The 57,671-nt window shown below is 43.9% G+C and carries 54 protein-coding genes (2 of these 54 only partly in view); 19 read left to right on the top strand and 35 right to left on the bottom strand.

The genetic code is table 11. The annotated features are described in order from the left end of the window. The 10 genes from lapB to AACW75_RS01930 form a co-directional block, all read right to left on the bottom strand. On the bottom strand, positions 1 to 633 hold the 5' portion of the coding sequence (gene lapB / locus AACW75_RS01885) for a lipopolysaccharide assembly protein LapB (protein WP_029224810.1). It extends 543 nt beyond the left edge of the window; the window shows 633 of its 1,176 coding nt (coding positions 1–633); its start codon is at positions 631 to 633; its stop codon lies beyond the left edge, outside the window. Between the two features lie 12 nt (positions 634 to 645). After that, a complete protein-coding gene (locus tag AACW75_RS01890) occupies positions 646 to 918 on the bottom strand; it encodes a LapA family protein (RefSeq protein ID WP_102551568.1) in 273 nt (90 codons plus the stop codon). 129 nt (positions 919 to 1,047) lie between these two features. After that, on the bottom strand, positions 1,048 to 1,332 hold the full coding sequence (gene ihfB / locus AACW75_RS01895; RefSeq protein WP_017073307.1) for an integration host factor subunit beta: 285 nt from the start codon (positions 1,330 to 1,332) through the stop codon (positions 1,048 to 1,050). Positions 1,333 to 1,432: 100 nt separating this feature from the next. Beyond that, the gene (rpsA, locus tag AACW75_RS01900; RefSeq protein WP_017073306.1) at positions 1,433 to 3,103 is read right to left on the bottom strand and encodes a 30S ribosomal protein S1; all 1,671 of its coding nucleotides are present in this window, start codon (positions 3,101 to 3,103) and stop codon (positions 1,433 to 1,435) included. Positions 3,104 to 3,209: 106 nt separating this feature from the next. Beyond that, positions 3,210 to 3,890 carry a (d)CMP kinase gene (gene cmk, locus AACW75_RS01905; protein WP_017073305.1) on the bottom strand — a complete coding sequence of 227 codons (681 nt, stop codon included), beginning with the start codon at positions 3,888 to 3,890 and terminating at the stop codon, positions 3,210 to 3,212. Positions 3,891 to 4,149: 259 nt separating this feature from the next. Further along, a complete protein-coding gene (kdsB, locus tag AACW75_RS01910; RefSeq protein ID WP_237297373.1) occupies positions 4,150 to 4,896 on the bottom strand; it encodes a 3-deoxy-manno-octulosonate cytidylyltransferase in 747 nt (248 codons plus the stop codon). Next, positions 4,896 to 5,075, bottom strand: coding sequence for a Trm112 family protein (locus AACW75_RS01915; RefSeq protein ID WP_004736429.1), 180 nt, complete (start codon positions 5,073 to 5,075; stop codon positions 4,896 to 4,898). Before AACW75_RS01915 ends, kdsB begins: the two co-directional genes overlap by 1 nt. Beyond that, complete coding sequence (lpxK, locus tag AACW75_RS01920; protein WP_145568147.1) at positions 5,056 to 6,063, bottom strand: tetraacyldisaccharide 4'-kinase; 1,008 nt, start codon at positions 6,061 to 6,063, stop codon at positions 5,056 to 5,058. The genes AACW75_RS01915 and lpxK overlap by 20 nt, the downstream gene beginning before the upstream one ends. Before the next feature lie 15 nt (positions 6,064 to 6,078). Next, a complete protein-coding gene (gene msbA / locus AACW75_RS01925) occupies positions 6,079 to 7,827 on the bottom strand; it encodes a lipid A ABC transporter ATP-binding protein/permease MsbA (protein ID WP_135456622.1) in 1,749 nt (582 codons plus the stop codon). Positions 7,828 to 7,858: 31 nt separating this feature from the next. Further along, positions 7,859 to 9,970, bottom strand: coding sequence for a DNA internalization-related competence protein ComEC/Rec2 (locus AACW75_RS01930; RefSeq protein WP_237297382.1), 2,112 nt, complete (start codon positions 9,968 to 9,970; stop codon positions 7,859 to 7,861). A 215-nt stretch (positions 9,971 to 10,185) separates the two neighbouring features. Between AACW75_RS01930 and AACW75_RS01935 the strand changes: the two genes are divergently transcribed. Next, the gene (locus tag AACW75_RS01935) at positions 10,186 to 10,698 is read left to right on the top strand and encodes a DUF2062 domain-containing protein (protein WP_010439904.1); all 513 of its coding nucleotides are present in this window, start codon (positions 10,186 to 10,188) and stop codon (positions 10,696 to 10,698) included. A gap of 206 nt (positions 10,699 to 10,904) precedes the next feature. On the opposite strand, the gene lolE is transcribed toward AACW75_RS01935, so the two are convergent. Genes lolE through lolC form a run of 3 tightly spaced genes read right to left on the bottom strand, consistent with a single transcriptional unit; the run spans position 10,905 to position 14,043 of the window. Further along, on the bottom strand, positions 10,905 to 12,149 hold the full coding sequence (lolE, locus tag AACW75_RS01940) for a lipoprotein-releasing ABC transporter permease subunit LolE (RefSeq protein WP_102551560.1): 1,245 nt from the start codon (positions 12,147 to 12,149) through the stop codon (positions 10,905 to 10,907). Continuing rightward, the gene (gene lolD / locus AACW75_RS01945) at positions 12,150 to 12,842 is read right to left on the bottom strand and encodes a lipoprotein-releasing ABC transporter ATP-binding protein LolD (protein WP_145568143.1); all 693 of its coding nucleotides are present in this window, start codon (positions 12,840 to 12,842) and stop codon (positions 12,150 to 12,152) included. Further along, positions 12,835 to 14,043, bottom strand: a complete 1,209-nt coding sequence (gene lolC, locus AACW75_RS01950; RefSeq protein ID WP_145568141.1) for a lipoprotein-releasing ABC transporter permease subunit LolC — start codon at positions 14,041 to 14,043, stop codon at positions 12,835 to 12,837. The genes lolD and lolC overlap by 8 nt, the downstream gene beginning before the upstream one ends. A gap of 227 nt (positions 14,044 to 14,270) precedes the next feature. On the opposite strand from lolC, the gene AACW75_RS01955 reads away from it, so the two are divergent. The 4 genes from AACW75_RS01955 to AACW75_RS01970 all read left to right on the top strand — a co-directional run bounded on the left by AACW75_RS01955 (position 14,271) and on the right by AACW75_RS01970 (position 19,881). Beyond that, positions 14,271 to 14,840 (top strand): PilZ domain-containing protein, encoded by a 570-nt coding sequence (locus AACW75_RS01955; RefSeq protein WP_145568139.1) that lies wholly within the window; start codon positions 14,271 to 14,273, stop codon positions 14,838 to 14,840. 6 nt (positions 14,841 to 14,846) lie between these two features. Beyond that, positions 14,847 to 18,308 (top strand): transcription-repair coupling factor, encoded by a 3,462-nt coding sequence (gene mfd, locus AACW75_RS01960; RefSeq protein WP_145568137.1) that lies wholly within the window; start codon positions 14,847 to 14,849, stop codon positions 18,306 to 18,308. Between the two features lie 63 nt (positions 18,309 to 18,371). Next, positions 18,372 to 19,145, top strand: a complete 774-nt coding sequence (locus tag AACW75_RS01965; RefSeq protein WP_145568136.1) for a peptidoglycan binding protein CsiV — start codon at positions 18,372 to 18,374, stop codon at positions 19,143 to 19,145. A gap of 190 nt (positions 19,146 to 19,335) precedes the next feature. Beyond that, the gene (locus tag AACW75_RS01970) at positions 19,336 to 19,881 is read left to right on the top strand and encodes a GNAT family N-acetyltransferase (protein WP_135456632.1); all 546 of its coding nucleotides are present in this window, start codon (positions 19,336 to 19,338) and stop codon (positions 19,879 to 19,881) included. A gap of 128 nt (positions 19,882 to 20,009) precedes the next feature. Here the strand turns inward: AACW75_RS01970 and AACW75_RS01975 are convergent, their stop codons facing one another. The 7 genes from AACW75_RS01975 to hinT all read right to left on the bottom strand — a co-directional run bounded on the left by AACW75_RS01975 (position 20,010) and on the right by hinT (position 26,510). After that, positions 20,010 to 21,299, bottom strand: a complete 1,290-nt coding sequence (locus AACW75_RS01975) for an NAD(P)/FAD-dependent oxidoreductase (RefSeq protein ID WP_017073872.1) — start codon at positions 21,297 to 21,299, stop codon at positions 20,010 to 20,012. Positions 21,300 to 21,783: 484 nt separating this feature from the next. Beyond that, positions 21,784 to 22,323: an alpha/beta hydrolase YcfP gene (gene ycfP, locus AACW75_RS01980; protein ID WP_017073873.1), complete on the bottom strand. Its 540-nt coding sequence runs from the start codon at positions 22,321 to 22,323 to the stop codon at positions 21,784 to 21,786. A 109-nt stretch (positions 22,324 to 22,432) separates the two neighbouring features. Continuing rightward, positions 22,433 to 23,287, bottom strand: coding sequence for a phosphotransferase (locus AACW75_RS01985; protein ID WP_145568134.1), 855 nt, complete (start codon positions 23,285 to 23,287; stop codon positions 22,433 to 22,435). A gap of 186 nt (positions 23,288 to 23,473) precedes the next feature. Then, on the bottom strand, positions 23,474 to 24,064 hold the full coding sequence (gene lpoB / locus AACW75_RS01990) for a penicillin-binding protein activator LpoB (protein ID WP_004736264.1): 591 nt from the start codon (positions 24,062 to 24,064) through the stop codon (positions 23,474 to 23,476). Positions 24,065 to 24,156: 92 nt separating this feature from the next. After that, entirely contained in the window at positions 24,157 to 24,540 is a 384-nt protein-coding gene (locus AACW75_RS01995) for a YcfL family protein (RefSeq protein WP_145568132.1), read from the bottom strand. Beyond that, positions 24,540 to 25,931: a COG3014 family protein gene (locus AACW75_RS02000; RefSeq protein WP_145568131.1), complete on the bottom strand. Its 1,392-nt coding sequence runs from the start codon at positions 25,929 to 25,931 to the stop codon at positions 24,540 to 24,542. Before AACW75_RS02000 ends, AACW75_RS01995 begins: the two co-directional genes overlap by 1 nt. A 228-nt stretch (positions 25,932 to 26,159) precedes the next feature. Further along, entirely contained in the window at positions 26,160 to 26,510 is a 351-nt protein-coding gene (gene hinT, locus AACW75_RS02005) for a purine nucleoside phosphoramidase (protein WP_102551550.1), read from the bottom strand. A gap of 275 nt (positions 26,511 to 26,785) precedes the next feature. On the opposite strand from hinT, the gene AACW75_RS02010 reads away from it, so the two are divergent. Together AACW75_RS02010 and AACW75_RS02015 are read left to right on the top strand one after the other, a co-directional pair. Continuing rightward, entirely contained in the window at positions 26,786 to 28,777 is a 1,992-nt protein-coding gene (locus AACW75_RS02010) for a methyl-accepting chemotaxis protein (RefSeq protein ID WP_017073876.1), read from the top strand. 198 nt (positions 28,778 to 28,975) lie between these two features. Next, positions 28,976 to 30,142, top strand: a complete 1,167-nt coding sequence (locus tag AACW75_RS02015) for a DUF1887 family protein (protein WP_004736271.1) — start codon at positions 28,976 to 28,978, stop codon at positions 30,140 to 30,142. Between the two features lie 216 nt (positions 30,143 to 30,358). On the opposite strand, the gene udp is transcribed toward AACW75_RS02015, so the two are convergent. The 4 genes from udp to AACW75_RS02035 all read right to left on the bottom strand — a co-directional run bounded on the left by udp (position 30,359) and on the right by AACW75_RS02035 (position 35,958). After that, positions 30,359 to 31,117, bottom strand: a complete 759-nt coding sequence (udp, locus tag AACW75_RS02020) for a uridine phosphorylase (protein WP_004736272.1) — start codon at positions 31,115 to 31,117, stop codon at positions 30,359 to 30,361. A gap of 284 nt (positions 31,118 to 31,401) precedes the next feature. Next, the gene (locus AACW75_RS02025; RefSeq protein ID WP_145568129.1) at positions 31,402 to 33,753 is read right to left on the bottom strand and encodes a zinc/cadmium/mercury/lead-transporting ATPase; all 2,352 of its coding nucleotides are present in this window, start codon (positions 33,751 to 33,753) and stop codon (positions 31,402 to 31,404) included. A 152-nt stretch (positions 33,754 to 33,905) separates the two neighbouring features. Next, on the bottom strand, positions 33,906 to 35,369 hold the full coding sequence (locus tag AACW75_RS02030) for an MATE family efflux transporter (RefSeq protein WP_145568127.1): 1,464 nt from the start codon (positions 35,367 to 35,369) through the stop codon (positions 33,906 to 33,908). A gap of 172 nt (positions 35,370 to 35,541) precedes the next feature. Further along, positions 35,542 to 35,958 (bottom strand): CBS domain-containing protein, encoded by a 417-nt coding sequence (locus AACW75_RS02035; RefSeq protein WP_017073879.1) that lies wholly within the window; start codon positions 35,956 to 35,958, stop codon positions 35,542 to 35,544. A gap of 303 nt (positions 35,959 to 36,261) precedes the next feature. On the opposite strand from AACW75_RS02035, the gene AACW75_RS02040 reads away from it, so the two are divergent. Both AACW75_RS02040 and AACW75_RS02045 read left to right on the top strand, forming a co-directional pair. Next, complete coding sequence (locus AACW75_RS02040; protein WP_017073880.1) at positions 36,262 to 36,495, top strand: hypothetical protein; 234 nt, start codon at positions 36,262 to 36,264, stop codon at positions 36,493 to 36,495. Between the two features lie 226 nt (positions 36,496 to 36,721). After that, entirely contained in the window at positions 36,722 to 37,018 is a 297-nt protein-coding gene (locus AACW75_RS02045; RefSeq protein ID WP_135456642.1) for a hypothetical protein, read from the top strand. A 123-nt stretch (positions 37,019 to 37,141) separates the two neighbouring features. Here AACW75_RS02045 and AACW75_RS02050 read toward each other — a convergent pair whose 3' ends face one another. Beyond that, complete coding sequence (locus AACW75_RS02050) at positions 37,142 to 38,098, bottom strand: glycosyl transferase family protein (protein WP_135456644.1); 957 nt, start codon at positions 38,096 to 38,098, stop codon at positions 37,142 to 37,144. 284 nt (positions 38,099 to 38,382) lie between these two features. Between AACW75_RS02050 and AACW75_RS02055 the strand changes: the two genes are divergently transcribed. The 5 genes from AACW75_RS02055 (at position 38,383) to AACW75_RS02075 (ending at position 41,590) form a co-directional block, all read left to right on the top strand. Further along, positions 38,383 to 38,994, top strand: a complete 612-nt coding sequence (locus AACW75_RS02055; protein WP_017073882.1) for a TetR/AcrR family transcriptional regulator — start codon at positions 38,383 to 38,385, stop codon at positions 38,992 to 38,994. A 138-nt stretch (positions 38,995 to 39,132) separates the two neighbouring features. Then, positions 39,133 to 39,468: a hypothetical protein gene (locus AACW75_RS02060; RefSeq protein WP_339385025.1), complete on the top strand. Its 336-nt coding sequence runs from the start codon at positions 39,133 to 39,135 to the stop codon at positions 39,466 to 39,468. A 90-nt stretch (positions 39,469 to 39,558) separates the two neighbouring features. Then, positions 39,559 to 40,158 carry a thiol:disulfide interchange protein DsbA/DsbL gene (locus AACW75_RS02065; RefSeq protein ID WP_135456646.1) on the top strand — a complete coding sequence of 200 codons (600 nt, stop codon included), beginning with the start codon at positions 39,559 to 39,561 and terminating at the stop codon, positions 40,156 to 40,158. Between the two features lie 261 nt (positions 40,159 to 40,419). Beyond that, positions 40,420 to 40,914, top strand: a complete 495-nt coding sequence (locus AACW75_RS02070; protein ID WP_135456648.1) for a peptidylprolyl isomerase — start codon at positions 40,420 to 40,422, stop codon at positions 40,912 to 40,914. 247 nt (positions 40,915 to 41,161) lie between these two features. After that, positions 41,162 to 41,590 carry a MarR family winged helix-turn-helix transcriptional regulator gene (locus AACW75_RS02075; protein ID WP_135456650.1) on the top strand — a complete coding sequence of 143 codons (429 nt, stop codon included), beginning with the start codon at positions 41,162 to 41,164 and terminating at the stop codon, positions 41,588 to 41,590. Positions 41,591 to 41,676: 86 nt separating this feature from the next. On the opposite strand, the gene AACW75_RS02080 is transcribed toward AACW75_RS02075, so the two are convergent. The 4 genes from AACW75_RS02080 to AACW75_RS02095 all read right to left on the bottom strand — a co-directional run bounded on the left by AACW75_RS02080 (position 41,677) and on the right by AACW75_RS02095 (position 45,421). Beyond that, the gene (locus AACW75_RS02080) at positions 41,677 to 42,543 is read right to left on the bottom strand and encodes a DMT family transporter (RefSeq protein WP_135456652.1); all 867 of its coding nucleotides are present in this window, start codon (positions 42,541 to 42,543) and stop codon (positions 41,677 to 41,679) included. A gap of 111 nt (positions 42,544 to 42,654) precedes the next feature. Continuing rightward, a complete protein-coding gene (locus tag AACW75_RS02085; protein WP_135456654.1) occupies positions 42,655 to 43,752 on the bottom strand; it encodes an alkene reductase in 1,098 nt (365 codons plus the stop codon). Positions 43,753 to 43,766: 14 nt separating this feature from the next. After that, positions 43,767 to 44,144, bottom strand: a complete 378-nt coding sequence (gene gloA / locus AACW75_RS02090) for a lactoylglutathione lyase (protein ID WP_135456656.1) — start codon at positions 44,142 to 44,144, stop codon at positions 43,767 to 43,769. A gap of 341 nt (positions 44,145 to 44,485) precedes the next feature. After that, on the bottom strand, positions 44,486 to 45,421 hold the full coding sequence (locus AACW75_RS02095; protein WP_017073889.1) for a LysR family transcriptional regulator: 936 nt from the start codon (positions 45,419 to 45,421) through the stop codon (positions 44,486 to 44,488). Positions 45,422 to 45,795: 374 nt separating this feature from the next. Between AACW75_RS02095 and AACW75_RS02100 the strand changes: the two genes are divergently transcribed. From AACW75_RS02100 to AACW75_RS02120, 5 genes are all read left to right on the top strand, one after another. Continuing rightward, positions 45,796 to 46,707, top strand: coding sequence for a hypothetical protein (locus tag AACW75_RS02100; protein WP_135456658.1), 912 nt, complete (start codon positions 45,796 to 45,798; stop codon positions 46,705 to 46,707). A gap of 561 nt (positions 46,708 to 47,268) precedes the next feature. Continuing rightward, positions 47,269 to 47,805, top strand: a complete 537-nt coding sequence (locus tag AACW75_RS02105) for a magnesium transporter (protein WP_135456660.1) — start codon at positions 47,269 to 47,271, stop codon at positions 47,803 to 47,805. Continuing rightward, positions 47,805 to 48,794, top strand: a complete 990-nt coding sequence (locus tag AACW75_RS02110; protein ID WP_102552574.1) for an efflux RND transporter periplasmic adaptor subunit — start codon at positions 47,805 to 47,807, stop codon at positions 48,792 to 48,794. Before AACW75_RS02105 ends, AACW75_RS02110 begins: the two co-directional genes overlap by 1 nt. A gap of 345 nt (positions 48,795 to 49,139) precedes the next feature. Beyond that, positions 49,140 to 51,116 (top strand): alkyl sulfatase dimerization domain-containing protein, encoded by a 1,977-nt coding sequence (locus tag AACW75_RS02115; protein ID WP_017073893.1) that lies wholly within the window; start codon positions 49,140 to 49,142, stop codon positions 51,114 to 51,116. A gap of 196 nt (positions 51,117 to 51,312) precedes the next feature. Continuing rightward, entirely contained in the window at positions 51,313 to 51,801 is a 489-nt protein-coding gene (locus AACW75_RS02120; protein ID WP_237297374.1) for a hypothetical protein, read from the top strand. 140 nt (positions 51,802 to 51,941) lie between these two features. Here AACW75_RS02120 and cyoE read toward each other — a convergent pair whose 3' ends face one another. The 6 genes from cyoE to AACW75_RS02150 all read right to left on the bottom strand — a co-directional run. Next, the gene (gene cyoE / locus AACW75_RS02125) at positions 51,942 to 52,814 is read right to left on the bottom strand and encodes a heme o synthase (protein ID WP_145568108.1); all 873 of its coding nucleotides are present in this window, start codon (positions 52,812 to 52,814) and stop codon (positions 51,942 to 51,944) included. An 8-nt stretch (positions 52,815 to 52,822) separates the two neighbouring features. After that, positions 52,823 to 53,134, bottom strand: coding sequence for a cytochrome o ubiquinol oxidase subunit IV (gene cyoD, locus AACW75_RS02130; RefSeq protein ID WP_010439794.1), 312 nt, complete (start codon positions 53,132 to 53,134; stop codon positions 52,823 to 52,825). Continuing rightward, a complete protein-coding gene (gene cyoC / locus AACW75_RS02135; RefSeq protein ID WP_080967339.1) occupies positions 53,134 to 53,769 on the bottom strand; it encodes a cytochrome o ubiquinol oxidase subunit III in 636 nt (211 codons plus the stop codon). The genes cyoD and cyoC overlap by 1 nt, the downstream gene beginning before the upstream one ends. Continuing rightward, complete coding sequence (gene cyoB, locus AACW75_RS02140; RefSeq protein WP_145568106.1) at positions 53,741 to 55,816, bottom strand: cytochrome o ubiquinol oxidase subunit I; 2,076 nt, start codon at positions 55,814 to 55,816, stop codon at positions 53,741 to 53,743. Before cyoB ends, cyoC begins: the two co-directional genes overlap by 29 nt. Before the next feature lie 5 nt (positions 55,817 to 55,821). After that, entirely contained in the window at positions 55,822 to 56,718 is an 897-nt protein-coding gene (gene cyoA / locus AACW75_RS02145) for a ubiquinol oxidase subunit II (RefSeq protein ID WP_145568104.1), read from the bottom strand. Positions 56,719 to 57,453: 735 nt separating this feature from the next. Then, on the bottom strand, positions 57,454 to 57,671 hold the 3' portion of the coding sequence (locus AACW75_RS02150) for an efflux RND transporter permease subunit (protein WP_237297375.1). Its footprint extends 2,881 nt past the window's final position; 218 of the gene's 3,099 nt are visible here — the last part of the coding sequence; the start codon falls outside the window, past its right edge; the stop codon is at positions 57,454 to 57,456.

The raw sequence follows: 57,671 nt of genomic DNA on the forward strand, positions 1-57,671 counted from the left end.
TTCAGAAAGTGCTTTCTTAAAATGCTGTAGAGCTTTCGAACGATTGCCATCGGCTTGTTCTTGCATCGCAAGCTCACACCAAAAATGCGCGACCGTGGCACGCATCTTCATCTTTTTCTTACCCAGTTTAACGAGGATATTTCCGTAATGAATAGCCTTGTTCCACTCACGAGTTTGCTGATAAATCGCAACAAGTTGTTGTAAAGCGCCCTCTTTATGATCAGGTTCTTCTACAAGCTGTTCGAAGATTTTTTCGGCGCGGTCAAGAAAGCCAGAGACCATATAGTCTTTCGCTAATTGCTGTAAGGCGAGGTTTTTCTGATCGAGAGTAAGTCCCGAGCGAGAGATAAGATTTTGGTGAATACGAATAGCGCGGTCGACTTCGCCCCTTGAGCGGAACAAGTTACCCAAAGCTAAATGCGTATCAATGGTTTCATTGTCGACTTGAAGCAGTTCAATAAAGTGATCGACTGCTTTGTCAGATTGATCGGACAGTAATAGGTTCAAACCCGTCACATATTGACGGGAGATCTGGTGTGATTGTTTTTGCTTTTCTTGCTGAGCATTACGATTCCCCATATACCAACCGTAAGCGGCTGCAATAGGTAAAAGTAAGAACAGTAACTCTAACATCAAATAAGACCTTTAAGCTTTGGTATCAGCAGCTACCTGCTTTGATTGCTTATTGAGTTGTTTATTCAAGCGATGAATTTTAAGTTGAGATCGCATGTGCATATTGCCGAAGACTAACCAAGCAAGAGCAAAGCCTGAAACAAACACAACACCCAGTAGGCTTGATAGGTGGAAGTCACCTTGCGCTAGCAGATAGTTAAAGTTCACAGTCGTTTGGTTTTGAGAGCCTAAAGCCAGTGCAATTAGGAAAAGTGCGATAACGGCGACTATTTTTATAATTTTCATAGTTCATCACTCATTGGTTAGTTAGCTGTACGATTATGCAGGAAAATTACTAATCAGACCACCATATTATGGTCATAAAAAAGCGGCATACATTGTAGTATGCCGCTTTTCTTAATTCCGATAAGTAGTCTACAGCCCTGAGTTTACTCGCTCGCGTAGCTCTTTACCTGGTTTAAAGTGAGGAACGTATTTGCCTTCCAACTCAACCTTGTCACCAGTTTTAGGATTACGTCCAACACGAGGTTCACGGAAGTGCAGAGAAAAACTGCCAAAGCCGCGAATTTCGATTCGATCACCACTTTCTAGTGTTGAAGCCATGTGCTCTAAAATGTCTTTTACAGCGTCTTCAATTTCTTTTGCAGAAAGATGCGTTTGCTCAGCGCACAGTCTTTCAATCAATTCAGACTTAGTCATAGTTACCCTCGTTGGTTTTCTTTTTAGAAATTATAGACCTATCGGAAAAATAAGCAAAAAAAAAGGAGCCTTACGGCTCCTTTCTTAGCGAAAAATTAAATTATTCGCCTTTAGCAGCTTTGAATGCGTCTGCCATTGCGTTACCGAACCCGCCGTCTTCAGACTTGTTCAGTGAAGCCATTGCTTCTTGCTCATCAGCTTCATCTTTAGCTTTGATAGATAGGTTGATTACGCGGTTCTTACGGTCTACACCAGTGAACTTCGCTTCAACGCTGTCGCCAACGCTTAGGATTAGAGATGCATCTTCGATACGGTCGCGAGAAACTTCAGAAGCGCGGATGTAACCTTCAACGCCTTCGATTAGCTCGATAGTAGCGCCTTTCGCGTCAACTGCAGTAACAGTACCGTTTACAAGAACACCTTTCTTGTTATCAGCAACGTATGCATTGAACGGGTCGTTTTCCATTTGCTTAACGCCAAGAGAAATACGCTCACGCTCTGCATCTACTGCTAGAACAACAGCAGAGATTTCGTCGCCTTTCTTGTATTCACGTACAGCTTCTTCGCCGGCAGCGTTCCAAGAAATGTCAGATAGGTGTACTAGACCGTCGATACCGCCTTCTAGACCGATGAAGATACCAAAGTCAGTGATAGACTTGATCTTACCAGTAACTTTGTCGCCCTTAGCTTGCATTTCTGCAAATGACTGCCATGGGTTAGCTTTACACTGTTTCAGACCTAGAGAGATACGACGACGTTCTTCGTCGATATCAAGAACCATAACCTCAACTTCGTCGCCAACATTAACAACTTTAGAAGGGTGGATGTTCTTGTTAGTCCAATCCATTTCAGAAACGTGTACTAGACCTTCAACGCCTTCTTCGATTTCAACGAAGCAGCCGTAGTCAGTTAGGTTTGTAACACGACCAGAAAGTTTGTGACCTTCAGGGTAACGCTTAGCGATTGCTACCCATGGATCTTCGCCTAGTTGCTTAAGACCTAGTGAAACACGAGTGCGCTCACGATCGAACTTAAGAACTTTAACTAGGATTTCGTCACCAACGTTAACGATCTCTGATGGGTGCTTAACACGCTTCCAAGCCATATCTGTGATATGTAGAAGACCGTCAACACCGCCAAGATCAACGAATGCACCGTAGTCAGTAAGGTTCTTAACGATACCTTTAACTTCAGTACCTTCTTGTAGAGTTTCAAGAAGTTCGTCACGCTCAACACTGTTTTCAGATTCGATAACAGCACGACGAGAAACAACAACGTTGTTACGCTTCTGGTCTAGCTTGATTACTTTGAACTCTAGCTCTTTGTTTTCTAGGTGAGCAGTGTCACGGATAGGACGTACGTCTACTAGAGAACCTGGAAGGAAAGCACGGATACCGTTAAGTTCAACAGTGAAACCGCCTTTAACTTTACCGTTGATGATACCAACAACAGTTTCAGCTTCTTCGCAAGCTTTCTCAAGTACGATCCAAGCTTCATGACGCTTAGCTTTCTCACGAGAAAGTTGAGTCTCACCGAAACCATCTTCAACAGCGTCTAGAGCTACGTCTACTTCAGCACCAACTTCAACTTCAAGTTCGCCAGCAGCGTTCTTGAATTGTTCAGCAGGGATAGCAGATTCAGACTTAAGACCAGCATCTACAAGAACGAAACCGTTCTCAATAGCTACTACAGTACCTTTAACGATGCTGCCTTGTTGGAATTCAGTTTCAGATAGAAACTCTTCAAAGAGTTGAGCAAAAGATTCAGTCATTATTTAATCTTCAATAATTAAACGTCCATGGGTATCCTACCGCATGGGGTTGATAAATTCGCCGGTCATCATCCTTGCGACCAACGCTCGTACTAGCTCGGCGAAATTACCCAGCCAGTTTCGATTCAATATAGTGTAGTGCTTTTTCTACTACCTGCTCAATATTCATTGAGGTGGAATCAAGCACTAGAGCATCCTCTGCAGGGCGAAGTGGCGCCACTGGGCGATTACGATCTCTGTCGTCTCGCTCTTGGATCTCGCTCAAAAGGTCGTCAAATTTAACATCTAACCCCTTCTGTTGCAACTGTTTAAGGCGGCGACTCGCACGCTCTTCAGCACTTGCATCTAAAAATATTTTTGCTTCAGCTTCAGGAAACACAACCGTTCCCATATCACGGCCGTCAGCAACTAAACCTGGAGCGGTGCTGAATGCGCGTTGACGACGAAGTAGTGCTTCACGAACACGAGGTAAAGCTGCAACTTTCGAAGCCGCCATGCCTGTTTCTTCTTTACGAAGTTCACTAGACACATCTTCACCTTCGAGGATAACTTTAACTAAGTCGCCTTCAGCAATAAACTGAACGTCCAAGTGGGTAGCAAGCAGTACTAAAGCATCTTCTGATTCAGTATCAACACCGTGGTGAATTGCTGCTAAAGCCAGTACGCGATAGATCGCTCCTGAGTCTAGAAGATGAAAACCTAGCTTATCTGCTAGCAACATACACAGGGTACCTTTACCTGCACCACTTGGTCCATCAACCGTAATCACTGGGCTTTGAGAAGGCATCTTTTACTCCACGTTTTGTCGTAAGTTTTATTCTGTACTAGCGATTAGCCATTACTTTATAGGCGGCATATTATAAAGAAAAATTGAAACTCGAGCGAGGTAAATCTCAGATAATTCAAACTTGGTGATACATAGATGAATGCAACCGACTCAATATCAATCATCTTAAGTCAATAAGACTCTCACCTGCTTTTATAGACACAAAAAAGCCTCATAATAAACGAGGCTTAAAGATCTTGTAGAGGTAACTGAGACAAGCTTAGCCAATAATGGCACGAACCGCTTCTAAGTCTTCTGGAGTATCAACGCCTGCAGCAGGAGCTTCCATAGCGACGTCTACATGGATTTTTTCACCATACCACAACACTCGTAACTGCTCTAAACACTCAATACGTTCTAAAGTGCTCGGTTCCCAATTAATGTAAGTATTAATAAAACCAGCTCGGTAAGCGTAGATGCCAATGTGACGCAGTAAAGGAGACTCAGCGGCAGTACCGTTGTTAGCGTAAGCATCACGATCCCAAGGGATCGTTGCACGACTAAAATACAGAGCGTAGCCGTCTTTATCGGTCACAACTTTAACAGCATTAGGATTAAACACTTCATCAGCATGAGTGATTTCCACACCCAATGTTGCCATTGGTGCTGTGCTGTTCGCGAGGTTATTTGCCACCTGATTAATGATTGAAGGCGGAATAAGTGGCTCGTCCCCCTGAACATTCACGATAATATGGTCATCAGGAATGTTCATCGCTTTAATCACTTCAGCTAGACGTTCGGTACCGGACTCATGATTCGGTGATGTCATACAAACGGTCGCGTCAAATGCTTTAGCCGCTTTTTCAACTCGAGCATCGTCGGTCGCAATAATGACCTTATCTGCACCCGCCTTCATTGATTGCTCATATACCCATTGAATCATCGGCTTTCCACCAATATCAGCAAGAGGCTTACCTGGCAAGCGGCTCGATTGGTATCTTGCAGGTATAACAACCGTATAAGACATTACTTACCCTCGTCCATTGAAACAGTGCGAGCTTCAGGTTCTAAGAGAACAGGAATACCCTCTTTAATTGGGTAAGCAAGGCGGTCAATTTTACAAACAAGCTCTTGCTTATCCTTGTCAAAAGTTAGTTTACCTTTGCATACAGGGCAAGCAACGATCTCAAGTAGACGGTGATCCATAGTATTCCATAACCTCTTTTATTCTTTTTAAAATTTGCTGTTGCGAATATTCATCAAACTGCGCGGAAACAGGAAGATACCACCAGTTATCTTGAGCATATTCTTCGCATTTTACAGCGTCTTTTTCTGTCATAATCATATTCATACCTTTGTTTGCTAAGGCATGAAGTTCATCTTTATCAAAATCTTGATGGTCGGCAAAGCCTTGTGTAAAAATCACATCACCATCAAGATCTTCCAATGTTTTAAAAAAGCGTGGCGGATGACCAATACCAGCAAAGGCCACGAGCTTCTGCAAATCTGTTACCGACACTTTCTGGCCAGTCTTTAGGTTAACTGCTTTGCTCGGTAGCAAAGACATTGAGAACTCTCGCCCTTGTGCTTTACCACCATTGTTGACCAAAAAATCCACACTATCCAAACGAGATACAGGTTCTCTCAATGGACCCAAAGGAATAAGACTCTCATTACCAAAGCGTCTAACACCGTCAATAACGGCAAACTCAATATCGCGTTCAAGGGCATAATGCTGAAGACCATCATCAGTAATAATGACATCAACGCCTTCTTTCAGTAAAGCCTTCACCGCATTTGCTCGTACAGGATCGACCGCGACAGGCGCACCAGTCCGTTTGCGAATCAAACGAGGCTCATCACCTGAATGCTCAGCTGGTGTATTTTCGTCCAACACTAATGGGTAGCTTGGTGCTTTCGCTCCGTAGCCTCGAGAAACGACTCCGGGCTTAAAACCATGAGCTTGAAGCATTTCAACTAACCAAATCACGACAGGCGTTTTTCCATTGCCTCCAGCTGTTATGTTACCAACAACAATCACAGGCATAGGTGGACGATAGGTCTCTTTTTTACCGGATAGATAGGCGTCACGTCTTTGACCGCTGATCATTTTGAAAAGCAGACTCAATGGCCACAGCAGCGGCCAAAGAAGGTATTTTAACGGATGATTGTTAAACCAAATCTTTTCGATCACAACAAAGACCTAATCTTATCCGCTGAACTGAATTCGGTGGAGTTGTGCATAAGCGCCATCATGCGCGATTAGCTCCGCGTGTGCACCTCTTTCTACAATACGACCATCATCAACCACTAAGATCTCATCAGCCTGTTCGATGGTCGACAATCGGTGAGCAATAACCAATACCGTTTTGTCTTTTTGCAGCTCTTCAAGTGCAGACTGAATCGCTCGTTCAGATTCCGTATCTAATGCCGATGTGGCTTCATCAAGAATCAACACTGGTGCCTCTCTTAACAACGCTCTTGCAATAGCGATACGTTGCCTTTGGCCGCCAGATAGGCTTGCCCCATTCTCACCAACAATCGTATCAATGCCGTTTTCCATGCCTTCGATAAATTCAGTAGCATGAGCAAGCTTAGCCGCGTGTTCGATTTGTTCGCGAGAATATTTAGCTTCTGCTGCGTAAGCAATGTTGTTGGCTACCGTATCGTTAAACAGGTGTACATTTTGAGAAACAAGCGCAAAGTGCTCACGTAGATTTCTCAATTCGTAATCACGAATATCGTGTCCATCCAGTTCGATAGAACCAGAATCCACGTCATAAAAACGAGTAAACAGATTAGCAATCGTACTCTTACCTGAACCTGAACGACCAACAAGGGCAACAGTTTTACCTTTCGGTATATTAAAACTGACCTTATCAAGCGCTGGTTTCTCAGCACCTTGGTAAGTAAATGTCACATCTTTTACCGCAACTTCACCATTTACGGTTTCAGGTTTCAGCGTACCCTTGTTTTGCTCAGTATCTAAGTCCATTAAACCAAATAGAGTGGTACTCGCCGCCATACCTCGTTGGAATTCCGACGTTACATTGGTTAACGCTTTTAGTGGACGTAGTAAGCCAAACATAGCCGAGAATACAACCGTAAATGTACCTGCCGTTAGCTCTGCTTTAATCGATTCAACACTGGCGAGATAAAGAACAACAACAATCGCGATAGAGGCAATCATCTGAATAATCGGGTTTGCAGCCGCTTGAGCCGTTACCAACTTCATGCTCTGTTGGCGCATCTGATTACTGACAGTATCAAAACGACCTCTTTCTAAGTCTTGACCACCGTAAGTTAGCACCACCTTATGGCCTTTCAGCATTTGTTCTGCCGAAGAAGCAACATGACCCATGCTGGTTTGCATGTTTTTAGAGATTTTTCTGAATCGCTTAGATACGATACTGATTGCCCACGCAACAAAAGGGGCGACAGCAAATAGCACCAAAGACAACTGCCAGCTATTCCAGAACATCAGCGTCAACAAGCCAATGATGCTAGCACCTTCACGCACAATACTGACCAAAGCCTTACTGGTTGCTGCAGAAACTTGTTCTGAATCGTAAGTAATGCGAGAGAGTAATGCACCAGTTTGCTCTTTATCAAAGAAAGATACCGGCATGTGCATAAAGTGACTGAATATTTTACGACGAATCTCCATCACCACGTTGCCAGAGACCCAACTCAAGCAGTAGGTTGAGACGAAGCCACTCACACCACGGATGAACATCATGGCAAAGATAATAATAGGGAGAGTGCGTAAAAAATCAGACTCAGCGTTACCAAAGCCTTCATCAAGTAAAGGCTTTAGTAAGGAAATCATATAGGTATCAGAGACGGCATTTATAATAAGCGCAATTACCGCAACACCAAGGCCTGCCTTATACAGTCGAATATAAGTCCAAAGTCTTTTAAATGTGACCCAAGTGGTTTCATCTGTTTCTGTTGACATAGAATCGCTTAATTTTCTCACAATAATCTATCTATTCTACTCCCTTACGAAGCATCTGCCTATACCACTGCCTCCCCTGATGTTCTCTAATCGTATGATATTTCCAACCTTCCTTACTGGTAGTGATGGTTATTTGCCCGCTTTCACCCGTATCTAGCCACGTACTTCCGGCTTCTCGATAACGTTCTACTACAGACTGGCTTGGCATACCCCACTGGTTTCCTTTAGACAATGAAGCGATAGCCAACTGTGAAGAAACAGCCTCGATAAATCGAGCAATAGAAGAGGTTGAGCTACCATGATGAGGAACCAACATTACATCACTTTTGAGTCGCGTAGCTTCGCGTGCAAGTAACCACTCACTGACTAATTCAATATCTCCGGTAAGAAGCATCGAAAACTCAGTGCTTGGCTCATAGATGCGGACAACACATGAATGAGGGTTATATGCTCTATCAACACTTTGAGGCGGCCACAAGACCTCAAATTCGACATCTTGCCAGTACCAAGACTCTCCAATCACACAAGCTTGATCATTAAACGTAGACGGACTATTGAGTGAGACTGGCGGTTTAAGTCTTTGGCTAACGCGTATCCATTTAGGGTTATAGTGAGAAAGCAATGCCTGATATCCACCTGCATGGTCAGAATCGAAATGACTGACAATCACCCCATCAAGTTCCTTTATTCCCCTTCTTTCTATCGTAGGTATCAATAGCGACTCAACCACAGACCCGCCCGGCCAAGCATTACCAAGATCATAAACAACAATCCGGTTATTTTTTTGAAGAACAACCGACAGACCATGTCCAACATCCAAGATATCGACTCTCAATACGTCTTGTTTCAACTTGCCAAATTCCCACCACAAAACAAATACAGCACTAGCGAAAAACAGCATTTTGCGATGGAAGTAATGACGTAAAAGACCCAATAGAAAAATGAAAAACACAAACAAGGCAGCGAGTTCATCATCAACCGTGATCCAAAAGCGTTCAGAGAAAGGCAGAGCCAAAACAACGGGCGTAAGCGATAAATCCACCAGAGTCCACAAATAACCAACGATATTGTTCTCTGCCCAGATGGATTCAAATATTAAGCTGATAAACATCGCTAAGAACAACAAAGGAATCGTCACTATCGAAATCCAAGGTAGCAGAAAAAAGTTGTATAACACCGAGACCAAACTAACCCCCTGAAAGAACAGCATTGAAAAAGGAGCCAGTAACAACGTCAGCATTAACTGGATTTTGAATAGCTTGAAGAGTTTTGTGACTAGAGGGCTTTTGTAAGAAGAAAGATGAGTATTAGAAGCAATATAAAGAACGGCTGCTAACGCTCCAAATGAGAGCCAGAAGCTACTCGAAAGTACCGAAAATGGCCAAATTAACAACACGACACAAAGACTCAAGACCACATATCGAATCAAGCTGATATTTTGACCTCGCCACAAGAAATAGCTCGCGATAACACACATCACTAGCGCTCTTAATGTCGGTAACGTAAACCCTGCAAACCAACTGTAGAAATACGCCAACCCTAGCCCAAATAATGTCGGTAACCAAAGGAGTCTAGGTGATAGCAATCTGACTAACTTCCCCAATTGATAACCTATTCCAAAGGCGATACCAATATGCAGCCCCGAAATAGCCATCAAGTGAATAAGGCCACTACTTTTGAGCAAATCCCATCGCTGAGTGTCTATAAGGTCACGATAACCAAAACTCAAAGCAATAATGAGGTCGGCATTCACCAGCCGACTTAACCTTTTTAGGCTGCTTTCGAACCACAGAGAACGCAAATTCGTACTAGAGTGAATTCTATACTTAGTGTCAGCCCTGTAAGTTGCGTTAGCAACAATGCCTGCACTAAACAGGTGCTTTTCCAAATCAAAGCCCACTTCATTTAATTGGCCCAAAACGGGTTTTATTGAAGTTGATAAGTAGACACTGTCTCCAAGCGTTAACTTGAAAGGTGTAAATAGTCTCAGTTTTATCAATTGAGGAAAGATTATTTTTTCACCGCCAATTGATCTAGCTACTATTACACTTTCAAAACCATGGCTATTTTCACTAAAAAGGCTAACAACTGACGCATTTATGGTAGTATTCTGCCCTGATTGAAATAATCGACTTGTCTGCATTTCAATCATATTTCCTAGGCAGATAACCAGTATCAATGCTGTTACTGAACCTCTTCCACTCCGGAAAACGCTATACTTTGTTGATGCTAGAAGTAATAACAGCATCAATGGTGCCCAAACCCAATGTGGCATCACAGGCCAAAAGCTGGCTGACACAACTGTCGCAGCGAATGAAATCAAGAACCAAGTGTTAAACAAGAGAGTAGCTTCCTCCTATGCCAAGAAAGTTTATCAAACGATTTATGCCTGACCATGAGCTCATCAAGCGTCAGAAAGCATTGAAAGTTTTTGGCAATGTTTTGTACAACCCCAATCTATGGTGCCTTAATCGTCGCTCTGCGGCTGGTGCGTTCGCTGTTGGGTTATTCATGGCGTTTGTCCCTCTACCAAGTCAAATGATTATGTCCGCAGGCCTTGCTGTTGCATGTGGTGTAAATCTGCCACTGGCTGTTGCACTCGTTTGGATAAGCAACCCAGTCACCATGCCAGTGCTCTTCTACTTTGCTTATAAAGTCGGAGCTTTTGTTATGCATGTGCCACCTCAAGCATTTCATTTCGAACTGTCATGGGACTTCATCTTGGCGCAAATGAGTACGATAGGACCTCCATTCCTATTAGGTTGTCTAATTTGTGGCGTGGTTTCAGCGATGATTGGCTATTTTGGTATTCGCGGTTTATGGCGCTACTCAGTAGTAAGAAGCTGGAAGAAACGACAAGCAAGGTATTGAATCTATACTCGTCTACTCGTTATTTTAAACGGACAACAGTAAAAATCAGACGAGTCATAGGCCTGTGCAAGATTGGTATGTAACCAAAGTCGTAAAAAATGCAGTTTGAATTCAATAAAAAAGGATCCCATCAGGGATCCTTTTTTTGTATCTATCGAAGCGCGACTTATTTTTTGTTAAAAGTTAATGCAATTAATAACAAATCGCTATTTAGAGCTAAGCACCGAGGCTGGATTTAACTTCGCCGCTCGTGATGCTGGATACCATGTAGCCAGTAGACTTAAAACAATCGCCGTACCTGAAACTACAACGACATCCATCATGTCGAGCTGTGATGGCAAGAAGTCGACAAAGTAGATGTCGCCCGATAAGAACTGATGGTCGATCAGCTTTTCAAGTCCTTTGATAATAGTCGTTAGATTGAGTGCCACTAAGACACCTATCGCACTGCCAATTAAACTTCCTAGTACGCCCGAAAATACGCCCTGCCAAACAAAGATACGCTTCACAAGACCGTCCGATGCGCCCATGGTTCTTAAAATGGCGATCTCAGAGGCTCTGTCTTTTACTGCCATCATCAGCGTTGAGACAATGTTGAAACAAGCCACGCCAATAACCAATACCATGACTAGATACATGATAGTGCGAACCAATTGAATATCACGATATAAGAAACCAAACTTCTGTTGCCAGCTGCGCAGGTAGACATAAACATCAAGCTGATTACCCACTTCACGCACAATGGAGTTCGCGTTCAAAACATCGGTGACTTTCAAAGAAACCCCAGTAACACCCTCACCTAAGTTGGCATAAACTTGGGCATCACCAAGAGGGATTAAAGCTAAGCTATGATCTATCTGACCGTTAAGCGTCAACAAACCGACCACTTTAACGCGTACACGCTTCGGTGCTTGCACCTTCACTGAACCATTAACTGTGGGAATCATCAAAGTCAGATAGTCACCGACTTTCGCGCCAAGCACATTCGCCACACCAGAACCCAGAATGATCTGTTGTTGCCCCGCTTTAAATTCACTCCAAGCTTGTTTGTCTATGAAACTAGAAAGGCTAGATACCTGCTTCTCAAGTTGAGGATCAACGCCTCTGACTTCAATCGCTTTTAACTCTTTGCCCTTTTCAGCAAGCGCAGTAATTTTAACATAAGGCGCAGCCGCGACGACTTTGTCATTTTTCACCGATTGCTCAATCACATGCTCCCAGCGAGTAACTGGCTCATTCACTCCCTCGAATTCACCATGTGGGATAACAGAAAGCACTCGTGACTGCAGTTCACGCTCAAAGCCATTCATGGCAGATAAGCCAATGATGATCACAGCCACACCAACTGCAATACCAATCGTCGATGACAAAGAGATAAACGACACCATCTTGTCTCGTTGTTTTGCTCGGCTAAATCGGCCGCCAATCAATAAGGATAAAGAAGAAAACACTTAGCTCTCCTCTTTTTCTACGTTGACCAACAATCCGTCTTGCATGTGCAATTGACGATCCATCTTGCCTGCAAGTTCCCCATCATGAGTGACGACCAAAAAGGCAGTGTCGTATTCACGGTTCAACTCACGCATTAAGTCATAAATAGACAGTGCCGTGTTGTGGTCAAGGTTACCGGTTGGCTCATCGGCCAGCACTAACGCCGGTTTGTTAACCAACGCGCGAGCAATCGCCACACGCTGCCTCTCACCACCAGAAAGCTCTGAAGGTCGGTGGTCAACACGATGACTCAATCCAACTTTATCCAACAGGCGTTGCGCTTCATCTTTTGCTTTAGCTGGCTTTTCACCACCAATAAGCAAAGGCATCGCCACGTTTTCTAACGCTGAAAAGTCTGAAAGAAGATGGTGAAATTGATAAACAAACCCAAGATGTTGGTTGCGAAGCTTCGCTTGTTTATTCGAGCTCAAAGACGCTAAATCTTGGTCGAGAAAGCTCACACTTCCCGCTGAAGCATCATCTAGAGCACCTAAGATATGAAGTAAGGTACTTTTACCAGAACCAGAGGTACCAATGATTGCAACCAGCTCACCTTTATCGATTTCGAAGCTGACTCCCTTGAGCACCTCTGTATCTAACGAGCCTTCACGGTACGTTTTACGGATATCATTGCATTGAAGAAAATTACTCATAACGAAGGGCCTCAGCAGGTTTCACAGACGATGCACGATAAGAAGGGAACACAGTGGCAATCAAGCTAAGTACAATAGCCAGAACCACAACAACCGCGATTTGAATTGGGTTAATCATGATTGGCAGTTGCCCACCAAACGAGAACAGAGCAACGCCCATCGCTTCTAAAATAGTATTGAGATTCATGGCTAAAATAATACCTAATACGCCACCAGATAAAGCACCAATCACGCCGCTACTTGCTCCTTGAACCATGAAGATCCCCATAACTTGACCATCGGTCATGCCTTGGGTTTTAAGAATCGCAACCTCAGATTGCTTCTCCATCACTACCATAATCAACGCTGAGATAATATTGAAAGCAGCAACACCGATGATCAACCCAAGCATCAAACCCATCATGTTTTTTTCCATGCGAACGGCTTGAAATAGCTCACCTCGTTGGTCTCGCCAGTCGCTCCATACCCAACCTTCAGGCAGAGGCTGGTTTGATAATTCTGCGACTTCAAATGGGTCATCAAAAAACAGTCGCCAACCTGAAATCGTGTCCGATTTGTAGCGCATCAAACGCCCAGCATCTTGGATATCTGTCACCATCAATTGAGCATCGATATCAGAACCTGTATTAAATATACCGGCTACTGTGAAATTTCGTTGGCTTGGAATACGTCCTAGAGGCGTGTATTGACTAGCACTGGTCACCATTAAACGAACTTTGTCGCCCATTGATACTTTCAAGTTTCTCGCCAAAGTATGACCGAGAAACAACTGATATTGCCCTGCTTTCAGTGAAGACAATCTGCCCGCAATTAAGTGGTTTTGAAGTGGGTCGTCCGAATTAGGTTCGATGCCAATCAATAGACCTGCAGACAGTTGAGCCGGACTTTGAATCACTGCCTCACTACGCACAATCGGTTCAACGTGACCATTAAGAGACATTTGTTCTGCAAAGCTTGGGGCTTGTTCAGAAATAGAGGTTGTTCCTCCGTGCTCATAAACCACAGCTTGAGGAAGAACACCAAGAATTCGGTCTTTTAACTGCGCTTCGAATCCATTCATTACCGATAAAACAGTAATCAAAGACAGTACGCCAATGGTGATGCCTGCCGTCGACATGTAAGAAACAAAACGGCTAAAGCGATCACCTGAACGGCCTTTCAAATAACGCAGGCCAACAAACATTGAAATAGGATGAAACATACTTTGAACCATCAAAAAGGGATGCGGGTTAATGTAACGGGTATTGTTGTTACTGTGTAGGGGGTAATTGAAAATATAGAGTGAATTAACTCAATTAGTTAGGCTTGAAAAACAGAACCTTGTTAAATTGCGAGATTTCAAACAACTATTTGAGACTTTCAATTAACTGACCTTGATTACTGCGGCCACATAGCGATAATCAATAGATCACTTCAAGGAACTAACGCATGACAGAACAAGAGTTTTTCACCGTTCACCACAGCCTTACCGCTAATATTGAGCCAATGGAAAGTAACTTCACTTTACCCTCTCAAATTCAATTTGAATCCGAGATCCCTGCCCCGTTTGTTGTGGCAAGTGAATTTAGCCAATTGGATCTATTGGCCGACAGTGCTCGCAACGAACTGAAAAACAGCGACTTGAAGAATGTCATTAGTTTATTGGATGCACAAAACTCTAAATTAAACCTCTTGTTGAGCTTTATGTTGTCGCAACAAGATGATGAGCAATTTCGTACCCACACCTACTCATTTGGTGCGAGTCAATTTTCCTGTTTTTCAAAAACAGACATAGAGCAGGGCCGCTTAGTAAAAGCCAAGCTTTTTATCGAGCACCCTGCCGCTGCTATTTATTGCTATGCGGAAGTTTTCGCTAGCGAGCCTAAAGATTCAGGCTTCGAAATCAAATTTAAATATGCTCATCTTCGTGATACTGACCAAGATTTGTTAATCAAGGCAGCCCTTCATCAACAACAAAAGCTCTTACGTCAACGCTCTTTAGAACGAGATAACAAGTAAATAGACATGACAAAACAATCCATTTTCACACTACCTAAACTCAAAGGCGCTGGTGATAAAAAACACATCGGTAACCTAGTTGGTTCATCTCTCGCGCTTGCTATCGCTAAACTTGCGGAGCAGCATAACAGCCATACCGTACTGGCTGTAACGGACCCACAAATCGCGCTGAAACTTCAATCTGAAATTGAACAGTTTACAGCCCATGAAGTTGCATTATTCCCCGATTGGGAAACGTTGCCATACGACAACTTCTCGCCGCACCAAGAGATCATTTCAGATAGGATCGCGCGTCTTTATGCACTGCCGACTCTAAAAGACGGCATCACAATCGTACCGATCAGTACACTATTGCAACGTCAGTCACCTCGCGACTTTTTGTTACAGCACACTCTGATGGTGAAAACGGGCGATCTGTACTCGTTAGAAAAACTGCGCCTTCAGCTTGAAAAATCTGGCTATCGTTACGTAGACCAAGTGTTTGGCCCGGGTGAGTATGCGAGCCGAGGTTCAATTCTCGACTTGTTCCCAATGGGCAGCAAAGACCCGTATCGTATCGACTTCTTCGATGACGAGATCGACACCATCCGTACTTTCGATCCTGAAAATCAGCGCTCTATCGAAGACATATCTGAGATTCGATTGCTGCCCGCTCATGAGTTTCCAACCTCAGAAAGCGCAATCGAAGATTTCCGTATTCGCTGGCGTCAGCAATTCGATGCGCGCCGTGAACCAGAATCTATCTATATGCAGGTTTCTAAAGGCACTTGGCCTGCTGGTATAGAATATTGGCAACCGCTGTTTTTCGAACATACCGAGACCTTATTCGACTATGTTGCGGATGAAGCACAAATCTTAATTCTTGGTGACGTAGAAACCGCCGTTGATTCTTTCCTTACCGACGTTGCTCACCGATACGAGCAACGGGGTGTAGACCCATTACGCCCTCTGCTAACACCAGAACAACTTTGGCTAAAGAAAGACGAACTATTCGCACACTTCAAACAAAAGCCTCAGGTCAACCTGAGCTTAGACTCAATTGAAGAGAAAGCTGGGCGTGTCAATTTACCGGTTGCGTCTCTGCCTGATCTTAGTGTTCAACATCAGAATAAAGAACCTCTCGCTAATCTAAGAAAATTCACCGAAGCCTTCGATGGCAAAGTCGTCTTTTCTGTAGAATCTGAAGGTCGTCGTGAAGCACTTAGTGAATTGCTTAGAGGCATCAAGGTAAGACCTTGGGAGGTTAAAAACCTCGACGCGGCAATTAAAGCTAAAGATAAGTTCAGCCTGATATTAGGCTCAGCTGAGCATGGCTTTATCCATGAAGAACAAAATATAGCCCTTATTTGTGAAAGCGACCTGTTGGGCGATCGCGTAATTCAACGTCGCAAGAAAGATAAGAAAAGCGTTAACAGCGACACAGTAATCCGTCACCTAGCTGAACTTAAACCGGGTCAGCCTGTTGTTCACATTGACCACGGTATTGGTCGCTATATCGGCCTGCAAACGCTCGAAGCCGGCGGCATGAAAACCGAATACGTAACGCTTGAGTATCAAAACGATGCCAAGTTATACGTGCCTGTTGCTTCTTTAAACTTAATTGGACGCTACTCTGGTGGTGCTGAAGATTCTGCGCCGTTGCATAAGCTTGGCGGTGAAGCATGGCAGAAAGCTCGTAAACGAGCGGCTGAAAAAGTACGTGATGTTGCAGCGGAATTGCTTGATGTATACGCCAAGCGTGAGCTAAAACCTGGCTACAAATTTGTACTCGACCGCGATCAATACGCGACCTTCAAGTCTGGATTTCCATTTGAAGAAACTGACGACCAAGCCATGGCTATCAACGCGGTGATGTCTGACATGTGCCAAGCTAAAGCCATGGATCGCTTGGTATGTGGTGATGTTGGTTTTGGTAAAACAGAAGTCGCAATGCGCGCGGCGTTTGTGTGTACCGACAACAGCAAACAAGTAGCGGTGTTAGTACCAACCACCCTGCTTGCTCAGCAACACTTTGAAAACTTCCGAGACCGTTTTGCGAACCTTCCGATTCGTGTCGAAGTTCTGTCTCGATTCAAATCCGCCAAAGAGCAGAAGTTAATTATGCAAGATGTCACCGACGGCAAGGTCGATATCTTGGTCGGTACCCATAAGCTACTTTCTAGCGACATTAAGTTTAAAGATCTTGGCTTATTGGTTGTCGATGAGGAGCACCGATTTGGTGTTAGACAGAAAGAAAAAGTGAAAGCAATGCGCGCGGATGTCGATATCCTAACGCTAACCGCAACACCGATTCCGCGTACGTTGAACATGGCTATGAGCGGCATGCGTGATCTGTCGATCATCGCAACACCACCAGCACGACGCTTAGCAATAAAAACCTTCGTTCGCGAAAGTGACGATGCCATGGTCAGAGAAGCGGTACTCCGTGAGATCATGCGTGGTGGTCAGGTTTACTTCCTGCATAACCAAGTTGACACCATTGAGAAAACGGCGGAATCACTGCAAAAACTGATTCCAGAGGCTCGAGTAACGGTGGCTCATGGTCAAATGCGTGAACGCGAACTAGAACGCATCATGAATGACTTCTACCACCAGCGCTTTAACTTGTTGGTGTGTACCACCATCATTGAAACAGGTATCGACGTTCCTACGGCGAACACTATCTTGATGGACAGAGCCGATAACCTCGGTTTAGCACAATTGCACCAATTACGTGGTCGTGTGGGTCGTTCACACCATCAAGCTTACGCGTACATGCTGACGCCACACCCGAAGGCAATGACTAAAGATGCGATCAAGCGTTTAGACGCGATTGCCTCTTTGGAAGATCTCGGTGCGGGCTTTACCTTAGCAACCCATGATTTAGAAATTCGTGGCGCGGGTGAGTTGTTAGGTGATGAACAAAGTGGCCAAATCCAATCGGTTGGTTTTACCCTTTACATGGAAATGCTTGAACAAGCAGTTGAGGCACTAAAAGAAGGCCGAGAGCCATCTCTTGATGACCTATTGCGTGAGCAAACTGAAATTGAAATGCGTCTGCCTGCGCTATTACCAGACGACTATATTCCAGACATCAATACCCGCTTATCAACCTATAAGCGTATTGCGAGTGTCAGTGATACCGATGAATTGGCAGAGTTAAAAGTCGAACTGATTGATCGTTTTGGCCTTCTACCTGATGCAACCAAGAATTTGCTTTCTGTTTCAGAACTTAAGTTGGCGGCGGCATCAATTAAAGTGAAGAAAATAGAAGCTCATGATAAAGGTGGATTCTTAGAATTCTACCCAGATGCTGACATAAACCCGACCTACCTTGTTAAACTGTTGCAATCTCAACCGCAAAAGTTTTCAATGGAAGGACCAACAAAGTTCAAGTTTACGATACCATTGGTCGACAGACGGAAACGAATTCAATTTGTTAGTGATTTATTGGGCGAATTCAGGCAAAACTTGCTGCCATCAGCTTAAGACTCAATCCACTTGCACATATAAATTATCCAGCCGATAGATCGGCTGAAAGACGGAGTAAAAATGAAAAGACTGATCCCACTGCTACTATTGTTCGTCTCATTGCCAAGTTTGGCGCAGAGACAATTTGATATAGAAGTGATCATTTTTAAGCGCGCAGTTGATGCAGAAAAAGTGAATGAATCTTGGCCAAACACACAGCCTAAGATTTCACTTGAGCGCGTGGGTTCATTTCAAGACACCCAATACCGAGCAAAGAAAGGCGTCCAGATGCTTCCTTACTCGGAATACAAGCTAACGCCTCAAAAAGATAAGCTACGTAAACACGCTGGCTTTGAAGTTCTAATGCATACAGCTTGGCGTCAAGGTGATCAAGGTAAGAGCTCAGCGCCTGTCTTCCACATTCAAGCAGGTAAAGACTTCTCTAAAGATTTTAATGCCGACGGCTCAGAAAAAGGAGCCGTTACTACGACAACAACAGGTGCTGATGGCTTCCAAGAAGAGACCATCGATAAACCGCTTTACGAGTTAGACGGCAAACTACAAATCTACGTGCAGCACTACCTATACGCTGAAACCACACTGGATTTAAAAGCACCAAGCGTTCGTGAAGTCACTCTACAAGAACAACAAATTGAGCTAGATTCACCCGTAAGTGGTGCAGAAAGTAACGTTCAAGTCGGTAACTTAACTGAGATTTCTCCGACAGTTGAAGTAGAAGAATTCCTAAAGAGCTACCGTATGGACCAAAAACGTCGCATGCGTAGTACAGAGACTCATTACCTTGATCACCCTCTGCTTGGTATGGTGATTCAAGTTCGACGCGTAGCGCAGTAAGTCGCTGTATAAGAATAAGAATTCATTCGTAAACAACTCAGCTTTGATTATATAAATAGTGACTTACATGAGTACTGATCTATATAGATATTGAGCTAGATAAATACTGAGTTGTATGGATTAATGATTCAAGACGCCCTCCATTGTGAGGGCGTTTTATTAGTACTTACAATGTTAATTGGTACGTCCTATGAGCCCTGATTTTCAAATCAATACCCAACACCTCAGCCTCAAGATTATTGAAGCTTCTGACGCTCCACAATTTTCTCAACTGGTTCAATCATCTCCGAGCTTGTTTCCATGGGTTGATTGGTGCCACGACGAATTTTCTATCGTAGAAGCAGAAAGATTCATTCTTGCAACTCGTTTAAATTGGGTTAAATCTGATGCGTTTGGCTTTGGTATTTTCGAACGCAACAGCGATAAACTGGTCGGCATGGTTGCCATTAATGAGCTATACCACACCTTTAATATGGCGAGTTTAGGCTATTGGGTAGGTGACCGGTTTCAAAGAAAAGGGATCGCGAAAGAAGCGATGCAGGCCCTATTTGAGTTTTGCTTTGCTCAACTGAAATTAACGCGCTTGGAAATTGTTTGCGATACAGAAAACCGACCAAGCCAAAGACTGATAGAGAAATGTGGCGCCGAACGAGAAACGATTGCGAAGAATCGCTTTGTTTTTAACGGTAAGCCAAAAGATGGCGTGGTTTACTCAGTATTACCGCCAACAGCTTAGCCCGAATCCGCTAACAAAGATGATAAGCAGTTAAAAATTCAAATATCACTTAATCGACACGATCAAAAAAGAGCTCCGAAGAGCTCTTTTTTATCATCAGCGTAACCACCTTTATAAGGCTTAACTGATTAGTGAAGCTTTAGGTTTGGGCGAAGTACACGGTTAATACGACCAACCAGCATCATCAACGATGTTTTGATTAGTCCGTGCAGCGCCATTTGGTGCATGCGGTACAAAGAAATGTAAACGATACGAGCAATACGACCTTCAACCATCATAGAACCTTTAGTCAGGTTACCCATCAGACTACCTACCGTAGAGAAGCGGCTTAATGAAACAAGCGAGCCTTTATCTTTGTAGATGTAATCTTTAAGGTCACGGCCGTTTAGCTTGGCGATAATATTGCCAAATGCACAGCTTGCCATTTGGTGAGCGGCTTGTGCACGAGGTGGAACAAATGAACCATCAGCTTGTGTACATTGCGCCAAGTCGCCAATAGCAAAAATATTGTCATCAAGCGTCGTTTGCAACGTGTTTTTCACAACTAATTGGTTGATACGGTTAGTCTCAAGACCACCAATATCTTTCATGAAATCTGGCGCTTTAATACCTGCAGCCCAAACCATGATTTGTGCTGGGATCTTCTCACCATCTTTAGTCGTTAGGCCGTCAGCATCAGCTTGTGTAACCATTGTAGTCGTACGCACAGTAACACCAAGCTTAGTAAGCTCAGAGTGTGCTGCGCTCGAAATACGAGGTGGTAGAGCAGGAAGGATACGCTCCCCCGCTTCAACAAGGTTAACGTTCAGCTTGCTTGAATCTAGATCACCGAAGCCGTAAGTACGAAGCTCTTTAACCGCGTTGTGCAACTCAGCAGAAAGCTCTACACCTGTCGCCCCAGCACCAACAATCGCGATATCGACTGTACCTTGGCCATTCTTAGCGTGCAGTTTTAAGAACTGGTTGTTCATTTCAGTACGGAAACGGTGTGCTTGTTCTGGGCTATCAAGGAAAATACAGTTGTCACGAACGCCAGGAGTATTGAAATCGTTTGACGTTGAACCGAGAGCCATCACTAGAATATCGTATTCAAGCTCACGACTTGGCATAAGCAGTTCACCGTGATCATCGGTAAGCTCGCTCAGTGCAATCACTTTACGCTCACGATCGATGTCGTTTAGGCTGCCCATTTGAAAATCGAAGTAATGGTTTTTTGCATGAGCGCGGTAGCTCAAAGCATCCACGCCTTCATCCAATGAACCGGTTGCTACTTCATGAAGTAATGGTTTCCATAGGTGACTCGCTTTACGGTCTACCAGAGTAATCTGGGCACGCTTTTTACGACCTAAAGTGCGGCCTAGCTTAGTTGCTAGTTCTAAACCACCAGCACCGCCGCCTACTACGATAATTTTTGTCAAAATGACAATCCTCTACAAAATGAATAAATGGGGTTCAGCTCGAATACTCCAGCCGATAAATTCTATGTATCTACTCGCCTTGCGCTTAAAGGCTATGGCTTATCTGATAACTGCGAAAATGAATAACAGCAACTCACGAGTAGTTAGAGGGATACGAACAACAAACTTAGGTTTGAGGTCCTGTTTACATGGATAAAAGGTGACTACCTGAGAGGTAGAGCACAAATAGTGGGCAAGTTTATCACTCGCTCTCAGTTTTTCTTGATATTTATCAAAATATTTTTCTTCAGAACATTATATATAGCAAAAAGATGACCGCAACAAAAATCCTTACCCTTAATGAGGATTCGCCACTAATTAGTTAACGATTGCGTAAACTCGTCGATAAAACACATTCAACAGATTTATCAGTCATCGTCTTTCGGTTTCAGATATAAAAAAAGCAGCACTCGATGAGTGCTGCTTTTATAAAATAAACCAATAATTAAGCGTTCTTGAAGGCTTTCATTGCTTGAAGATGTTGAGAAATTTTTGTGAACTTATGACTCTCTTTTTCGTCCCAGATAATATCGTAGTAGTCTTCGAGCGCTGCGGCAGTTTTGGTATTATCGTGAATTTCATCTTCACGAGAAAGTACCACTAAACAACGCCCTTTGTTCTTCATACGATACTGAGCCACGCACTTAGTTGCGATATCTTCGTATTCTTCTGGACGGTCAATTCTGCCGACCATATTGTTCTCAGGCTGCAGATTGGGGTTGAACACCACCTGCTTAATACCACACAAGAAACCAATACGCTCAGACCAAAAACCGCCTAATCCTACACCACAAATAATTGGATGCGGATCGTCTGATTGTTCAATCACTTTATGCACTTCTTTGAGCAAGTGTTGCATATCGTGTTTTGGGTGCAAAGTACTGTAGTTGATGAAACGAATGTCATCATCAATGAATTGCAACTGCAGTACTTTTTCGTGGTTGCCAGGGCTTGTAGAATCGAAGCCGTGCAAGTAAATAATCATTTGTACCTCCCCCGTTGAATGCTGGTACGCTTAGATTAATCTAACATGAAAAATAAGGTTTTAAAGGGAAGAGCGCCGAAATTATATTTTTCACTTCCTAAACGTGATCCTAACAACAGAAAGTGTGACTCAGAGCCTCTGCTTCATGTAGGTAACTTTCATCGCCCCACAGTTGATGCGCAAGTAAATACCACAACATGGCCATCATTCTACTGCGTGGCAACCAGGCCTCTACACCGTCGAGCCAAGGCTGAACATCATGAATATCTCGCAACTGACAATACTTTTGAACAGACTCAGTGACTGGAACGCCAGCAACCGAAATTGTCAATGTTAGATCGAGCCTAGGATCGGCTAACGCTGCATACTCCCAATCAATAATCTTAATCCCGTCACTATTCTTCACTAGATTGTAACCGCCCAAATCAAAGTGACATAAAGACAAGCCTAGATTTGGGATACTCGGAGCCACGCGCCACTGTTGATAAATTTGAGTGTAGACGTCAGTTTTATGAATAGCATCAAGTTGAAGCCAATAATGGTCGACTCGCGACGTGAAACTAAATGGCTGGAGAGGTAATCGCTTGGTGTTAACCAAATGCACAGAGATCAGCGTTTTCAACAAGTCATCAAGATCTAAACCTTCGTCGAGCGAATCGCCAGCAATCCATTCGACCAATAGCCCGCTCTCATTAACGACTATAGGGCCAGGCCCAAGACCAAGACGTTCAATCGCAGAGAGCACTTGATACTCTTCATGACGAGAAATGAAGAACGCTTTGGTGATTGATGTAATCGGACGCCAAACATACGCGGTGCCATCGGCTAACACCAACTTCCAACATCGATTGGTCAAACCGCCTGTCAGCGTCTGTGCTCTAACTGGCGGCTCAGAAAAGTAACTATCAAGCGAACTCAGACTGGTATCAAGAAGCTTAGCTTCAGACCAAGAAAAAATTGCCATTATTCATCCCTATAAACGTCTTCATTTCCCTACAAAAAAGACACTGACCAAAAGCCAGTGTCTCTTCATTAACAGTGCACAATGTACTGCCTTCGCGCGTGGCCAAGCTATACGCTGCCAAGATTAAGCGCAGTCAAGACTAGACATTGTCAATACTGGCTGCGCATAGTTGGCAAGTAAGCGAAATTAAAGACCCAATAGGCTCTTAGATTGTTGCTTACGGATTTCAGTCTCATCAGCCCATTCAATCAAGCCAGACTCAAGATCCATTAGACGCATAGTCATTTTGTAGTAAACGTCTTCGTCGCTACCGTCTTTCTTAACGATGCTTGATAGGTTGCCGTACAACATGTACTGCGCGCCAACCATCTTACCGAACTGAATCGCTGAGCTTTGGTTTACAAGCTCATCATTGTTTTGGAAGTTCAATTGGTCACGAACAGACTCTACGCGGTCCATATCAACGAAACGGAACTTACCAGAGTTCAGCATTTTAGTACTGATAGTGTCAGTGATTGACTCAGTATCGATGTGCTCACTTGTCTTGTTCTTGATTCGCTCTACGAACACGATTGGACGTTGCTCACGAGTGATGTAAGACACTGAACCAGACGCCATCATGCTATCGACCATTTCACCCGCAATCGTTTGAAGGTCAGTTGAACCGAAATCGATTGTCGTGGTTTCTACTGCTTGTGCATCACCGTAGCTTACCTTGTTTGAACAACCGCCTAAAATAACCGCTAAACCTAGTAGCGCAACGACACTCTTTTTCATTTTGTTTCCTCAACTTATCACTGAGTGGGGTTACCCTCACTCTTAAATGCTTATATTGGCGAACCAAAAGGGTCCGCTTCTTAAAATCTAGCTTACTGCTCTCGGAACTGAACTCTAAACTGAGTTGCGTTCGGGTTTACCGACACTTCCGACAACGAAATACTTTCAAAACCGCGAACAATCGCTTGCTTCCAAGGACCTTGTTTAAGGTTGACCTCCAGGCCTGCATCGTCGTACCAGTAGAAACGATAAAGGATATTTTGATCGCCTTTATAGTTACTGTTTAAACGAACAATCCCTCTAGTGTGACCATCGACTTGGTCAGTGCGGATATCTTCAACCAATAGACGGCTACCCAATACCTTGTCACCAAAGAAAACGTTCTGAGTCAGGCTATCAACTCTTACGCCAGTTGTGTTATCAGCACAACCAGCCAGAGCCATAACCGCTGCTAAGCTCACTAACCACTTTTTCATTACAGCCTCCCTAGCTGTTTATGCCACATTGTTGCGTTGTTTCCTTGTCGAGAAATCCAAACCAAGGTGGTCTGCCCTTCTCGAATATCAAAATCATACGTTTTAGCACCTGCTTCCAACGTATATTGACCGCTATTTGCTACAAATGTGCTGCTCTTAATCTCTGCAGGCAATGATTGCCAACTGCGAGTGTCTGGTTGCTCCGTGAATACGTTCCACACGTTGAACAAAATATTACCCACATCGTTGCCTTTGGTCGCTTCTTTACGGATACGGTCTTTAGCTACCACACGTAGCGCTTGGCGAATCACGATACTCGTCATACGTTCAGACAAGTCATTCTGAGCCATCGCATTTACGTCAGTAATTAAACTTTCAGACAATGGTTGCCCATTGATTCGTAAAGCAGAAAAGCGTTCTACGTTTTGGCTTGGGTAGTATGGCAGCGCCAAAGAGTATATTGCCCCCTGATCGCGACTGTCATAAATAGGTAAATCTAGTCGCCAACTATCCATAGCTTGAACAGCACTCTGCTCTTGAAGAACAATCACTCGCCCTTGCCCACCACCTAACTTAGAAGATTGCTTATAGCGCTTTTCAAGTGTTGCTAAGTCTTGTCGCATTCCTAAACGAGCGGCTGTCGCCATCGTTCGATCGATGATTTCTTGGTTTTCCGGCATAACGGCCAGAGCACGTCGATAGTCAACATATGCGCTGTTTAAGTCATTGGACGCTTCATAAAGCAGCCCTGACAAAAACATCAAATATGCATTTTGTACAGATTGCAGCTTTTTACCCGCATCAGGGTAATTCGCAAGGATGCTACCGACATTGGCAGACAAACCTTGAGATTTAGCATCGCTAGCTGCTTTTTCTAGCTCGGCTTCGCGCTGTTTCTTTGCTTGTTCTTGTACCTGGTTGGCGCGACGCATTTCTATCACCGCACCTTCTAAATCATTTTTCTTAAGATAATTTAAACCGAGATAGAGATGAAGAAAGCCCAACTCGTAATCAGGCGGCGCATACTCGGTAATATTGTCATTCACAGCCAACGCACCCACGCTGGTTGCACTGTCTGAAATAGAAATTACTGCTTTGCTTTGTTGATCTTTTACTGCCTGATCAGCCAATTCAAACGAAGACTTACTTTCTGGATACTTTTGATCAAGCAGGTTAATTCTGCCCCTTTCAAAATTATCAAGAATATCTCCTGCCGCATAATCTGGTAACTCTTGTTGAGCCTCTGAATAATCTCCAGATTTTACTGCTTGGTATATCTCTTGGTTTTGTGCACTGTAATGGCTGAACAGACTTCCTGCCGACATACTCGCGCAACCTGCGGTCAGCGCCGATAACAGGGCAATAGAAGCGAATCTAAACTGTTGCTTCACTTAACGTCTCCGTGCATGTTTTAAATGCCAACTTCTGTACGATTAATGGCAAAACGATACTTTTATAACTTAATACGTTTAAAAAAATCACTTCGCCCAATTGATGCCGGTATTCAGACAACAAATGAAGTTTAAAGTTGGCATACAACCTACAATTTATCCAACTAGCTAAGTAATCAACTAACTAATCACTCAACTAGCTAGCTATTCAACCAACTGATTATTCAACTAGCTAATCAATAGCGGCCCAAGCGGACGACCACCGACTAAGTGCATGTGAATATGGTATACCTCTTGGCCGCCGTGAGAGTTACAGTTTACGATAAGACGGTAACCATCTTCGGCAATACCTTCTTCTTTTGCTAACTTACGAGCAACAGTAAACATGCGTCCCATCATCGCTTCATCTTCCATTTCAACATCGTTAGTTGTAGGAATCAGCTTGTTCGGGATAATTAGGATATGACTAGGAGCGCGAGGGTTGATATCGCGAAACGCCGTTACTAAGTCGTCTTGATATAGCAGATCTGCAGGGATTTCTTTATTAATGATCTTACTAAAGATGGTTTCTTCAGCCATGTTTTTCTCCGATAAAACATTTACTTTTTAATGTTTTGAGTATGCGCTATGCCGCAACAAACCACAATAAATCCGCTTTAAAGCATAATAAAAAACACCGTTCAAATCAAAGAAAACGAGCCTTAGCTCTCAAGAATGGCATGTTGATTATAACTGAGGGTTATTTTTGACGTGTGCGTCATAAAATGCGTAAGTCGAGCTCAATAGAATGCTGACAATTTTGTTAGTTTTACTTTGACCTGACATTAGGTCGCATTTTATTTAGGGAGAAAGCCATGAAGGGATCTGTGATCAAGCGTATGTACGCTGGTTTCGCACTGATCATCATCATGTTCGCAGTCACGATAACCATCATGATGAACAGCATGAATCAGATACATAGCAACTTTGAGAGTGTTTCAGAAACCTCACTACCACTTGTTGCGCTTTCAAATCAAACAAGTGTTCAATTGCTTTCTGCTGATAAATCATTCAAAGATTACTTAACCACACAAAACGCTGAACGCATGTCTGCAATGCGCACAGAGTTTACAGCATCACAAAACTCTTTTTCTGAAGTACTCGGTAGCTTAGAAGGTGCGAGTCAGAACAACGCCACGCTCATCGAGCGTATTGCCCAGTTAAGGGCCATGGAACAGCGTTACTTCGCCGAAGCCGATGAAGCGATGGACAATTACGTTGCGATGTTCGAAGCACAAGAACAAGTACAGAAAGCGTCGCGCGACTTTCAACGTCTGCATTCAGAGTTGACTGTTGGTATGAAAGAGTACGTTGCCGACCAAAAAAGCATCTCTGTAAAAGTAATGGCGAAAAGCTACTTCATTAAACTGCAAGACGCTGAAGTGATCACTTCAGATGCATTAGCAAGTTCTGATGTGGCATTCGTACAAAAAGCAGTAAACCAAAATAAAAAGGCCGTTACTCACCTTAACTACGCTTATCGCGGCCTATCCACGCAATTGCCAGCACTTAAAAATGTCTTTGATGAATCGGTTCAGAAATTCACCAAAGACGTTGGTCAAAAAGGCGGTGTGTTGGACAAGCACAACAACTACTTGAAAGCGAAACAAGCTCTGTACATCAACATTGCTAACTTAGCGGTTGAAATTGACCAAGCGATGGCGGTACTTGATTCATTCAATGTCACCGCAGAAGAGCAATTAAACGCTTCACTTGAAGACGCAAGCAGCATCTACGATAAAGGTCTGTTCAATGCGATTGCCATTGGTATTGTTGTCACCGTATTCGCTGCAGCAATTGGTTACCACATTGCACATAGTGTAAGAGAGCCATTAACTCGCATTCTAGGTACACTGGAAGGACTAACTGAAGGCGATATGACTCAGCGAATCGATATTCGTTATGACAACGAATTCAGCCGTGTGAGTCGTCACATCAACACCTTAGCCGACAACCTACGCAATATTCTGGTGAAACTGAATGACGCTTCCGATGACTTAACTAAGACCGCAAGCGTAAACCAGAAAACCTCTACAGAGACCCAAGCTCAATTGAACAACCAACGTGAGCAAACGGCAACTGTTGCGACTGCGATGACAGAAATGTCTCATTCTGTACAAGAAGTGGCGAACAGCGCGCAAAGCTCACTAACCATGGTTCAACAAGTAGAATCGGCTTCTGAGTCTGGTCGTCAGATAATGAACACCAACATCAGTACCATTAACCAGCTCGAGGTTCGCCTTACTGAATCTGTTGGTGCTGTAGGTGAGTTGCAACAAATGAGTAGCCAGATTGGCTCAATCCTAGATGTTATCCGTGGTATTGCTGAACAAACCAACCTACTTGCACTCAACGCGGCAATCGAAGCGGCGCGTGCCGGTGAGCAAGGTCGTGGTTTTGCAGTGGTTGCCGATGAAGTTCGCGTGCTTGCACAGAAGACCACTCAATCAACGTCTGAAATCGAGACCATGATCAGCAACCTGCAATCAAGCTCGAAAACAGCAAGCAACGTGATTGAAAGTTGTATGAGCGATATGGACATGTCGGTTCAACAAGCTTCAAGTGCCAACAGTGCGATGGAAGAGATCCAAGCCTTGATTCTAGAGATCAGTCACATGAGTACACACATCTCTCAAGCAGCCGCTGAACAGAGTGAAACTTCTGGTGATATCGCGCGCAATATCGAAGACATCAACCACATCGCTGATAAGAGTTACCAAGCGATGTCTTCAATTGCGGAGGCAAGCCAAAACCTAACAATTCTCGCAAACCAGCAAGGTGATTTGGTTCATCAGTTCAAGCTATAGATAGCTGAGAAATTGATAGATATTTAGTGCGAATATTGGGACTTATTACCCAATAGTGGTAACTATTTGAACAAGGGCAACTTTTATCAAGGGTTGCCCTTGTTTTTTATGATCTTTGTCATTATATGATTATTAAGGCTTGCTGCTTCCCGTTTTTTTCTTTCACCTTTATGAGCGAGCCGCTATTAAGGAATTTATATGGCTGTTCATGTTGGCATTATCGATCAAGATCCCATTCGCTTGATCACCCCACTACTCGATAACCGAACGATCAGCACTCATATCGTGTTCATCGGTGACAAGAATCAAGTCAGTATTTACCAACGCTTAGACAGCGTTTTGCAAAAACGCGACATTACGAGTGAATTTTTCGAGATCCCAACCCTCGTAAATACGTCCGCGATTAAAGAATCTATCCAAAACCTTGCCGAAGACCTCAAAGCTCGTGGAGAAGAAGTGAAACTCAACGCAAGTTGTGGCCTTCGTCACCGCCTACTTTCTGTCTACGAAGTATTTCGTACTTACCACTGGCCAATCTTTGTTGTTGAACCAAACAGTGACAAGCTGTGCTGGCTTTACCCGAATGGTAAAGAAGATGCACAAGTTCAAGACCGCATCACTATCGACGACTACCTGACTGTGTTCGGCGCTCGCGGTGAATTCAGCGATGTACAGTTGTCTCCGCAACTTGATCAGAAGCTTTATGAACTAGGTGAACGCTGGGCAAGTAATGCATTAGAACTCGGCCCAGGCCTTGCTACATTGAACTACCTTGCAACGACCTGTCGTAAAGAACAGAGGCTTGATGTGGGGTTGTCTGAGAAGCAACAAGGTTATCGCGAGCTAAACATGCTGTTGAGCGATTTGGTTGAAGCTAAGATCGCCACTTATGACAATGGTATTTTAACGTTTGCCAATGAAGACGCACGACGCTTCTCAAACGGCGAATGGCTTGAAACATTGGTTCATAGCACAGTTAAGCAGATCCAAGATGACATGCCGACCATTCAAGATCGCTCTTTGAATGTTCAGGTTTATCGTCAACTCGGTGAGCGCGAGGTACGTAATGAGCTTGATGTTGCTTCTGTAGTGAACAATAAGCTGCACATCATCGAGTGTAAGACCAAAGGTATGCGTGATGATGGCGATGATACCTTGTACAAGCTAGAATCGCTTAGAGACCTTTTGGGTGGCCTACAAGCACGTGCCATGTTAGTGAGTTTCCGCCCTCTTCGTCATAACGACATCACACGAGCAGAAGATCTTGGCCTTGCATTGATTGGCCCTGACGAATTAAAAGATCTTAAAACACACCTAGCGGCATGGTTTACCGCCGCCGGTGGTGATGAAGATTTAGAGTGCTAAAAGCCAATAGACTCTTAAGAGCTCAACGCTCTTAAGTAAATCTAAAAAGGCGAATGACTATTGAGTCACTCGCCTTTTTTGTTCTCTAGCTGTTTAGCTCTATTTTCATCTTTCAACTATCTATGCCTTTAATTTCTTTGCCTCATAAAAAATGGCCGCATCATTCGATGCGGCCATTTTTAAATCTTGGAAACAGACTTAAAGTATTTTTACAACTTAAAGCATTTTACGAGCAGCTTCTACAACCACTTTGATTGAACGAGCTTCTGTTACTTTTAGCGTTTCGTGATCAGGCGTCTCTTTTTGAGTACGGTTGATGATTACACCAGCAACACAACCCGCTTTAAGACCAGAACTTGCACACATAGTTAGAAGCGTTGCAGATTCCATTTCGAAGTTTAGAACGCCCATGTCTTGCCATTCTTGCATAGAGCCTTGGAAACGCTTAACAACGCGACCAGAGAACGTGTCGTAACGCTCTTGACCTGGGTAGAACGTATCACTTGAAGCCGTTACGCCCATGTGAACTGTTGCACCTGATTCATCAACTGCCGCTTTCATTGCTGTTGCAACTTCGAAGTCTGCAACTGCTGGGAACTCCATTGGAGCAAAGTGCAGGCTAGCGCCGTCTAGACGAACAGAACCTGTAGAAACAATCATGTCACCCACGTTTACGTGTGGTTGGATAGCACCAGTAGTACCAACACGAAGGAAAGTGCGAACACCAAGTTGAGCAAGCTCTTCAACTGCGATAGAAGTAGATGGACCACCGATACCTGTTGAACATACAACAACTGGCTTGCCGTCTAGCTCTGCGCGGTAAAGCGTGTATTCACGGTGACTAGCAAGAAATACAGGATTCTCCATCTCTTCGGCAATTTTTTGCACACGAGCAGGATCACCAGGAATGATCGCAAGAGTAGCACCGTTAAGATCTGCTTCAGTAACACCTAAATGGAAAACAGCTTGAGACATAGTTCGCTCCTTTTGGCTTATTGGGCTTTGTTAACCCTTATTTAAGCTCATAGTAAATTCGTGGGGTACGAACACACTCTAACCAAGCTCATTACAAAATGAAGTGACACGCGTCACACCAATGATCGCAACAAGTTTTCAAGTTTCACGAAAAACCGATTGGCATCACAAAAATAAGCAATCCATACGCCTACGTTGCATACTAATGAGACAAAAAGCGCCTTTAACGTATTTCCGCTAAAGGCGCTTTTATAAGAAGAGCATTCGATATCAGTAAACTGAATTTAATCGGCTTTAGATTTGAATCGAAGCAGACGCAATGCGTTCAATGTCACCAATGCCGTCGCGCCACTATCCGCTAATACGGCTACCCACAAACCTGTAATTCCAAACAAGCTCGTCACTAAGAACACACCTTTCAAACCGAGTGCGAGTGCGACGTTTTGGCGAATATTATTCATAGTCGCTTGCGACAACTCAATCATCGCTGGCAATTCCGTTAAGCGATTGTGAGTCAGTGCAGAGTCTGCCGTTTCCAACGCCACATCTGTACCACCGCCCATTGCTATACCCACATTAGCGGTTTTCATCGCTGGCGCGTCATTGATGCCATCTCCTACCATCGCCACATGTGATTGTTTAGATAACTGTTCAACGTAAGTCACTTTATCGCTTGGAAGTAGACTTGCCTTATACTGCATACCAATCTTGCTGCTGATCGCTGCCGCGCTTCGCGGGTTATCCCCAGTAAGCATGATAGATTGAATTCCCAAGTCATTAAGTCGTTCAATCGCAAGCTTAGCGTCACTACGTAACGTGTCTTGCCAAGCAATCAGACCAATCACAGTCGCAGCTTGCTCGGTTGATTCATCTTGATCTTTAAACTCAAGAGCAATCACAACCGTCTTGCCCTCGCCTTCTAATACCTCAACCTGAGAAACAACATCGGCACCAAGATCGAACGTCACCTTAGAAGGCGATAGAACCTGATACTTAATTCCGTCGACATCGCCTTCAACGCCACTGCCGATCAATGCTTTCTTATTGTGCGATTCTGGGATCTCAACATTCAGTTCTTTTACTTTCGCCACTAGCGATTGAGCCAATGGATGCGTAGAGCCAACTTCAATAGCACCGACTACACGTAGCATCGCCTCTTTCTGCCACCCAGATAGAGCCTGAATATCCGTAACCTGAGGCTTACCCTCAGTTAATGTACCCGTCTTATCGAAAGCAATCGTTTGAATTTTCCCAAGCTGCTCTAGCGCGGCGCCGCCTTTGATTAAAGCACCACGTTTTGCCGCTGCAGCCAAACCAGAGGTAATGGCTGCTGGCGTTGAGATAACCAAAGCACAAGGACACGCAATCAATAGTAAGGCCAAACCACGATATACCCATGTTTCCCAAGGTTGGGCAAACAACAACGGTGGCGTAATAATCACTAACAATGCAACGAACATCATTAACGGTGTGTACCAACGGCTGAATTTATCTAGGAAGCGCTCTAGAGGTGCTTTACGTGATTCCGCCTCTTCAATCAGGTGAAGAATACGGTCAATCGCGTTTTCGCCCTGTTTAGACGTTATCGCAATGCGTACAACTTTATCGACAACCACGGCGCCTGCCATGATGCTATTACCTTCGATATGCTCAACTGGGATAGATTCGCCCGTTAAAGCACTCTCATCAAAACTTGCGGAATCGGTGATGAGCTGGCCATCAGCGGGCAAACGAGAACCTGCTGCAACTTCGATGACATCGCCAGGGACAAGATCGCAAACTTCAACTTCAACACGTTCGCCGTTAATAATCTTGGTCGCATTCTCAGGGACGAGTGCCATTAAGGCTTGAACACCACTTCTTGCTCTTGATGAGGCAAAAGCTTCTAAGCGTTCACCAATCAAAAACAACAGTAACACCATAGCTGCTTCTGCGGTTTCACCAAGATACAAAGCGCCCAGTGCTGCAACACTCATTAGCGTTTCTATCGCAAAAGGCGTCCCTGAACGAGCAAGTAACACCGCTTTTTTGGCGACGGGATAAAGCCCTAGTAAACAGGTAGCAACAAATAAGCCTTCGCTCAGTTGAGGCTGTGAACCTTTGAGTAAGGCGGCGATTAACATGGAGACTGCAATCGCTAGAATTTGCCAATTCGGTTGAATGTAAGCTTGCCAAAAAGTCTCTGGTTCTTGTTTTTGTTTCTTGGAACCCACTTCCGTCAAAGGGAAGCCTGTTTTGATAGAGACTTGTTCGATCGTTTCAGCAAGGTTTTCACTATCGAATTTAACAACAAGTTTTTCGGTAGCGAATAACACTTTAGCTTCAATAACACCTTTGATGTTACTGACCGCTTTTTCTATTTTTCGAGCACAAGCTGGACAGTCCATTCCCGAGACCAACCAACTTTTTGAAAATTGGGCGTTTAGAGGTTCAGTTAAGGGCAGCCGGTCTTCTTCTCCACTGTCTGAACCACAACAATCATCTGCTGGGGCAGAAGCCGTCGTAGAACTACAGCATGTTGATGAAGAGCCTGCGGCTGTAATACTGGTAATTTTAGGACTAGAACAGGTCGCCCCAGTCGCTTGCGGTTGAACGTCCACTTTTGTAGAACGGCACGCTGCGTGTTTTGCGCACATAATGTATCTCCTTAATACTCAAAAGCCTTGAGGTTGCTGCTGACCAATGACAGCAAAAAACCTTAAGTTCATCAGAAGTATAAACCTTGGAGGTAACTCCAAGGTCAAGAAGAAAAAACCAAACAATCCAATTTTTTAATAAAGTAGCGGTGCTATCGCGGTTTAACTTCAGCGCACTCTTCTCTATTTGCAGACACATCATCAATCAAAACCGCATCATGAGAACAGAAAGGTTGTGTATTCAAACTCACAATAGATACGTCCTCTTCGCCATGGTCAACTTCAGCGCCTTGCATCATTTCGGCAATATGATAACGAAGTACCAAGATTCCCAATAATCCAAACAAAACATTGCCAAAAGCTTGCCCATAAAGTACACCCAGCGCGCCATACCATTGCGAGCCTAAATATACGAATGGCAGAGTACCCAGTGTCGCTTTACCCAAGTTTAGAGCGGTAGAATAAAGTGGCTTGCCTAGATTATTAAAAGAAGTATTCGCTACAAATAACGCGCCGTTAAACGTGAAAGTCAAAGCAACATAAGTACAAAAAGCAGCAACAAGGGTGGCCGCATCCCCTTTGAGACTAAAACCTTGGATCACGTAGTCTTGGACAAAGTACAACAGAATACAAACCGCAATGGTATAAACCGTGGTAACCAACAAAGAGTTGTTCAAGGTTTCTTTAACTCGGTCCATACGTTCAGCACCAAAGTTCTGACCAATGATTGGCCCCACAGCACCAGATAACGCGAAGATAACCGCGAAACACACAGGCGTCAAACGGCCAATAACCGCAAAACCCGCAACGAAATCCTCGCCATATTGTGCAATACCCGTTGTAACGATCGCATTACCGATCGGTGTTGCTGTATTGGTGATAATCGCAGGAATGGCAATGGCTAGAATAGGACGAAAGTTAATACGCCACTGCACCAAAGAGGGAGGTGCAACGAGCTGATGACTGCGAATTAAAGGATAAAGAGAGAAGAAAAGTACAGACAAACGAGCGACAACAGAAGCAATCGCCGCCCCTTCGATGTTCCAACCAAAGCCAAAAATAAAGAGAGGATCTAATATCGCGTTGACGATACCACCCGACAATGTCGCCCACATTGAACGCTTTGCATCACCCGCGGCTCTTAAACCTGCACCTGCCGCCATCGCCAACGCTAAAAATGGCCCACTAGGTAATAGAATTTGTAGATAAGCTTGAGCACGTTCAGCGGCCAAACCTTTTGCACCAATCGCAGCCAGTAACTCAGGAATATACGCAAACATCACCGCAGTGATCGTCGAGCTAATAACAAACGCGGTTAACATAATACTGGTGCTGAGGTTTCGAGCTTGATCCTTATCTTTGGAACCAATTGCTTTTGAAACCAGAGCGCCCATTGCAATAGAAGTACCTATCGAGACGGAAGTCGAAAAGAAAGTCAGAGTCCCTGCAAAGCCCACCGCAGCTGCCAGTTCAACCTGTCCCAACATACTGATGAACAACATATCGAGTAAATCGACAACAAATAAGGCCATCAAACCTACAGAGCCTGCTCCCGACATCACCAATATGTGGCGCATCGTTGAACCTTCTACAAACTTTGCAGTTTGATTTGACATGAAACCTCCAAAAACTGAAACATCACAAGCTAAATCTCCATAAGTTTTAGACCTTCTAAAAAAGATCTACAAAGACAAACTCTACGAAGAAAAGCTCTAAAAAGAAAAAAGGCGCTAGTGCGCCTTTTCTAATTGTAGGGTATTGAGAAGAACAATCGTTCTTAACACGCTACTATACCTGATGTTTGAAGCATTCATCTAAGTTCTTGCCAATTGCTCTCAAAACATCGGTTCTGGTGATAATACCCACCAACTTTTTGTTATCGATCACTGGGTAAGCTTTTGGTTTTCCAACTTGCATCATATCCGCCAGTTCAATAATGGATAACTCAGGCGATACCGATAGCACTTCTTGGTACATGCAATCACCCACAACATGTGTGTCCTGACAGAAATAGCTAACCTTAACCAATTTCTCTAATAAATCTTGCTCCGAAAGAAAACCGATAACTTGCTCATTCTCGTCAATTACAGGTCCACCCATATGATGGCTACGCATCACTTTGTCTAGCGCGAGACTTAACGCCATATCGGGTGTAAATGTGACAACCCGCGGCGTCATATAATCTTTCACTTTTATTGAATTCATTGCGTTCTCCCTAAAGACTTTTCATTATGTCTTTCTCTATCTTGTTAAGTTAATTGTTGTCTAAAATCTTGATTTTACTAAATGGATTTCAACAATTTTATTGATAGGTAAAACCTACCAAGAAGAAAAAACCAGGTTTCAAAAGGCTTGCGAGCACTTTTACGTCATCGAAAAAAGAAAAAACAGTGCGCTTACAAAGCCTTACTTTTCCTTGCTTAGGCTTACTTAGCCGTACTAGCCTAGATAGATAAACCCTGTAATCTTCACGGCACAAAAAACGAAAAAGTCAGATTCAGGTAATTTATGCAACACGACAACAACATGTACGCGTATATTTATTCAGGCAACGATGGAACGGAAAATACACTTATTGCTATTGTTGATAATGAAGAAAAACCACTTATATCTAGCTGTGTGGATGAGATTAAACGCATGTCGAGCCTAGCTATTGATCTTGCCGCTAAGCACAACCTAAAAGTTAAGCTTGTTAAATATCATAGAGAGCAAGAGATCGACTTCGGCTTGTTCATGAAATAGTGACTTGTTACTCATGTCGGTATTGACCAGTTACCAAGACTTGTTATTAGACGCCAAGCCTTGTAATTATCTAGCAAATATTGTTAATGACGCATGAATGCCGTATTTTGTGACCAGCTTTCGGTAGGTAATCACATTGACAATGATTACCTGTTTTAATCGATAAGCGATAGATCCAGATAAACAAACGGCCTTATCGCTTTTCAATGTCCAAATACGGCCCGCTATGACTTCGCAACGTTCACCTCAAACTTATTTATCTAGCTATATATTTAAACTGACAAGCTACTTTAGTGAGTTATTGGATTTCCAATCACGTATCTGGGTTGTGCACATCTTTGAAGACTCGATTACCGATCAATCGTTTGTGATTAATGAAGACAGCTTTAAAGAGCCGTTAGAGTGGATGAAGAAACGAGCGTATCAAACCGAGATGCTTGAACGAGTTGAGAAGATGAAAATCTCACAAGTCATTGAGATTAAATTTGAAGACAAGATGCACCGTTTGATGCGAGTGAAGTAACCTTTATGTTGTTTGATCATTTACAGCATTTGATCATTGGCAGAAAAGGCCAGTAACAAAAAATAGACACAAAAAAGGCCAGCAATCGCTGACCTTCTCTCATTTCATGTCGTTAGCTGTCTGCTAGCGAGCACAATACGCTTCCCATAAACGCAGAGCCTTTGCATAAGCTTCAGCCTTGTCGTGCGTTTCTGCGAATAAAATCGCAGTCATGCTGTCAACGACACTATTCGCCATCAACTCCATTTCATCTTCTGGCGTGCCTAATACACACTCCTTAGGAAGAGGAAGCTCCGTATTCATGGTTCCTTCCCAGTAGAATGACTCTACTTTTTCAGGAGAACTCATCCACACGGTTTGGCTTACTTTCGGGTTGTATTCCGACTCACCATTCATACCTTTAAATGAAATCACTGAGTGGGACTTGTTACCAATGAACTGCTCAACTTCCGCATGCAACTGCGGGAAACCTGGGTGAAAACTACCACGTAACCCCAAACGCCCACCACCAGGATTTAGCGCTCGAACCACGGTATTAATCGGGGTACGTAAACCGTAACGATGTTTCCAGCCAATCATAGTCTGAGCTTCAGGTGCAAAGTTCGCCAAAGGTAAATAGGCAATACCATCGGCTTCAAGGATTTGTTTCGCGTCTTGTGGGTCTGCAGCAAGGCGAACACCCACAAGATCTAAATGAGTCTCTGCGTGCGTGCGACCACTTGGCTTATCCATATAGCCATGCATCAACACTTTGTAGCCATCGTCTGCTAATATTTTTGCTGCCAACAAATTCCACGGTTTACCACTCGCCGTATCATTGCGTTTTCCGGCATAACACGGCCAATCAATATCTGCGCCCAAATCCGGCACTCGAGATTGAAACGCTTTTACAAAGCCTGCAATTTCTTCATTAGTTTCATTCTGCACACGAATTAACATCAGTAGCATAGCCATTTGGTCGTCTCCGACTTCACCGCTTAAATACTCATCCATGATGCGATAGGCTTGTTCGAACGACAAAGGCTTGCGCCCCCTTTCACCTCGTCCAACAGTACGAATACACTCTAAAATACTACTCATTGACTATTAATTCTCTTCCGTAAATATCAATAAAATTTAATACGCCTTAGATTCTATGACACCCACAGCGCATTGCAAAGCGAATCGGGTACTATCAACGACTATCCATTGAGAACAACCAAGCTAGCAGTAAATCGATGAGGATTCAAAAATGACATTGATTGGTACCCGAACAAAAAACTGATTGGTATTCGAACAGGAAACTGACTAGCATTCTAAAAGTAAACTTATTGGTGTAAAATTGCCGCATGCAATGCTAACCGCGACCTACTGAGTAGTATCAAATGACTGTAAGAAAAACTCTGAGCCAAAAGAAACGTGAATCGATCGTTGCTGCTGCTATCGCAGAATTTACCGAGCGCGGCTATAAAGCCACCAGTATGGATAAAATTTCAAGCCGAGCAGAAGTGTCTAAGCGCACGGTTTACAATCACTTTGCGAGTAAAGAACTGTTATTGGACGAGATACTAGACAGCATTTGGGCCAAAACGCTCACGGCGACCCACTTCCCATATCAAACGGAACAACCACTTGCTGAACAACTCGCTTCGATTGCCAATCAAGAGCTTGAGCTTTTAGAATCCGAAGGTTTTATCGACTTATCTCGAGTGTTATTTTCTGAGTATTTTCATAATGCAGAGCTCGCACATCAGGCCATGGAAAAATACTCTCAGGCCGAGAGCGGTTTAACGGTTTGGATCAAAGCTGCGTTGGCTGACGACCGTTTGGTTGAATTAGACCCACTATTTGCATCCACTCAGTTCATTGCTCTACTCAAGTCTTTTGCGTTCTGGCCGCAGATCATAGGTCATACTCCCTCTCCAGATAAGCAGCAGAAACAAGTAATTATAAAATCCAGTGTCGAGATGTTCCTCAAACAGTATGAAGCGGAATGAAAGTTTGAGTTTAAATAAGTTTTACTGAGTTTGATTAGAGATGCACACTAGGCTGATGTATCATTTGTGGCTCTCTAGTTAATTGTTCGACGCGGAACTTTATATAAGCCCTAGCTCGTTTACCAAGACCAAGAATTCATGCCAAAATTGATCAGAAAAATTTGGGTACACGCTTTCATGCTATTCGCTATGTTAATGGCCACCATAAGTGTGGATAACATAGCGAACGCCAATGCTATGCAGGTTACTCAAAATCTATCAATGTCCTCAAATAGCATCTCAACACCTTATTCAAGTGCCCAACCCAATGTTGAACACCATTGTTGTGGTTCGGTCTGTTTGCTAAAAATGTCACCATTGATTGTGTCGGAGTCCTTCGATACTCAAAGTGGATCTTTAGCTTTGATCGAGAGAGAACCTTCGCACAAAGCGATTGTTGCACCTCAAGCGCCATATCGCCCCCCTATTTCTTAATCGCTTGTCTCTATTTGGCAATACTTGCCACCACGATAAAAACAGCCCTATCGCTGTAAACAATGACATCCAAATTTAGGAAATAAACACATGAAAAAGCTATTTAGCCTATTCGCAGCTCTGATCATGAGCGCTTCAATTAATGCTGCTCAATTTGAAGAAGGCACTCACTATAAGATCCTTGATGTAGCAAAAGCCGACAAGCCCGTCGTGACTGAGTTTTTCTCGTTTTACTGCCCTCATTGCTACAAGTTTGAAGGCGTAATTAAATACCTGAAAGAAGACTTACCAGAATCAGCTAACTTCCAGAAAGTACACGTTGCATTTATGGGTAACGACATGGCAGTCCCTATGGCGAAAGCTTATGCGACCATGATTGCACTCGACACTGAAGAAAGCATGATTCCAGCAATGTTCACTCAAATTCACGAGATGAAACAGACACCAAAAAACGAGGCAGAATTACGCCAAGTCTTCATTGATAACGGAATCGATGCGAAGAAGTTTGATGCCGCGTACAACGGCTTTGCCGTTAATTCAATGCAGAAACGTTTTGATAAGCAATTTGATGCCAGCACACTAACTGGCGTTCCAGGCGTACTCGTAAATAACAAGTACATTGTCAAGCCAGACACCATCACCAGTTATGAAGAGTACAACCAGCTAGTCAAATACTTACTGACACTTTAGCAACCGCTCATCTATTTTGACTATCTGACGAGTTTAAATGTCTGACATGTTTAAATAGCTCAAAGCCAGTGATTTTATCGCTGGCTTTCTTGCCTATACATCTTGAAAAACCGCTCATTCCTCTCACCACTTATACTCACGCCAACACTCAGAACGATTGTTGACTGGCATCCACCCTCATTTCTCATATACTGCACCCTATCAAGTCATCCACTACGCTATAACATTCAAAATATTAGCACTCAAATATTGGGCACCTTTATGATCATTCTGACCACGAACTTTGGCGACATCGAAATTGAACTTAACCTCGAAAAAGCGCCGGTAAGCGCTAAAAACTTTCTTAAATACTGCCAAGATGGCTTTTATGAAGGCACCACGTTTCACCGTGTTATCAAAGGTTTCATGATCCAAGGTGGTGGGCACACTATCGACATGACAGAAAAGCCAACACGTGCCCCTATTGTCAACGAAGCTAACCGTGGCTTGAAAAATGTTATTGGTTCAGTAGCAATGGCACGTACTGACGCACCACATTCAGCGACAGCACAGTTCTTTATCAACCTTGATGACAACGACTTCCTAGACCACACCTCTACCACAAACGCAGGTTGGGGTTACACGGTATTTGGTAAAGTCTCGGCGGGAATGGATGTAGTAAATAAAATTGCTGCTGCCCCAACGACCATTCGCTGGGGACACGAAGATGTGCCATGTGAAGATATCGTTATTACCAAAGTCACCATCAACGACTAACACTCATCCTAAGCTGGCTCCTGAAAAATAATGTTTGCCCAAACGAACTTACGAAACCACAGTATTTAGCTAAGAGACGGTAATGGGCGACTAAGACATAATGTCAATCCTTATCAGAACGACATTCCAAAAATGGTCGTTAGTCACCACTTCCCTTAAATAGAAAAACGTTGTTGATGCTAACAGCATTCATATTAGTTACGATGACAACAGTTGTAATGTCATCGTAAGAATTAGGTGCAAACAGATGTCAGAAGAATTTGATAGACAAAATAGCTTTGGATGGATGATCAATGTCATCGCCAACAAAGCGAGCAAAGATTTCGACCTAGAGTTGAAGAAACACGGCCTAACCATCGCATTGTGGCCAACATTGATGTGCCTATGGGAAGAAGAAGGCATTACGCAGCGTGATATTGCCGCGAAGTCTAAAGTAGAAAACTCTACGACGACGCGCACCTTAGACAAATTGGAGAAGCTTGAGCTAGTTGAGCGCAGAGCCGATCCAAACAGCCGTCGCTCCTTTAGAATCTATCTCACAGAGAAAGGCAAGGCGCTTCAAGAAACGCTAATACCGATCCCGATGAAATTAAACAAAGAACTGGTGAGTGCGCTTGACCCACAAGAGCAACAACAAATGATCAGCTTACTAAAGAAATTGGTCGCAGCTATCTAGCAAATTCACGCTAAAGCTAAAGGCTTGTCAGCTCCGGGCTACCAACAGAAAACAGAAACGAAGCCCTCGCCTCAGCAGCGAGGGTTTTATTTTTTTCTCGACCATTTGATGTAACAAAAGAGCGAGGCAATGATCACAGCGCCGCCCAACAGTTTCTGTATTTCAACACTTTCCCCGAGCATACTCACACTCAGTAACAGCGTCCAAATAGGCTCAAGGATCATGATCAGCGCTGCCACTTCCATATTCACGGAATGTTGACCCACCGTTTGCAATAAGTAACGGATCGATGTCGCGACAACCGCTGAGACGATAAACCAGAATATTAAGGTTTGATTTATTTCAAACTCTGGTTGAGTGGTCATCGAAGCAAACGCTAACCCACTAACACCCACCACAAAAAGCTGCACGCAGATTGAAGCTATAGGTTTGATGTTAGTAATCACACGCTTATTCATGACAAAGTGAACCGAGAGCAACATCGATGCTAATAGGAAATAGATCTGACTCTGCTCAACGTGCCAGCCGTTAGTTAGGGTCAGCAGTAACATACCGAGAATCGCAATTGGAAATGACATCCAGAAGGCGCGATTAGGTTTAACTCGAAATATAATCCAAGAAACAAACGGCGCGATGATCATGGCTAAGCTCATGATAAACGCTCCTTCCGACAAACTTTCCGTCACCGATACCGCAAACACCCATACTTGCAATGAAGCAGACAGCAATAATCCAACACCACAAAGAGACAGAATCTGCTTAAAAGAGAGCTTACGAATATGATGAAGACAGAATGGCAATAGAATCAGGCTCGCGACAAAGAATCGTACACCGATAAACACTGGCCCTGGCATTTCCAATACCACCAGCTTAGATGCTATCCACCCAACCCCAGCCAGTAAAGTTGCACACAACAGGTAAAGCTCGCCACGCATCGCTTTTACGTTCATCATTTTCACTCGATCCAATAACAAAAAAAGCAACCTGACTCTGCAAGGTTGCTTTTTATAAACATTCAACAGGATCAAGATACTATCTCAATACTCTGTTTCAGGCAGCTGTTTTTAGCCTGCGTATTCTGGGTAATCGGTTAAGCCTTTTTCAGCGCCACCAAACAAGGTGTTTGGATCATGCGGAGCAAGCGGGTAACCATTTTGAATACGAGCGGGTAAATCTGGGTTAGCAACGAATGGGCGGCCAAAACCAACCATATCGGTTACGCCTTCAATAACCGCTTTTTCTCCGCGCTCGCTATCGTATTTACCTGCATAAATCAGCACACCTTCATAAGCTGCACGAACGGCAGCCTTAAATGATTTTGGTGTTTCAGGCGCATCGTCCCAATCGACTTCTGCAATATGCAGGTAAACAATTTTGTATAGGTTAAGTAGCGCCGCTGCCGCTGTGTAAGTTTCAACAGGCGTCGCGTCAACCGTGCCATTCAATGATGTGAACGGTGCAAGACGAACACCAACACGGTCAGCGCCAATTGCCTCCACCATCGCTTCAACCACTTCACCTAAGAAACGTAAGCGATTTTCAGTTGAACCACCGTATTCATCGGTGCGATTGTTTGCTTCAGAATCAATAAACTGGTTGATCAGGTAGCCATTCGCGGCGTGAAGTTCAATACCATCAAAACCGGCTTCTATTGCGTTTAAAGCCGCTTGGCGATATTGCTCAACTACTACTTTGATGTCTTCTTTAGTCATCTCACGAGGTTCAACCACATCAACAAAACCCGGCTCATCTGTGCCGTTATCGATGAATACTTTGACGTTTTCCGCTTTCAATGCAGAAGACGAAATTGGTTGCTCACCACCGATATTATCTGGGTGTGTAACACGGCCAACATGCCAAAGCTGCGCAAAGATAACACCGCCTTTTTCATGTACCGCGTCGGTTACTTTTTTCCAACCTGCAATTTGCTCATCTGAATAAATACCAGGCGTCCAAGCGTAGCCTTGACCCATTGAAGAAATCTGTGTGCCTTCTGCCACAATCAAACCAGCAGAAGCGCGTTGAGCGTAGTAAGCCGCCATCATTTCGTTTGCTGAATTACCAGGTTGCGTTGCGCGAGAACGAGTCATCGGAGGCATAACAATACGGTTTTTAAGCTCGATATTACCCAGTTGAATGGGTTGAAATAGTGCGTTTGTCATTGTCATTTCCTCGATTAACCTAGTTGAATCAGTTCGATTTGGTAGCCGTCTGGGTCAGTGATAAAAGCGATGTGCGTTGAACCACCTTTCACAGGGCCTGCTTCGCGAGTCACGTTGCCGCCCAAGGATTTAATTTTGCCACATGCTGCGTAAATATCTTCCACACCCAATGCTAAATGGCCAAAAGCGTTGCCCATTTCATATTCATCGGTATCCCAGTTGTGCGTTAATTCGATAGTCGTACCGCCTTGCTCATAACCAACAAAAACCAATGTGTAGCGGTAATCGTTATTGTCATGACGTTCAAGTTCTTTCATTCCCAATACTTTGGTGTAGAACTCAATAGACTGATCTAAATCAGCAACTCGAATCATTGTGTGTAGGAATTTCATATTTCGCCCTTATTAGCCCGTGGGCCGATGTAATTCTGAACGGAGGTCATCCGTTTATCTCTTGGGACTAATATACGGGCGAATGTGAAGCAATTGAAATTATCATAAATTCTCATTGTGATAACGTTTTGTTATCAAACCTATCTAGCTTGTTACCTAACTAGCTTATTATTGATGTTCTCTAATGAGTAAAAAACAAGTAAATAAAAATGAGTTCAATAGAAAGGCGAATCAACTTTGACAAAATGTTTTGGCAACACAGCTCATAACATAAAAAAAGGAGACCGAAGCCTCCTTAGTTTTCATCTATTCTCGTTTTCAAAAACGCGTGCGCGTGCAGCTTAGAAAGCCAACCTTCGATTATGTAACACCTTAGACATTTCGTCAGAGGTATTAATGATTTCTTCTCTAAACCACTTATGTGCAGGGTCGTGATTTTGTTTTTTCAGCCAGATTAGGTAGTGAGTGATGGGTTGGTAATCAAAAGGCGGCTTGAACAACTGCAAATCTAGGCGTTCTTGAAATTGGATTGCCATCGAAAGTGGTACAACCGTGATGTAATCAGATTGACTGCACAGTAATAAGTTACTAAACAAAGAACTCCCATGAAAAACAATCTTACGCGGCGACAAATCCAATGAAGTGTAATGGCTTAGGCTTCTCAACTGACGACGGGTTCGATCTAGAACCGCATGCTTTTCACTCAAATACTGAGCCTCAGTGATCTCGCCTTTAATTCTGGGATGTCCACTACGGCAGACAATCACAAACTCACCATCGTATAACTTCTCACTGACAGTGCTTGGGTGTTCAGGCAACACGATATCGATCATCGCATCAAATTTTTGAGTTAACAGATCTTCATGAACTTGATCATCGGTAACCGGTTGATCATAGACCTCTAAGGAGATCCCTTGATTTGGCAGTTGAGCAAAACGATTGAGTAACAACCATTGCAAGTGCTCAGGAGCTGAAACCACAAATTTACGTTCGGTAGTGCTTTCATCGAACGATGTCATTCCTTGGAACACACCATTGAGCTCTTGTATAGGTATCTTGACTTGCTCATACAAGCTCTGAGAATAAGCGGTAGGCACTACGCCCCTTCCACTGCGTACAAACAACTCTTGCCCAATTTCGTTCTTCAATCGTCCTAAAGCAGTACTTATCGTCGATTGATTGGTATTCAAATGATCAGCAGCTTTACTCAAACTGCCCTGCTCCATCACCGCAGAAAACACAGCGAGTAAGTTAAAGTTCGGAATATCATTACTCATGATTCAGTGCTCAATAGGCGATAAGTGATATTATTTTATCGTAAAAACGATAGAATAAAACTATCGATGTCAGATAAAGGATCGAACAGAGAAATAAATGGGATGAGATTCACTATTTTTCTTTGCCACCTCTATTAGGAAGACATGACCCGCAAGCACCGTTATCTCTAGTGATACGTAACAACACCACTCAATAAAAGCATCATGCTCCGCTTCAAAATCAAAACGAACATTTCAGTATATTCAAGCATACCTTCAGCAGCAGTCTATTCTATTGTCTCATTTAACGTGACACTGTGTTCCCGTACGGTATATATACATCCAAATTTTGAACACTACAATGGCAAGCAATTAAAACGACCAATAGTATTCAAATGAAAAATAAAACATTACTTTCACTAATTCTCAGTGGAATGGCAGTGGCTTACTCAGGAAGTACACTTGCTGAAACAAAACAGTTGTCAGTTCAAGAAGCCGCAAAAAAATCGGCTAACCCAGTATCTGATGTTTGGATGTTAATCACTCAAAATGACTATACCTTCCTCGAGAAAGAAGATGGTCATCATGAAATGCAAAACCGCTTCAGCTTCCAACCCGTTATGCCAGTGCCAATTATGGATGGTGAATGGAACTTGGTGAACCGCCTAGTGGCTAACCATTACAGCGCACCCGGCGATCGTGAAGATGGTGATTTCTTTCAAGGTCGCACAAACGGTATGGGTGATACAGTGTTCTTATCCCTTGCAGCTCCCAACCGCGACGATGGCTGGATCTGGGGTGTAGGTCCTACCGTTATTATGCCAACCGGTACCGATGGGTTAACTCAAGACAAATGGCAAGTTGGTCCAGCAGCGATGGTGGCTCGCTTAGGTAAAGAAACAGGTGCACCAACAAGCATTGAAAGCTGGAACGTGGGCTTCTTAGCACAACAATGGTGGGATGTAGGTGGCAGCGATAGCGTAACCGAATCAACAAACCAAGCGGATATTCAGTACTTTCTAAACTACCGACTGAACAACACCGCACTAATTGGTATGACACCAAATATTCAAGTTGATTGGGAAAAAGATGGGTCTGACCGTTTTACCGTACCAGTAGGCCTTGGTTACATCGATATGTTCAAAGTTGGACCTATGCCTGTTCGTTGGGGTGTTGAACTTCAATACTACGTCATGAAGCCTGATGCGAACGTAGGGACAGCTAATCCATCGGAATACATTCCATACTCACCCGATTGGAACTTAAAGTTCTTCGTGGCTCCCGTCACAATGAACCCATTCAAATAACATCTATAAACTGGTCAAAGTTTTTTATATTTTTTTGACCAGTTTCCTGATGCTTTTCTGGCCACTTCCATGATCCAAGCCAATTTTATTATCAATACTTCCCCCCCTAGTTTGAGCCTATTCAAATAAACCATTTAATTAACCGACCAAACCTGCCAATCATCGTAATTACGATATTGTAATATCGTAATATTGGGTAGATAGCATCAGTGACACTTCTTATCATTCCGCCAACAAATCAATTCTTACCTTAAACAAAAAACCTGAAAATGTGTAGATAATGGTGTTGCAAACATCACGGACGACGGCCTTAAACCCAATGCAGCAGCGAACATCACATTGGTTAACGTTACTTTAAGATTGATTTCGCCGGGTGTTATTAACCCTGAATTCGCGAGATTGCGTTGTCTATTTGGGCAAATCGATTTTTAAGTGTCATCTTATACTTTTGATTTCAGTAAGCAGTATTGCTCATTTGATATTCATCATTTTTCCAGATGTTATTTAGAAACCTTGAACTCAGACTCCACTTTCTCTCTCCTTATTTCTATAGGTTGAGATATGAAACTCTTTAAAATTGTTCTGCAGAAAGTTGGGGCTGTCGTGATGGTTCTCGTCAAGTTCTGTCTATTCATGGCACTCATGCTCGCTGGTGCTTGGGCACTGGCTCCAATGGGTAAAATCCACTCAAAAGACATCGATCTTTCTCAGTTCAATAACCACCCGAACGAAATGATGATGACGTTCTTCCAGACTGAATTTTTTTCGGGCTACCTATTTTCCGTGACAATGGCTGTTGTGCTCGCTGCAATATATGGTATGTGGCAAATCCACGAACTCGGTGTGCATAAAGCGAAAGAACACAAAAGTGCTCACGTTCAAATTGTATTCGCACTCTCTCTTTGTGGTCTGTTCATCAGTAAGACCTTCTGGGTTATCGCTCTAGTTATCGCCCTTGCAAACTGGAAACACATTGGTCAATCCATTAGTGATGTGATCCGCCGTGGTGTTCAACCTAAGGACGCAACACCAAACGATCAACCGCCAGTCAACAAAGCGATTCCTGAACACACTATCACTGGGAAAGAGGCCGCATAATGAAAGAAATGATGATCCCATATGTTCTGATTGTATGGTCACTATTCGCAACAGGCGCATTAAAGAAGAGCATTAAAAACTACACATGGGCTGCCATTGGCGGTGTTGTCATTCTTGGTCTTTTGGCTATCGTCTCTCGCCTATGGGCTCCCGTAGATATGACCAATTCGACCACCGTAAAAGCGCCACACGCGGTAATGTCTCCTATCTTTGGCCAACAGATTGATGAAGTGTTTGTAGACCATAACCAAATGGTTAAGGAAGGCGACGTAATTTACACACTCGTCGACATTGACTCTGCCGCAGACAAAGCAAAGATCGAATCTTCAATTGTTCAGAAAGAAGAAGAGATCAAGCAAATGAATCGCGACTTAGAGCGTGCTGAAACGTCACCTGAAATCTTCAATATGCGTGACGTAGAAAAGTACGACTCCGATCTTCGAGTACTGCATGCCGAACTTACATCATTAAAAGCTGACCTTCAAAAAGTCAACTGGGCACAAGAGAAGAAGACCATTAGAGCTGAATTTGATGGCCAAGTATCGATAGTGAATATTGCTGAAGGTTCTGTCATGGGTAATATGCACCTGTACAACACCAGCAAAAAATTCTTAGAGATGCGTATTTCTGACCAAACTTACGGATATGTTCAAGTAGGTGATTTTGCCGAGTTTTTCGTTGATGCATACCCAGGCCACGTGTTCCGAGCAAAAGTACACAGCTTTAATGCAGGTACAGGTGAATCAAGCATTTCACCACTACAAGGACCACAAAGTGTTGGCCAACACGTCGTTCAAAACGGCAATGGTTTAGGTCGTACGATTGTATTAGAAATCTTTGAACCAGAAGGCTACAACATTCCAATTGGTGCAGCAGGCGCAGCTTGGATTTCAGCTGAGAAGCCACATCCATTTTGGGGATTCATTGACGTAATTGGTGCAGCGACCGTTCGCCTACAATCGTACAAATCATACCTAGGCGCTTGGTAGGCATTGTGACAATGATGGCGCCATAAACTTAAACAGAAGCTAGCTATGACTTTAGCTCTAGCTCTAGCTCTAGCTCTAGCTCTAGCTCTAGCTCTAGAAAAAAGTTTGATTACCAGTCACTTATATAACAAGAAATGCCCCGACTATCGGGGCATTTTTGTATCAAAATATTTAAATCACATAATTTGAGTTAGATCACAAAAATCGATAATACGATTTACCAAGCTAATAATCATCGTTAAAACGATAAATCGAAATCGATTTATCGCGTAGATACGCCACTCTCTCCCCTCTATCATGCCAACCAAGAAATCTAATTCCTGTATCCAAATATAAGGTCAATTCATGACTAACACATTCAAAAAAATGGCACTTCCTGTTGCTATCGCGAGCGCTTTATTCGTCTCTGGTTTTGCCTCAGCGACCCCAGTGGTAGAAGCGACTTCAAAAGTAGGTCAAGAGTTGCAAACAAGTTCAGCAGCTCAATACCAAAACATCGATTTGAACGCGCGCTACAAAAGCGATGTTTTGTTCGAACATGAATCAAACCTATTTTGGGGAAAGGGCGAACGTATCAAAGTCCTTTCAAAAACAGGCGACACATTAGCGTACACTGAAGAATCTGATCACGTACATCCAACGCTAACGAAACACGGTCGTAAAATGGACCAAGCGGTTATCCAAGTCGATGACAATGTTTATTTAGCTTACGGTTTCGGCCTAGATACTCCTGTCATGATTGAAGGCGATGACGGTATCATCATTGTCGATCCAGGCGAATCTGTTCAAATGGCAGAAGCAGCAAAAGCGCAATTCCGCCAGATTACCGATAAACCTGTCACTGCGATTATTTACTCTCACAACCACATTGACCACATCTCTGGTGTTCGTGCATGGACAACCGATGAGAAAGTAGCTTCTGGTGAAGTTAAGATCATCGCTCAAGAAGGCCTAACTGAAGCAGTAGCAAACTGGTCTTCAAACCTAGGTACGCTATTTGGTCACCGCACCTCTTACACTGGCGCGAAACACGTTGAAGAAGGTGAACACGGCACAGTAAACGATGGTCTTGGTCCACGTTTCATGCAAGGCGATATCTCTTTCATCGAACCAAACACACTTATTGAAGCAAATGCTACGCTAGACATCACTATCTCTGGCGTACGTATGCAAATCGTGAACGTACCGTCTGAAACTAAAGATGAAGTCGTGGTTTACCTACCTGAACAGAAAATTCTGCACGCAGCAGAGGTTCTACAAGGTGAAAACTTCCCGAACTTACACACGATTCGTGGTACTAAGTTCCGCGATCCGAGCATGTGGTTCAAAGGCATCGACGTAATGCGTCAATTCGATACAGAGATCATGATCAACTCTCATGGTCGTCCTGTTGAAGGTAAAGAAGCGGTAGCAGATGTACTAACCGCTTATCGCGATGCGATTCAATACACGCATGACCAAACGATTCGTCACATGAACAAGGGTCTAACACCTGACGAGCTTGTTGAAGTCGTTAAGCTACCTAAACACCTTGCCGACCACCCTTGGTTAGGTGAGCACTACGGTACCGTTGCACACGCTGTTCGCCAAATTTACGTAGGCTACAACGGTTTCTTCGAAGCCGATCCGTGGCAACTAGAGCCAATGGCTTATGAGCAGCGTGCTAAAGCTTTCGTAGAAATCATGGGCGGTCGTGACAACATCATCGACACAGCAAAAGCGGCGATGAAAGCAGAGAACTACACCTTTGCAGCAGAGATTCTTTCTTACCCAATCACGGTAAACAAAGATGACATGGAAGCACGCTTACTGAAAGCACAAGCTTACAAAGCATGGTCTGCTGATCAAGTGAACATCAACTGGCGCAACTGGGCATTGAATGCTGCAGCTGAACTAGAAGGTACTCGTGATTTCTCTAACATGATCAGCTTTGCTTCTGTAGACGTACTAACTGCCCTACCAAGTAAGCAAATCTTCGATATGATGACGTCGACGCTAATTGCAGAAAACACGCTAGATGTGAACACTGCGCTAACGTACAACTTCTCTGATACGAATGAATCATTCACTATCGAAGTTCGTAACGGCATTGCACAGCTTCATGAAACAGCACTAGAAGGCGCTGATGTTCAAATCAACACTTCTCGTCAAGTATTGAACCAAATCTTGATGGCTGGTCCAAATGCTCAACAAGTGATTGGTACCAACATGCAGTCTGGCGCGTTTAAGTTCTCGAATGGCGACATTCAAGCCTTTGGCCTATTCATGAGCTACTTCGATAAATCAATGTCTCCTGAAGAGATCATGCTTATCGTTCGTTAACTGACGCACGTTAGTTAAAGGCTCGCTAGGATAGCAAGCGGATAAATATAGGGACCCTCGTGGTCCCTTTTCCTTATTGCTTATTGCTTATTGCTTATTGCTTATTGCTTATTGCTTATTTTTTAATCTCATCTGCTCACATCAACTTTAATGATGACGTGATGGGAAATTTACTCGTTCAATTTAAGGTTTCTAGATGCTAAAACGTTTCGCTCTGCTACTTTCACTTAGTTCATCTCTGGTTTTTGCCTGCGGCCTACATCAGGATACTGGGCTTAGCTTGATCACCGAACCGGGCTCACTCGAAGTATTTGGCAACATCATTAATGCACGACAAGATGACGAATTTGGCAATTTAAATAAGCCTGACCATTTCCGACTTTTTGCAATCCAAGCAGCACTTGGCAAAGAGCATCCAAACAAGATTGAGTTCAACCTATTTGAAGCGATTAAAGGCCACTACCGCGAAATCAACTTTGCTAAAGGTGTCAAAGTTTCAGGAAGAGATACATTGCCAACCGAGGAAGATTTACTTCTGATCACAGAGTTAGACGTGTTCGATGCGCTAGCAACAGGAACCATTTCTTGGGATCAAGCAAGCTTACAACGTTTAATCGTCATCAACGGACCGCAAGATAAACGCGAGCAATTAGAAGCTTGGTTCAATGATATTTTTGAAGGGTAATAGCGAAAACCTAAGTAATTCAAGGCTGAATAGTTAAAAGGGGAGCAACAAAGAAAAATAAGACAGACGACAAAAACAAACAATAAAAAGTCGTCAAACCCTCGGACTTCAAACATTGAAGGTTCAACGACAAACTTAAATCAAAAAATTGCAGGCAAAGGAATCAGCTCTAAACCAAGCACACCACTGATGCTCATCACTACCAGCAAAGACACTTTAAACACTGTCTTTGACCACTGGATATAGTTGAGGCAATCGACCTTACGGAATGTCACTTTAGTCCACATAAAGCAAACTGCCGCCGACACCGCTAGGTATTCATAACCCGCTTCTCCGAGTAAGAACAACGCCAGTGCAACAGCGCCAAACGCCACCACATACGCTTTCATGTGCTGATGTGCTTTGTCGACGCCTTCTTTCACCGGTAACACGGGAATACCCGCATCGCGATAGTCTTGAATACGAAACATCGCGATCGCATACGAATGTGGCATTTGCCATAAACAGAACATCGCGAACAACAAAACCGCTTCCAGACTGATGTAATTAGTCACTGCCAAGTAGCCCACTAACGGCGGAACCGCGCCAGAAATACTGCCGACTAAAGTGCCGTAAACCGATGTACGCTTGTACCACATGGTGTAGAAAAAGACGTAAAACACATAGCCAAGCAACACCATTACCGCAGAGATCGGATTAGCGAACTGAAACAGCAGCGCTGTGCCTGCTAGCAGTAAAACCAAAGCATAGACGAACGCGACGTCTGTATTGATGTTGCCCTGAACCAATTCTCGATTTTGTGTGCGCTTCATCTTCTGGTCGATGTCTCGGTCAAAGATGTTGTTCACCACGCAACCTGATGCAATCACAAGCCCTACACCCGCTAATGTCGTCAGTAACAACATCGCACTGGCTGGTTCTGTTTTTGCGGCGAGGAAGAACCCCGCCGCAACAGAAATCAGGTTGCCGAAAATGATGCCCGGTTTGGTAATAGACAAATAACTTTTCAGCATACCCTAGCCTACAACTTCATGTTGACGTTCATGTTGTAGATGATCCATACCGAGCCAGCGATAAGGATCAATACAACAATGGCGGTAAACATCAGTGACACCAAGTTCCAACGTCCATCGGAAGATTTCGCTTCCATGTGCAAGAAGTACTTAAAGTGCACAAAGATTTGCACCAGCGCACAACCGAACAAGATCACGTACGTTTCCGTGCTTGGTAGCGCATGTGACCACACAATGTAGAACGGAATAATGGTCAGAATTAGTGACGCAATAAAGCCTTTCACGTAATCCGTTGCACCGCTGTCTAGATGCTGTTCCATTACATCACCCCCATTAAGTACACGATGGTAAATACACAAATCCAAACAATATCAAGGAAGTGCCAGAACAGGCTCAAGCACTGGAAGCGCATCGACATATTGTCGTTCAAACCTTTGGTTGAAAGCTGGTGATACGCCACCGCCATCCAAATCAGACCGAACGTTACGTGCAAACCGTGTGTGCCAACCAAGGTAAAGAATGCTGAAAGGAACGCACTCTCTTGAGGACCATAGCCTTCTGCAATCAAGTGATGAAATTCATACACTTCCATACAGATAAAAGCTAAACCCAATACGAAAGTGACTTTTATCCATCGCTTCAGTCCCGTAACGTCTTTGCGCTTCATCGCAATCATGCCAAAGCCAAAGGTGATACTACTGAACAGCAGCATCATGGTTTCGACAAACACGAACGGCAGTTCAAAGATGTCTTTACCTGTCGGCCCTGCGATAGATCCACTCTCAAGCACGGCATAAGTCGCGAAAAGCGTGGCAAACAGGACACAGTCACTCATCAAGTAAACCCAAAAGCCAAACAACTTGTTGCCCGCAGCTTCGTGGTGATGATCATGCGAGTGTGCAAGATCATAAGTGTGTGACGGAGTATTAGCTTGCATACGTCGTCTCCAAGTCATCTTTATTGTCGTTATTACCACTGTCAGCGCTGTTACCACGACCAGAATGATCGCCTTTCACTGACTGTTTTTTCGCTTCTGCAAGCTGCGCACGTCGAGCCGCTTCAATCGCTTTGATCTCTTCAACTTCCACGTAGTAGTCCACATCGTCGTTGTAGCTGTGTTGAATACACGTCACCACGATGCCCACTAAGCTTGCAGCCGCTAGCCACCAGATGTACCAGATCATCGCGAAGCCAAATGCCAACGCCCATGCAGACACATAAATGCCTGTCGGTGTGTTCTTCGGCATGTGAATACGTTCGTATTCTTCTTCCTGAGTTGGGTCAAATTCACCACTTTGCTTTTGATACCAGAACGAATCAATCTCATCGCCCTTAGGCAATTTTGCAAAGTTGTAGAACGGTGGTGGTGACGATGTCGCCCATTCGAATGTACGTCCACCCCATGGGTCACCGGTTAGATCTCGGTTTTGGTCGCGGTCACGAACACTTACGTAAATCTGAACGAACTGACACACCACACCCATCGCAATCACGCCCGTACCTGCAGCCGCAACCGCCAGTAGAGGGAAGAACTCAGGGTTGATGTCTTGGCTCAAACGACGCGTCATGCCCATAAAACCTAGAGCGTAAAGCGGCAAGAACGCCATCAAGAAACCGATGATCCAGCAGTAGAATGCGCGTTTGCCCCAAAGCTCGTTCAGAGTGAAGCCGGTCGCTTTCGGGAACCAATAACCAATCGCAGCAAAACAACCGAAGACAACACCACCGATGATTACATTGTGGAAATGCGCAATCAGGAATACCGAGTTATGCAGAATGAAATCCGCACCCGGAACCGCCATCAATACGCCCGTCATACCACCTACAGTAAAGGTGATTAGGAAACCGACCGTCCACATCATTGGTGTGGTGAAGCGGATACGACCTTTGTACATGGTGAATAGCCAGTTGAAGATCTTAACCCCGGTTGGGATAGAGATAATCATGGTCGCGATGCCGAAGAAGGCATTCACATTGGCGCCAGAACCCATGGTGAAGAAGTGATGCAGCCAAACCACAAACGCCAAAATAGTGATAGCAATCGTCGCCCATACCAACGAGGTATAACCAAACAGTTTTTTGCGTGAGAAGGTTGCAGTCACTTCGGAAAACACACCGAAGATAGGCAAGATCAGGATGTACACCTCAGGGTGTCCCCATGCCCAAATCAGATTCACATACATCATCACGTTACCACCAAGGTCATTGGTGAAGAAATGCGTGCCGATGTATCTATCCAACGTCAGTAGCGCGATGGTGACCGTTAGGATTGGGAAAGAGATGATGATCAGAATGTTGGCACACAGAGATGCCCAAGTGAATACTGGCATCTTCATCATTGGCATAGACGGCGTACGCATGCGCAAAATAGTCGCGAAGAAGTTGACACCCGTTAACGTGGTACCCACACCGGATATTTGCAGTGCCCATATCCAATAATCGACCCCAACTCCTGGGCTGGCCTCAATGCCAGACAGCGGCGGATACGCCAACCAACCCGTACGGCCAAATTCACCTAACCCCAGTGACATGTTGGTTAGGATGATACCCACCACAAACAGCCAGAAGCTCAAGTTATTCAGATAAGGGAACGCAACATCACGAGCACCAATTTGCAGCGGTACGATGATGTTCATCAAACCAATAACCAAAGGCATCGCGACGAAGAAAATCATAATCACGCCGTGAGCCGTAAAGATTTGGTCGTAATGATGTGGCGGTAAATAGCCCGTCTCACCGGCTGCAGAAAGCAATTGCTGACTGCGCATCATGACCGCATCAGCAAAGCCACGAACTAACATCACCATCGCGACCGCAATGTACATGAAGCCTAGTTTTTTGTGGTCTACAGACGTAAACCATTCATTCCATAGGTATTGCCACTTACCGGCTTTTGTTACCGCATACACCACTAAACTACCCACTAAAGCGATCATGGTTAAGGTGATCAAAATAATGGGTTCGTGGTAGGGAATTGAGTCTAGAGTTAATCTTCCAAACATGACGATTATCCTTGGGTTTCCGGCAGACAGTTCATTGAACCAGGGTGCTGGGTCACGACATCAGTGAATAAAAATGGTGGGATACTGGAGAACAAAGTCACAGGTTCAGCGACACTTGGCGCAGCCAATGAACGGAACTGCTCCCAGTCTTCAATACGGTCTGGGCTAGCTTTCACTTTTTCCACCCAGTTTAGAAACGCCACTTGATCAGGCAGTGCTGACGCAGTGAATTTCATTTGAGAGAACCCTTTACCACTGTAGTTCGATGCAAAACCTTTGAAGTCGCCTTCGTGGTTCGCGATCAAGTTCAGCTTGGTTACCATTCCCGGCATCGCGTAGATCTGCGAACCAAGGCGCGGGATAAAGAACGCGTTCATGATGTTGTCTGAAGTCAGCTTAAACGTCACTGGTACATCTTTCGGGAACGCAACATAGTTAACCGTCGCAATGTTTTGCTCCGGATAGATGAACAGCCACTTCCAGTCCAGAGAGACCACTTCGATCACCATAGGCTTAACGTCACTCACCAGAGGCTTTGAAGGCTCTAGTTCGTGTGTTGAACGCCAAGTGATGGTGGCCAGAATCGCGATAATGATGATTGGAATCGTCCATACCACTATTTCAATCTTGGTTGAGTGCGCCCAGTCAGGTGCATACTCTTCTGTGGTGTTGCTTTCGCGGTATCTATAAGCAAAATAGATGGTCATCAGAATCACGGGAATGACGACAATCAGCATCAGTAACAGAGCCGTGATAATCAGCTCTTTTTCCTGAACGCCAACGCTACCTTTTGGGTCGAGCAATGCGGAGTTACATCCTTCGAGCATCAGGACGGTTCCCACCAAACCAATCCTCGACAGATTTGCTCTCGATAAAATGCGTTTATATCTTGAAGCTTCCATTAACTTTCTCGATGGTTATCCAGCCTCAGAACGAACGCCCGAGTACTGGTTGTCATGGTCATTAGAATATTTATGTGTTGAGCATGTGAAACACCGTACCTCAAAGGGAAGTCCAATTTAGTCTGGTCACGCGCAGTCAAAACAAGATTGCAGCGAGTCAAAACAGCATTGCTGCTGAGCTAAAACATAGCCACAAGGTTAAAACCACACAGAAAACATGACTTAGTTGTTACGCTTTGAAACACATTGTTACATTTGGCGCATTATGAGGAGTTAAAATTGAAAGCTCACCAAACAAACTTGGAAACTAACCTTTCATTTATGAAGGCGAAAGATCAGAAAAAGAATGCAATTCAGACACACGACATTGGCGTGCTACACGAATGAAACCAGTCCTGGTAAGGGATTTACAAGAGGTCGATAAACGCTAATCCAAGAACAAGATACACGGAAAATCCGGGGTACATTAGAAAGAGCGAATAAAGAGAAGTGTGATAGGAATCTAAATTATGAATTCACATACCATTTACATGGTATTCACCCGTAAGATTATTTAACATCACCAATCATTCATCAGTGAGATATCAGAGTGTTAGCCGATGCAATATTGTGGTGAGTCGATAGTCTTATAAGCGTAAAAAGATAAGAAAAATGGAGAGTTTGAGGTGAATTCAAAGAGAAAACAACGCCATAATCAAGCTAAACACAGCTCGATTATGGCGAGTTAAAGATAACTTATACGGCTTGATTAGCCATGGTTTTTCGCTGATTTCGAGTCATCAAGTGATAAACCACAGGCACAAAATAGAACGAGATAAGCGTGGTTAACACGGTACCGCCCACAATCGCGACCGCAAACGGAGGCCAAAAACCACCGCCCGCGATGATCAACGGCATAAAGCCCCCAACCGTAGTAATAGTTGTTGAACTGATGTGTCGAGTACACGACATCA

Origin of the sequence: Vibrio sp. L3-7, assembly GCF_963898195.1 — a bacterium.
GTDB lineage: Bacteria > Pseudomonadota > Gammaproteobacteria > Enterobacterales > Vibrionaceae > Vibrio > Vibrio echinoideorum.

Bases quoted from the DNA above. Each gene is read 5' to 3' on its own strand.
- AACW75_RS01985 (WP_145568134.1), bottom strand. From the start codon at position 23,287: ATGGCAATTTTTTCTTGGTCTGAAGCTAAGCTTCTTGATACCAGTCTG.
- AACW75_RS02120 (WP_237297374.1), top strand. From the start codon at position 51,313: ATGCTAAAACGTTTCGCTCTGCTACTTTCACTTAGTTCATCTCTGGTT.
- AACW75_RS02050 (WP_135456644.1), bottom strand. From the start codon at position 38,098: ATGAGTAGTATTTTAGAGTGTATTCGTACTGTTGGACGAGGTGAAAGG.
- AACW75_RS02110 (WP_102552574.1), top strand. From the start codon at position 47,805: ATGAAAGAAATGATGATCCCATATGTTCTGATTGTATGGTCACTATTC.
- cyoE (WP_145568108.1), bottom strand. From the start codon at position 52,814: ATGCTGAAAAGTTATTTGTCTATTACCAAACCGGGCATCATTTTCGGC.
- AACW75_RS02035 (WP_017073879.1), bottom strand. From the start codon at position 35,958: ATGAATTCAATAAAAGTGAAAGATTATATGACGCCGCGGGTTGTCACA.
- cyoC (WP_080967339.1), bottom strand. From the start codon at position 53,769: ATGACTTGGAGACGACGTATGCAAGCTAATACTCCGTCACACACTTAT.
- AACW75_RS02025 (WP_145568129.1), bottom strand. From the start codon at position 33,753: ATGTGCGCAAAACACGCAGCGTGCCGTTCTACAAAAGTGGACGTTCAA.
- lolC (WP_145568141.1), bottom strand. From the start codon at position 14,043: ATGTTTCATCCTATTTCAATGTTTGTTGGCCTGCGTTATTTGAAAGGC.
- AACW75_RS02080 (WP_135456652.1), bottom strand. From the start codon at position 42,543: ATGATGAACGTAAAAGCGATGCGTGGCGAGCTTTACCTGTTGTGTGCA.
- mfd (WP_145568137.1), top strand. From the start codon at position 14,847: ATGACAAAACAATCCATTTTCACACTACCTAAACTCAAAGGCGCTGGT.
- cyoA (WP_145568104.1), bottom strand. From the start codon at position 56,718: ATGGAAGCTTCAAGATATAAACGCATTTTATCGAGAGCAAATCTGTCG.
- AACW75_RS02105 (WP_135456660.1), top strand. From the start codon at position 47,269: ATGAAACTCTTTAAAATTGTTCTGCAGAAAGTTGGGGCTGTCGTGATG.
- lolD (WP_145568143.1), bottom strand. From the start codon at position 12,842: ATGAGTAATTTTCTTCAATGCAATGATATCCGTAAAACGTACCGTGAA.
- lpoB (WP_004736264.1), bottom strand. From the start codon at position 24,064: ATGAAAAAGAGTGTCGTTGCGCTACTAGGTTTAGCGGTTATTTTAGGC.
- AACW75_RS02075 (WP_135456650.1), top strand. From the start codon at position 41,162: ATGTCAGAAGAATTTGATAGACAAAATAGCTTTGGATGGATGATCAAT.
- ihfB (WP_017073307.1), bottom strand. From the start codon at position 1,332: ATGACTAAGTCTGAATTGATTGAAAGACTGTGCGCTGAGCAAACGCAT.
- AACW75_RS02065 (WP_135456646.1), top strand. From the start codon at position 39,559: ATGAAAAAGCTATTTAGCCTATTCGCAGCTCTGATCATGAGCGCTTCA.
- AACW75_RS02060 (WP_339385025.1), top strand. From the start codon at position 39,133: ATGCCAAAATTGATCAGAAAAATTTGGGTACACGCTTTCATGCTATTC.
- AACW75_RS02095 (WP_017073889.1), bottom strand. From the start codon at position 45,421: ATGAGTAATGATATTCCGAACTTTAACTTACTCGCTGTGTTTTCTGCG.
- AACW75_RS02115 (WP_017073893.1), top strand. From the start codon at position 49,140: ATGACTAACACATTCAAAAAAATGGCACTTCCTGTTGCTATCGCGAGC.
- AACW75_RS01995 (WP_145568132.1), bottom strand. From the start codon at position 24,540: ATGAAAAAGTGGTTAGTGAGCTTAGCAGCGGTTATGGCTCTGGCTGGT.
- AACW75_RS01970 (WP_135456632.1), top strand. From the start codon at position 19,336: ATGAGCCCTGATTTTCAAATCAATACCCAACACCTCAGCCTCAAGATT.
- AACW75_RS01890 (WP_102551568.1), bottom strand. From the start codon at position 918: ATGAAAATTATAAAAATAGTCGCCGTTATCGCACTTTTCCTAATTGCA.
- AACW75_RS01965 (WP_145568136.1), top strand. From the start codon at position 18,372: ATGAAAAGACTGATCCCACTGCTACTATTGTTCGTCTCATTGCCAAGT.
- AACW75_RS02085 (WP_135456654.1), bottom strand. From the start codon at position 43,752: ATGACAAACGCACTATTTCAACCCATTCAACTGGGTAATATCGAGCTT.
- AACW75_RS01955 (WP_145568139.1), top strand. From the start codon at position 14,271: ATGACAGAACAAGAGTTTTTCACCGTTCACCACAGCCTTACCGCTAAT.
- AACW75_RS01915 (WP_004736429.1), bottom strand. From the start codon at position 5,075: ATGGATCACCGTCTACTTGAGATCGTTGCTTGCCCTGTATGCAAAGGT.
- hinT (WP_102551550.1), bottom strand. From the start codon at position 26,510: ATGGCTGAAGAAACCATCTTTAGTAAGATCATTAATAAAGAAATCCCT.
- cmk (WP_017073305.1), bottom strand. From the start codon at position 3,890: ATGCCTTCTCAAAGCCCAGTGATTACGGTTGATGGACCAAGTGGTGCA.
- ycfP (WP_017073873.1), bottom strand. From the start codon at position 22,323: ATGATTATTTACTTGCACGGCTTCGATTCTACAAGCCCTGGCAACCAC.
- cyoB (WP_145568106.1), bottom strand. From the start codon at position 55,816: ATGTTTGGAAGATTAACTCTAGACTCAATTCCCTACCACGAACCCATT.
- msbA (WP_135456622.1), bottom strand. From the start codon at position 7,827: ATGTCAACAGAAACAGATGAAACCACTTGGGTCACATTTAAAAGACTT.
- AACW75_RS02100 (WP_135456658.1), top strand. From the start codon at position 45,796: ATGAAAAATAAAACATTACTTTCACTAATTCTCAGTGGAATGGCAGTG.
- AACW75_RS02070 (WP_135456648.1), top strand. From the start codon at position 40,420: ATGATCATTCTGACCACGAACTTTGGCGACATCGAAATTGAACTTAAC.
- gloA (WP_135456656.1), bottom strand. From the start codon at position 44,144: ATGAAATTCCTACACACAATGATTCGAGTTGCTGATTTAGATCAGTCT.
- AACW75_RS02030 (WP_145568127.1), bottom strand. From the start codon at position 35,369: ATGTCAAATCAAACTGCAAAGTTTGTAGAAGGTTCAACGATGCGCCAC.
- AACW75_RS02010 (WP_017073876.1), top strand. From the start codon at position 26,786: ATGAAGGGATCTGTGATCAAGCGTATGTACGCTGGTTTCGCACTGATC.
- AACW75_RS01930 (WP_237297382.1), bottom strand. From the start codon at position 9,970: ATGCAGACAAGTCGATTATTTCAATCAGGGCAGAATACTACCATAAAT.
- cyoD (WP_010439794.1), bottom strand. From the start codon at position 53,134: ATGGAACAGCATCTAGACAGCGGTGCAACGGATTACGTGAAAGGCTTT.
- udp (WP_004736272.1), bottom strand. From the start codon at position 31,117: ATGTCTCAAGCTGTTTTCCATTTAGGTGTTACTGAAGCAGATCTTAAC.
- AACW75_RS01935 (WP_010439904.1), top strand. From the start codon at position 10,186: ATGCCAAGAAAGTTTATCAAACGATTTATGCCTGACCATGAGCTCATC.
- AACW75_RS02015 (WP_004736271.1), top strand. From the start codon at position 28,976: ATGGCTGTTCATGTTGGCATTATCGATCAAGATCCCATTCGCTTGATC.
- AACW75_RS02040 (WP_017073880.1), top strand. From the start codon at position 36,262: ATGCAACACGACAACAACATGTACGCGTATATTTATTCAGGCAACGAT.
- AACW75_RS02045 (WP_135456642.1), top strand. From the start codon at position 36,722: ATGACTTCGCAACGTTCACCTCAAACTTATTTATCTAGCTATATATTT.
- kdsB (WP_237297373.1), bottom strand. From the start codon at position 4,896: ATGTCTTATACGGTTGTTATACCTGCAAGATACCAATCGAGCCGCTTG.
- AACW75_RS02055 (WP_017073882.1), top strand. From the start codon at position 38,383: ATGACTGTAAGAAAAACTCTGAGCCAAAAGAAACGTGAATCGATCGTT.
- rpsA (WP_017073306.1), bottom strand. From the start codon at position 3,103: ATGACTGAATCTTTTGCTCAACTCTTTGAAGAGTTTCTATCTGAAACT.